Annotated in this window: 53 protein-coding genes and 1 pseudogene; 16 read left to right on the forward strand and 38 right to left on the reverse strand. The window is 66.1% G+C overall.

Translation table 11 applies throughout. The features are described 5' to 3' along the window. Positions 1 to 187: 187 nt before the first annotated feature. The 5 genes from RSO01_RS22640 to RSO01_RS22660 form a co-directional block, all read right to left on the reverse strand. Positions 188 to 2,572 (reverse strand): xanthine dehydrogenase family protein molybdopterin-binding subunit, encoded by a 2,385-nt coding sequence (locus RSO01_RS22640; protein WP_147151734.1) that lies wholly within the window; start codon positions 2,570 to 2,572, stop codon positions 188 to 190. A 230-nt stretch (positions 2,573 to 2,802) separates the two neighbouring features. Further along, on the reverse strand, positions 2,803 to 3,810 hold the full coding sequence (locus RSO01_RS22645; RefSeq protein WP_147151735.1) for an NADPH:quinone oxidoreductase family protein: 1,008 nt from the start codon (positions 3,808 to 3,810) through the stop codon (positions 2,803 to 2,805). Continuing rightward, entirely contained in the window at positions 3,807 to 5,027 is a 1,221-nt protein-coding gene (locus tag RSO01_RS22650) for a cytochrome P450 (protein WP_147151736.1), read from the reverse strand. The genes RSO01_RS22645 and RSO01_RS22650 overlap by 4 nt, the downstream gene beginning before the upstream one ends. 12 nt (positions 5,028 to 5,039) lie before the next feature. Then, positions 5,040 to 5,687, reverse strand: a complete 648-nt coding sequence (locus tag RSO01_RS22655) for a VOC family protein (protein WP_147151785.1) — start codon at positions 5,685 to 5,687, stop codon at positions 5,040 to 5,042. Between the two features lie 111 nt (positions 5,688 to 5,798). Beyond that, positions 5,799 to 7,409 (reverse strand): hypothetical protein, encoded by a 1,611-nt coding sequence (locus RSO01_RS22660; RefSeq protein ID WP_147151737.1) that lies wholly within the window; start codon positions 7,407 to 7,409, stop codon positions 5,799 to 5,801. Between the two features lie 116 nt (positions 7,410 to 7,525). On the opposite strand from RSO01_RS22660, the gene RSO01_RS22665 reads away from it, so the two are divergent. Then, entirely contained in the window at positions 7,526 to 9,232 is a 1,707-nt protein-coding gene (locus RSO01_RS22665; RefSeq protein WP_147151738.1) for a thiamine pyrophosphate-dependent enzyme, read from the forward strand. 93 nt (positions 9,233 to 9,325) lie between these two features. Here the strand turns inward: RSO01_RS22665 and RSO01_RS22670 are convergent, their stop codons facing one another. The 4 genes and pseudogenes from RSO01_RS22670 to RSO01_RS22690 form a co-directional block, all read right to left on the reverse strand. Continuing rightward, on the reverse strand, positions 9,326 to 10,810 hold the full coding sequence (locus RSO01_RS22670; RefSeq protein ID WP_147151739.1) for an alkaline phosphatase family protein: 1,485 nt from the start codon (positions 10,808 to 10,810) through the stop codon (positions 9,326 to 9,328). After that, a pseudogene (locus tag RSO01_RS49950) lies at positions 10,807 to 11,642 on the reverse strand (DeoR/GlpR family DNA-binding transcription regulator). Before RSO01_RS49950 ends, RSO01_RS22670 begins: the two are co-directional and overlap by 4 nt. 5 nt (positions 11,643 to 11,647) lie before the next feature. After that, entirely contained in the window at positions 11,648 to 13,228 is a 1,581-nt protein-coding gene (locus tag RSO01_RS22685) for an ABC transporter substrate-binding protein (protein WP_147151742.1), read from the reverse strand. A 214-nt stretch (positions 13,229 to 13,442) separates the two neighbouring features. Then, positions 13,443 to 14,282, reverse strand: a complete 840-nt coding sequence (locus RSO01_RS22690) for an enoyl-CoA hydratase-related protein (protein ID WP_147151743.1) — start codon at positions 14,280 to 14,282, stop codon at positions 13,443 to 13,445. A 113-nt stretch (positions 14,283 to 14,395) separates the two neighbouring features. Here RSO01_RS22690 and RSO01_RS22695 point away from each other — a divergent pair, with 113 nt between their 5' ends. Further along, positions 14,396 to 15,187, forward strand: coding sequence for an enoyl-CoA hydratase (locus RSO01_RS22695; protein WP_147151744.1), 792 nt, complete (start codon positions 14,396 to 14,398; stop codon positions 15,185 to 15,187). 36 nt (positions 15,188 to 15,223) lie between these two features. Then, positions 15,224 to 15,856 (forward strand): glutathione S-transferase family protein, encoded by a 633-nt coding sequence (locus RSO01_RS22700; RefSeq protein WP_170303280.1) that lies wholly within the window; start codon positions 15,224 to 15,226, stop codon positions 15,854 to 15,856. Between the two features lie 138 nt (positions 15,857 to 15,994). Here RSO01_RS22700 and RSO01_RS22705 read toward each other — a convergent pair whose 3' ends face one another. After that, positions 15,995 to 16,969, reverse strand: a complete 975-nt coding sequence (locus RSO01_RS22705; RefSeq protein ID WP_147151746.1) for a branched-chain amino acid ABC transporter permease — start codon at positions 16,967 to 16,969, stop codon at positions 15,995 to 15,997. Positions 16,970 to 17,012: 43 nt separating this feature from the next. On the opposite strand from RSO01_RS22705, the gene RSO01_RS22710 reads away from it, so the two are divergent. Beyond that, a complete protein-coding gene (locus tag RSO01_RS22710) occupies positions 17,013 to 17,765 on the forward strand; it encodes a VOC family protein (protein WP_147151747.1) in 753 nt (250 codons plus the stop codon). On the opposite strand, the gene RSO01_RS22715 is transcribed toward RSO01_RS22710, so the two are convergent. Further along, positions 17,726 to 18,952, reverse strand: coding sequence for an MFS transporter (locus tag RSO01_RS22715; RefSeq protein ID WP_170303281.1), 1,227 nt, complete (start codon positions 18,950 to 18,952; stop codon positions 17,726 to 17,728). The genes RSO01_RS22710 and RSO01_RS22715 overlap by 40 nt on opposite strands. After that, positions 18,949 to 19,401: a MarR family winged helix-turn-helix transcriptional regulator gene (locus tag RSO01_RS22720; protein ID WP_170303282.1), complete on the reverse strand. Its 453-nt coding sequence runs from the start codon at positions 19,399 to 19,401 to the stop codon at positions 18,949 to 18,951. The genes RSO01_RS22715 and RSO01_RS22720 overlap by 4 nt, the downstream gene beginning before the upstream one ends. 43 nt (positions 19,402 to 19,444) lie before the next feature. On the opposite strand from RSO01_RS22720, the gene RSO01_RS22725 reads away from it, so the two are divergent. Genes RSO01_RS22725 through RSO01_RS22735 form a run of 3 tightly spaced genes read left to right on the forward strand, consistent with a single transcriptional unit; the run spans position 19,445 to position 21,039 of the window. Beyond that, positions 19,445 to 20,194 carry a glutathione S-transferase family protein gene (locus RSO01_RS22725; RefSeq protein ID WP_147151750.1) on the forward strand — a complete coding sequence of 250 codons (750 nt, stop codon included), beginning with the start codon at positions 19,445 to 19,447 and terminating at the stop codon, positions 20,192 to 20,194. Positions 20,195 to 20,250: 56 nt separating this feature from the next. After that, positions 20,251 to 20,646, forward strand: a complete 396-nt coding sequence (locus RSO01_RS22730; RefSeq protein WP_147151751.1) for a hypothetical protein — start codon at positions 20,251 to 20,253, stop codon at positions 20,644 to 20,646. Between the two features lie 3 nt (positions 20,647 to 20,649). Beyond that, positions 20,650 to 21,039, forward strand: coding sequence for a hypothetical protein (locus tag RSO01_RS22735; protein WP_147151752.1), 390 nt, complete (start codon positions 20,650 to 20,652; stop codon positions 21,037 to 21,039). 21 nt (positions 21,040 to 21,060) lie between these two features. Here RSO01_RS22735 and RSO01_RS22740 read toward each other — a convergent pair whose 3' ends face one another. The 5 genes from RSO01_RS22740 to RSO01_RS22760 form a co-directional block, all read right to left on the reverse strand. Next, the gene (locus tag RSO01_RS22740; protein WP_147151753.1) at positions 21,061 to 22,035 is read right to left on the reverse strand and encodes an NAD(P)H-dependent flavin oxidoreductase; all 975 of its coding nucleotides are present in this window, start codon (positions 22,033 to 22,035) and stop codon (positions 21,061 to 21,063) included. Positions 22,036 to 22,129: 94 nt separating this feature from the next. Continuing rightward, the gene (locus RSO01_RS22745) at positions 22,130 to 22,561 is read right to left on the reverse strand and encodes an OsmC family protein (RefSeq protein ID WP_147151754.1); all 432 of its coding nucleotides are present in this window, start codon (positions 22,559 to 22,561) and stop codon (positions 22,130 to 22,132) included. Between the two features lie 72 nt (positions 22,562 to 22,633). Then, the gene (locus RSO01_RS22750; RefSeq protein ID WP_147151755.1) at positions 22,634 to 23,467 is read right to left on the reverse strand and encodes an alpha/beta hydrolase; all 834 of its coding nucleotides are present in this window, start codon (positions 23,465 to 23,467) and stop codon (positions 22,634 to 22,636) included. A 72-nt stretch (positions 23,468 to 23,539) separates the two neighbouring features. Beyond that, positions 23,540 to 24,370: an alpha/beta hydrolase gene (locus RSO01_RS22755; RefSeq protein ID WP_147151756.1), complete on the reverse strand. Its 831-nt coding sequence runs from the start codon at positions 24,368 to 24,370 to the stop codon at positions 23,540 to 23,542. Continuing rightward, positions 24,367 to 25,485 (reverse strand): NAD(P)/FAD-dependent oxidoreductase, encoded by a 1,119-nt coding sequence (locus RSO01_RS22760; protein ID WP_147151757.1) that lies wholly within the window; start codon positions 25,483 to 25,485, stop codon positions 24,367 to 24,369. Before RSO01_RS22760 ends, RSO01_RS22755 begins: the two co-directional genes overlap by 4 nt. A gap of 126 nt (positions 25,486 to 25,611) precedes the next feature. On the opposite strand from RSO01_RS22760, the gene RSO01_RS22765 reads away from it, so the two are divergent. From RSO01_RS22765 to RSO01_RS22785, 5 genes are read left to right on the forward strand one after another with little or no spacing between them, the layout of a single operon-like run. Continuing rightward, the gene (locus tag RSO01_RS22765) at positions 25,612 to 26,373 is read left to right on the forward strand and encodes an SDR family oxidoreductase (RefSeq protein WP_147151758.1); all 762 of its coding nucleotides are present in this window, start codon (positions 25,612 to 25,614) and stop codon (positions 26,371 to 26,373) included. Between the two features lies 1 nt (position 26,374). Continuing rightward, positions 26,375 to 26,737, forward strand: coding sequence for a dihydroneopterin aldolase (locus RSO01_RS22770; RefSeq protein WP_147151759.1), 363 nt, complete (start codon positions 26,375 to 26,377; stop codon positions 26,735 to 26,737). After that, complete coding sequence (locus RSO01_RS22775) at positions 26,737 to 27,651, forward strand: DMT family transporter (protein WP_147151760.1); 915 nt, start codon at positions 26,737 to 26,739, stop codon at positions 27,649 to 27,651. The genes RSO01_RS22770 and RSO01_RS22775 overlap by 1 nt, the downstream gene beginning before the upstream one ends. After that, positions 27,651 to 28,091, forward strand: a complete 441-nt coding sequence (locus RSO01_RS22780; protein ID WP_170303283.1) for a sugar 3,4-ketoisomerase — start codon at positions 27,651 to 27,653, stop codon at positions 28,089 to 28,091. Before RSO01_RS22775 ends, RSO01_RS22780 begins: the two co-directional genes overlap by 1 nt. Then, a complete protein-coding gene (locus tag RSO01_RS22785) occupies positions 28,088 to 29,188 on the forward strand; it encodes a DegT/DnrJ/EryC1/StrS family aminotransferase (protein ID WP_147151762.1) in 1,101 nt (366 codons plus the stop codon). Before RSO01_RS22780 ends, RSO01_RS22785 begins: the two co-directional genes overlap by 4 nt. A 1-nt stretch (position 29,189) precedes the next feature. On the opposite strand, the gene RSO01_RS22790 is transcribed toward RSO01_RS22785, so the two are convergent. Continuing rightward, positions 29,190 to 29,477 carry a hypothetical protein gene (locus tag RSO01_RS22790; RefSeq protein ID WP_147151763.1) on the reverse strand — a complete coding sequence of 96 codons (288 nt, stop codon included), beginning with the start codon at positions 29,475 to 29,477 and terminating at the stop codon, positions 29,190 to 29,192. Between the two features lie 122 nt (positions 29,478 to 29,599). On the opposite strand from RSO01_RS22790, the gene RSO01_RS22795 reads away from it, so the two are divergent. Continuing rightward, positions 29,600 to 30,448 carry an LLM class F420-dependent oxidoreductase gene (locus tag RSO01_RS22795; protein ID WP_147151764.1) on the forward strand — a complete coding sequence of 283 codons (849 nt, stop codon included), beginning with the start codon at positions 29,600 to 29,602 and terminating at the stop codon, positions 30,446 to 30,448. On the opposite strand, the gene RSO01_RS47470 is transcribed toward RSO01_RS22795, so the two are convergent. From RSO01_RS47470 to RSO01_RS22840, 10 genes are all read right to left on the reverse strand, one after another. Then, on the reverse strand, positions 30,429 to 30,584 hold the full coding sequence (locus tag RSO01_RS47470) for a hypothetical protein (protein ID WP_170303284.1): 156 nt from the start codon (positions 30,582 to 30,584) through the stop codon (positions 30,429 to 30,431). The genes RSO01_RS22795 and RSO01_RS47470 overlap by 20 nt on opposite strands. An 11-nt stretch (positions 30,585 to 30,595) precedes the next feature. Further along, positions 30,596 to 31,648 (reverse strand): dTDP-glucose 4,6-dehydratase, encoded by a 1,053-nt coding sequence (gene rfbB / locus RSO01_RS22800; RefSeq protein WP_147151765.1) that lies wholly within the window; start codon positions 31,646 to 31,648, stop codon positions 30,596 to 30,598. Between the two features lie 52 nt (positions 31,649 to 31,700). Continuing rightward, a complete protein-coding gene (locus tag RSO01_RS22805; RefSeq protein WP_147151766.1) occupies positions 31,701 to 32,471 on the reverse strand; it encodes an amino acid ABC transporter ATP-binding protein in 771 nt (256 codons plus the stop codon). Positions 32,472 to 32,491: 20 nt separating this feature from the next. Next, positions 32,492 to 33,772: an amino acid ABC transporter permease gene (locus RSO01_RS22810; RefSeq protein WP_246158676.1), complete on the reverse strand. Its 1,281-nt coding sequence runs from the start codon at positions 33,770 to 33,772 to the stop codon at positions 32,492 to 32,494. A gap of 3 nt (positions 33,773 to 33,775) precedes the next feature. Beyond that, positions 33,776 to 34,966 (reverse strand): amino acid ABC transporter permease, encoded by a 1,191-nt coding sequence (locus RSO01_RS22815; RefSeq protein WP_147151767.1) that lies wholly within the window; start codon positions 34,964 to 34,966, stop codon positions 33,776 to 33,778. 158 nt (positions 34,967 to 35,124) lie between these two features. Beyond that, positions 35,125 to 36,162, reverse strand: a complete 1,038-nt coding sequence (locus RSO01_RS22820; protein ID WP_147151768.1) for an amino acid ABC transporter substrate-binding protein — start codon at positions 36,160 to 36,162, stop codon at positions 35,125 to 35,127. 407 nt (positions 36,163 to 36,569) lie between these two features. Next, on the reverse strand, positions 36,570 to 37,601 hold the full coding sequence (locus RSO01_RS22825; RefSeq protein WP_147151769.1) for an amino acid ABC transporter substrate-binding protein: 1,032 nt from the start codon (positions 37,599 to 37,601) through the stop codon (positions 36,570 to 36,572). A 272-nt stretch (positions 37,602 to 37,873) separates the two neighbouring features. After that, a complete protein-coding gene (locus tag RSO01_RS22830) occupies positions 37,874 to 38,902 on the reverse strand; it encodes an amino acid ABC transporter substrate-binding protein (protein ID WP_147151770.1) in 1,029 nt (342 codons plus the stop codon). A gap of 140 nt (positions 38,903 to 39,042) precedes the next feature. Further along, positions 39,043 to 40,068: an amino acid ABC transporter substrate-binding protein gene (locus RSO01_RS22835; RefSeq protein WP_147151771.1), complete on the reverse strand. Its 1,026-nt coding sequence runs from the start codon at positions 40,066 to 40,068 to the stop codon at positions 39,043 to 39,045. A 141-nt stretch (positions 40,069 to 40,209) separates the two neighbouring features. Further along, a complete protein-coding gene (locus RSO01_RS22840) occupies positions 40,210 to 41,616 on the reverse strand; it encodes a M23 family metallopeptidase (RefSeq protein ID WP_147151772.1) in 1,407 nt (468 codons plus the stop codon). Positions 41,617 to 41,986: 370 nt separating this feature from the next. Here RSO01_RS22840 and RSO01_RS22845 point away from each other — a divergent pair, with 370 nt between their 5' ends. After that, the gene (locus RSO01_RS22845) at positions 41,987 to 42,868 is read left to right on the forward strand and encodes a pirin family protein (protein WP_147151773.1); all 882 of its coding nucleotides are present in this window, start codon (positions 41,987 to 41,989) and stop codon (positions 42,866 to 42,868) included. Positions 42,869 to 42,917: 49 nt separating this feature from the next. On the opposite strand, the gene RSO01_RS22850 is transcribed toward RSO01_RS22845, so the two are convergent. From RSO01_RS22850 to RSO01_RS22895, 10 genes are all read right to left on the reverse strand, one after another. Continuing rightward, positions 42,918 to 44,258 carry a TRAP transporter large permease gene (locus tag RSO01_RS22850; protein ID WP_147151774.1) on the reverse strand — a complete coding sequence of 447 codons (1,341 nt, stop codon included), beginning with the start codon at positions 44,256 to 44,258 and terminating at the stop codon, positions 42,918 to 42,920. Beyond that, a complete protein-coding gene (locus RSO01_RS22855; RefSeq protein ID WP_246158678.1) occupies positions 44,255 to 44,842 on the reverse strand; it encodes a TRAP transporter small permease in 588 nt (195 codons plus the stop codon). The genes RSO01_RS22850 and RSO01_RS22855 overlap by 4 nt, the downstream gene beginning before the upstream one ends. Then, on the reverse strand, positions 44,839 to 45,846 hold the full coding sequence (locus tag RSO01_RS22860; protein WP_147151775.1) for a TRAP transporter substrate-binding protein: 1,008 nt from the start codon (positions 45,844 to 45,846) through the stop codon (positions 44,839 to 44,841). The genes RSO01_RS22855 and RSO01_RS22860 overlap by 4 nt, the downstream gene beginning before the upstream one ends. A gap of 190 nt (positions 45,847 to 46,036) precedes the next feature. Beyond that, the gene (locus tag RSO01_RS22865; protein WP_147151776.1) at positions 46,037 to 47,605 is read right to left on the reverse strand and encodes an ABC transporter substrate-binding protein; all 1,569 of its coding nucleotides are present in this window, start codon (positions 47,603 to 47,605) and stop codon (positions 46,037 to 46,039) included. 27 nt (positions 47,606 to 47,632) lie between these two features. Next, positions 47,633 to 49,168, reverse strand: coding sequence for a M81 family metallopeptidase (locus RSO01_RS22870; RefSeq protein ID WP_147151777.1), 1,536 nt, complete (start codon positions 49,166 to 49,168; stop codon positions 47,633 to 47,635). A gap of 11 nt (positions 49,169 to 49,179) precedes the next feature. Next, positions 49,180 to 50,013: an alpha/beta fold hydrolase gene (locus tag RSO01_RS22875; protein ID WP_147151778.1), complete on the reverse strand. Its 834-nt coding sequence runs from the start codon at positions 50,011 to 50,013 to the stop codon at positions 49,180 to 49,182. 16 nt (positions 50,014 to 50,029) lie between these two features. After that, positions 50,030 to 50,653, reverse strand: a complete 624-nt coding sequence (locus RSO01_RS22880; protein ID WP_147151779.1) for a hypothetical protein — start codon at positions 50,651 to 50,653, stop codon at positions 50,030 to 50,032. A gap of 4 nt (positions 50,654 to 50,657) precedes the next feature. Then, the gene (locus tag RSO01_RS22885) at positions 50,658 to 51,365 is read right to left on the reverse strand and encodes a Phenylacetic acid catabolic protein (RefSeq protein WP_147151780.1); all 708 of its coding nucleotides are present in this window, start codon (positions 51,363 to 51,365) and stop codon (positions 50,658 to 50,660) included. A 10-nt stretch (positions 51,366 to 51,375) separates the two neighbouring features. Further along, a complete protein-coding gene (locus RSO01_RS22890) occupies positions 51,376 to 52,302 on the reverse strand; it encodes an SDR family NAD(P)-dependent oxidoreductase (RefSeq protein WP_147151781.1) in 927 nt (308 codons plus the stop codon). Continuing rightward, positions 52,299 to 53,333 carry a 2Fe-2S iron-sulfur cluster-binding protein gene (locus RSO01_RS22895; RefSeq protein ID WP_147151782.1) on the reverse strand — a complete coding sequence of 345 codons (1,035 nt, stop codon included), beginning with the start codon at positions 53,331 to 53,333 and terminating at the stop codon, positions 52,299 to 52,301. The genes RSO01_RS22890 and RSO01_RS22895 overlap by 4 nt, the downstream gene beginning before the upstream one ends. Before the next feature lie 57 nt (positions 53,334 to 53,390). Between RSO01_RS22895 and RSO01_RS22900 the strand changes: the two genes are divergently transcribed. Both RSO01_RS22900 and RSO01_RS22905 read left to right on the forward strand, forming a co-directional pair. After that, the gene (locus tag RSO01_RS22900) at positions 53,391 to 53,864 is read left to right on the forward strand and encodes a MarR family winged helix-turn-helix transcriptional regulator (protein WP_147151783.1); all 474 of its coding nucleotides are present in this window, start codon (positions 53,391 to 53,393) and stop codon (positions 53,862 to 53,864) included. 10 nt (positions 53,865 to 53,874) lie between these two features. Beyond that, positions 53,875 to 54,342 carry a PaaI family thioesterase gene (locus RSO01_RS22905; protein WP_147151784.1) on the forward strand — a complete coding sequence of 156 codons (468 nt, stop codon included), beginning with the start codon at positions 53,875 to 53,877 and terminating at the stop codon, positions 54,340 to 54,342. The last annotated feature ends 35 nt before the right edge of the window (positions 54,343 to 54,377 follow it).

The raw sequence follows: 54,377 nt of genomic DNA on the forward strand, positions 1-54,377 counted from the left end.
TGGCTTCTACAGAGCGCACGAACGCGATCCCGTTTGCCGTTCAGCCCGTCAAAACCACTGTGCAGAGCTACTAGGGCGTGTACTCATAAGTTGAGTCCATGGCTCATGAGGGCAAAGCAGGCATGCGGAGCCGGCCTCGGCACGTTGCCTCATGACCCCAAGGCGGACATGACGCTGCCTCACACTTTCAGCGTCCGGCTTGCTGATGCTGGGCCATGGCGCGAAACACGCGCTCGGGCGTCGCTGGCATGTCGAGATCGATGATGCCAAGCGGGGCCAGGGCGTCCAATACCGCATTCATGATGGCTGGCGGCGCGCCGATCGTGCCCGCCTCGCCGCAGCCCTTGGCGCCCAGCGGATTGTGCGCGCAGAGCGTTGTGTTGGTTTCAAGCGTGAACGGGACGAAGTTGTCGGCGCGCGGCATGCAGTAGTCCATGAACGAGCCTGTCTGGAGCTGGCCGCTCACGCGGTCGTAGACCGCATTCTCGTAGAGCGCCTGGCCGATCCCCTGGACCAGCGCGCCGTGGACTTGGCCCTCGACGATCATCGGGTTGATGATGCGTCCAAAATCGTCGGCGCCGGTGAAATTCACCAGTGCAACGGTGCCGGTCTCGCGATCGATCTCGACCTCGGCAATGTAGCATCCGGCAGGATAGGTGAAATTCGTCGGATCGTAGAAGGCGGTCTCCTCAAGGCCGGGTTCCACCGTCTCGATGGGAAAATTGTGCGGTACGTAGGCAGAGAAGGCGACCTGCGCGAAGGTCGTCGCGCGGTCAGTGCCGGCCACCGTGAATTTGCCGTCGGCGAACTCGATATCCGCCTCGTCCGCCTCGAGCATATGGGCGGCGATTTTCTTGCCCTTGTTGACGACCTTGTCCATCGCCTTGACCAGCGCGGTTCCGCCCACGGCCAGTGAGCGCGAGGCATACGTCCCCATGCCGAACGGGATCTTGCTGGTGTCGCCATGGACAATCTCGACCTGGTCGAAGGCGAGGCCCAGGCGGTCGGCCACGAGCTGGGCGAAAGTCGTCTCGTGGCCCTGGCCATGGCTATGCGAGCCGGTGAAGACGGTGATGCCACCGGACGGGTGCACGCGCACCTGGGCGCTCTCGTAGAAGCCGGCTCGCGCTCCGAGCTGGCCAGCCATCACCGAGGGCGCCATGGCGCAAGCCTCGATGTACGAGGCAATACCCAGACCGCGCAGCTTGCCGCGCGTCGCCGCTTCCCGACGGCGTTGCTCGAAGCCCGTGTAGTCGGCAGCCTTCAGCGCCATGTCGAGCGTCTTGAAATAGTCGCCGCTGTCGTAGGTAAGTGCCACCGGCGTGGTGTAGGGAAACGCGTCGTTGGCGATGAAATTGCGCCGGCGCAGCTCCACAGGGTCGATCTTCATCTCGCGCGCCGCGCGATCGACGAGGCGTTCGACGACGTAGCAAGCCTCCGGGCGCCCGGCTCCGCGATAGGCATCGACGGGTGCGGTGTTGGTGAACACTCCCTTGACCCCGACGTAAATGGCGGGCGTGGCGTAATTGCCGGCAAGCAAGGTGCCGTAACACCAGGTGGGAATCGCCGGCGCGAAGCTGCCGAGATAGGCCCCGAGATTGGCCAAGGTCGCAACACGCATGGCCAGGAACTTGCCGTCCTTGTCCAGGGCAAGCTCCGCTTCGGTAACGTGGTCGCGCGCCTGGTTGTCGGTCAGGAAGATCTCGCTTCGACTGGCCGTCCACTTGACCGGACGGCCAACCTTCTTGGCGAGCCACAAGACCAGCGCCTGCTCGTTGTAGATCGAGCCCTTTGTGCCGAATCCGCCGCCGACATCGGGCGCCACCACGCGGAGCTTGTGCTCGGGAAGCTGCAGGACCATGGCGCCGATGAGCAGTCGATGCACATGCGGCGCCTGGCTCGTCGTGTAGAGCGTGTAGTCCTCCGAGATGGGGTCGTACTCACCAATGGCGGCGCGCGGCTCCATGGGGTTGGAAACCAGCCGGTTGTTCACGAGCTCCAGGCGCGTCACGTGATGGGCACGCGAAAAAGCGGCCTCGACCGCCGCCTTGTCGCCCAGGTGCCAGTCAAAGCAGAGATTGTTGGGGGCGGTCTCGAACAGCAGGGGCTCGCCAGCCTTGATGGCCTTGTCCATAGCGACCACTGCCGGTAATTCCTTGTAGTCGACCTCGATGAGGTCCGCCGCAGCCTCCGCCTGGGCGTACGTCTCGGCGACGACCACCGCGATCGGGTCACCGACGTGGCGCACCTTTCCCTGGGCAAGCAGCGGGCGCGGCGGCTCCGCCATCGGCGAGCCGTCCTTGGAAGTCACAAGCCAGCCGCATGGCAGCCCGCCCACTTTCAATTCGGGAGCCTGCAGGTCGGCACCCGTGAACACGGTCGCGACGCCCGTCGCCAGCTTGGCCTGGGCGGTGTCGATGCGGACGATCTCGGCATGGGCATGCGGGCTGCGCAGCAGGTAGGCCAGCAGCTGGCCCGGCCGGTTAATGTCGTCAGTGTAGGTCCCCTTGCCCGTGAGGAAGCGTTTGTCTTCTTTGCGTCGGACTGACGCTCCAATGCCAAAGCTGCCCATGGTTCATCCCTCCAGTCAGGATGTGTTCAGCATGCCAGGGCCAACGGCCCTCAACGCGTCTGCGCAGGCCAACCGGGTCTTCCAGGCAACCCGGTCCGAGAACTCTATCCCTCTGTGTCTCGAGGCGCCTCGGGATTCGTACTGCCGGACCAGACCCAAGTCCGTGCGATTTGCGTGCCAATCCTTTGGGGGCTTGGGTTTTTAATGAGTACACACTTAGACGACGTCCGTCATGCCATGACGATCGCAACTCGCCCCGTCACCGAGCGCTCCAGCAGCGCGCGCATCGCTTCGGCCGCCTGGTCGAGGCGGAAGGTGCGGTCGACGTGCGGCCGGCACTGCCCGGCCTCGCACCAGCCGCGGATGCGTTCCATCAAGGCGAAGGTGCGGTCGGCCTGCTCGAAGCGCGCGTCGTGCGGGCTCCAGCCGACATAGTAGCCGTAATTGAATCCGGTCACGGCGATGGTCTTGACCAGCAGGATGTTGGCCGGGATCTGCGGGATGGTGCCGCCGGCAAAGCCGATCGGGCAGATGCGGCTCTCGACCGCCATGCAGCGCAGCGACTGGGTGAAGACGTCGCCGCCTACCGGATCGTAGACCCGGTCGACGCCGCGCCCGCCGGTGAGCTTCAGCACTTCGTCGCGGAAGTCCTGGCTGGTGTAATCGATCACGTGGTCGGCGCCGCGTGCCTTGGCGAAGGCCGTCTTGCGCGCGCCGCCCGCGGTCGCGATCACGGTGGCGCCCAGGATCTTGCCGATCTCGACGGCGGCCATGCCGACGCCGCCTGCCGCGGCGTGCACCAGCAGCGTCTGCCCTTTCTGCACATCGAGCGCCATCGACCAGGTGAGCGCGCCGCCCGAGGTCGGGTAGGAGATCGCGAGCTGGATCGCCTCGACGAAGCCCACGGTCTTCGGCTTGGGGAAGACATTGACCTCGTAAGCCACCGCCTCTTCGGCGAGGCCGCCCCAGTCGAGAACGGCCACGACCTCGTCGCCGACCTTCAGCCGCTTGCAGCCCGGCGCCACCTCGGTCACGACGCCCGAAACCTCGGTGCCCGGCGCGAAGGGGAAAGGCGGGCGGCGCTGGTACTTGCCCGCGATCACCAGGGTCGTGGCAAAGCTCACGCCCGCGGCCTTGATGCCGATGCGCACCTGGCCGGGCTTGAGCGCCGCCGGCTCGACGTCTTCGAGCTTCAGGTCCTCGGGTCCGCCCCATTGGCGGCAGATCATCGCTTTCATAGCAGTACCGGCAGGCTCTTCACGCCGCGCAGGATCAGCGAATCGTGCCATTCGGGTTCGCCATCCTTGAGCCGGATCCGCGGCAGGCGCTCGGCCAGCCGGGCGGCGGCGATCTCCGATTCCAGGCGGGCCAGCGGAGCGCCGAGGCAGAAATGGATGCCGTGGCCGAACGTCATGTGCGGGTTCTGGGTGCGGCCGATGTCGAAGCGCTCGGGTTCCTCGAACGCCTCGGGATCGCGGTTGGCCGAGTTCATGAAGGCAAAGACGCGCTGGCCTTCGCGGATCGTCCGGCCGCTCATCTCGAGATCGGCAGCGGCGACGCGCGCGAAGGCGCCCGAGGGGCCGTCGTAGCGCAGCCATTCCTCGATCGCGCTGCCAGCCATCGCCGGTCCGGCGACCAGGCGTTCCCACTGCTCGCGGTTCTTCATCGAATAGAGGAAGCCGTTGCCTATCAGGTTGGTCGTGGTCTCGTGGCCGGCGAACAGCAGCAGGATGCAGGTGCCGATAATTTCGTCCGTCGAAAGCGCGTCGCGATCGTCGCGCGCTAGCACGAGCTGGCTGATCATGTCGCCAGTCGGCTCGGCCGTGCGGGCCTCGACGAGGCCGCGGAAATAGTCGGACATCGCCTTGGCGCCCGCCTCGGCGCGCAGGTACTTGTTGCCGGCGACCTGGGCCGTGCCGATGAACAGGGCGATGTCGTCGGACCAGACCTTTACGCGTTCGAGGTCGGCGCGCGGCACGCCCAAAAGATCCATGATCACCGAGGCGGGCAGGGGATAGGCGAAGTCGGCGATGAAGTCGACCGTCTCGCCGCGTCTGGCCTTGGCCTGCATGCCGTCGATCAGATGGGCGACGATGTCCTCGATGTTGGGCGTGAGGTTGGAGACCGCGGTCGGCGTGAAAGCCTTGGTGAACAGGCGGCGCAGGCGTGTGTGGTCCGGCGGATCGCGGAACACCATCCAGTGATTGAGATAGCGCACCAGGCTCTCGATGGAGCCCTTCTGGTATTCCGGATTGGATTTGAAGAAGGGCGTCAGCCGGTCGGCCGAGATCTGCCGGTTGTTCAGCGCCACCTGCTTCACATCGGCGTAGCGCGTGATGATCCACGCCTTCATCGCCGGCGACCAGTGCACCGGGTCCTCGACGCGCAGGCGCGCGAATTCCGGGAACGGGTTGGCGTTGGTCGCAGGGTTGCCGAGGTCGAAGACGTAGGTCATGCGATGAAGCTACTAGGTCGCCGTCCCCGCGAACAGCAGCAGGTTGCCGTCGGGATCGCGCACGATGAAAGTGCGCGCGCCCCAGGGCTCCTGTTTCAGCGGGCGAAAGAAGTCGACACCCGCCGCCTGGAACTCGGCGAACAGGGTGCGGGTCTCGGCGGCGCTGCCCACGGTCATTGACGCGGCCAGAAGCTCCTCGCGCTCGCGGATGTCATCGACGAAGACCGCCCGGCGGATCAGGCGCAGGTTCAGCAGCGCCTGTCCGCGCCGGATCTGGCCGTAGAAAGGTGGCTCGCCGTAGGTGAAGACGATCTCGAACCCGAGCTTGTCAGTGTAGAACGCACAGGCCGTCTCGAAGTCGGCGATGAACAGGCTGGGCTCGGCCGCGTGCAGCGCGGGCGTGGCGATGGCGGTGGAAACTTTCTCGGTCACGGCTTGCACTCCTGCTTTGAGCGCCTGCCAGCTCTCGAACCCGGCTTGCCGGGCCACCAATTCCTGCGCATCGGCGAGCTTGAAGCTCTGCTGCAGGACTTCACGGTCCGTCAGGCCGCGGAAATGCGGCAGTGCGGCTCTGATCTGCGCTGCGACGGGATAGCGGCCGTCACGATGCCAGCGCAGATAAAGCTTGGCCTGCTTGCGGAGGTTCTCGAGGTTGGGCATGGGCGCAGCTACGGTTGACGTCACGTAGGTGGGCATGGCCCCTTCGGCCGCAGCCGATGCGCCCTACAGCAGCGCGGCAAGCATGCGCCGCGCGGTCGCGGCCTGTCAATGTCAGGCGAGTGCGGCGATGCCCAGCGCCTTGCCGAAGCGACGGCTGCAATCCAGCGGATCGCCGTACTTGCGATGGCGCGCCGTGTGATGGGCCGCGGCCAGCAGCAGGCGGCCCTTGAGGGGATTCCGATTCTTCCCGAAGTCCTCGACCATGCACAACGCGATCTCCTGGTTGTGCGGGTCGTTGCCGAGTCGCGAGCAGGCCATGGCGATCGCGCGCACCAGCGGCCCAATATCGCTGTTACGGTCGAGGCCGCCGTCGAGCGCGGCCTGGATCCAGCCCAGCGCCTTGGGCGAATCGAGCGCCACGCAGGCTGCCTCGACGCGGCTTGCGACCGCTTCGGCGTCGAGCCCGCGGATCGACTGCGTCTCGATGCGCGGCGGGGTGAGCTCGCCGGTCAGCTTCTGGTGCCAGGCATTCTGGTTGAGATAGGCGGCGGCGAGATAGAGCAGTTTCAGCCGCTGCGGATGCTCGAACGTGTCCCAGAACCAGCCCTGCGTGTTGACGTATTCGTAGCAGTGTTGCGGCAGGGAGAAGTTGAGCTCGTCGTGGGTTTCCAAGGCGACAGTCGCGGCGCCGACCTGGATGGCGTCCAAAAGGGCGCGCGGGTTCTTGCCCGCCTTCAGGAGTTCCGTGAGGTGAGGCAGGTAAGCCGGCTCGGGCTCGCGAACGATGATCTCGATCAGCGCCTCGGTCTCCCGGGCATCGAGCGGCGCCTTGTTGTTGGCCAGGATCGCGCGTTCCTGCTCTGTGGTGCCGCCGTAAGGTATGGCGTGCAGCTTCTGGTCCTCGAGATGGACGGTGATGGCGTTGCAGGCCACCTCGTAGAGCGAGTACCAACGCGGGCCGACGGCTATGTCGAGCGCGCCGGCATAGAGCACGTCGTGCGCGTCGTGCCAGCCGATCGCCTCGCCCAGCTCGACGGTGGCGCGGGCGCGGAAGGATTTGTGGCCGGTCGTGTAGGAACGGTTCAGGAAAGAGCGGTCCTGCACGTCGATCAGGCCGGCGAAGCAGAGCTCGGCCAATGCGGCGCGGCGCTCGGCCGGGTTCTGCATCAGGCCGAGGAACACGCGGTAGGCATCGATGACGTTGCCGCGATGGACCAGCGTCATCCATTGCCCCAGCCGCTGCTTCAGCGGTCCGTCCAGTGCCATGGGTGTCTGGTCGGGCCAGTGCACGACCGGGGCTGGCGGCGGACCGTCGGGCATCTGGAAGCCGCGCGAATAGTGGCCGGGCGCCTTGGCGATCTTCTGGTTCCAGATGTCGAGCCCGGTCGGGATGTACCAGATGGTCTGGGCCAACGGCAGGCCGGAAGCGGCGCCCGGCAGCATCTTGCTGAGGTTCAGGCTGGCGCGTGCACTCAGGAGGCAATGGTCGTTGTTCACGAAGTTGATGTACCCGTCGTCCATGCGCTCGTGATAGGGCACGTGGGTATAGGGAGCGTGGATGCGCACGGCCTCGCGCAGCATCTCGGTGACCGGCCGGCCGTCGCGGACCAGCCCGTAATAGACCTCGCTCGCGCCCTTCTGGTCGCGGGCCATGACGCGCTCTTCCAGCGCGGTGTAGCGGGGATCGGTGGTACGCGTTGCGGTGACAGAGTCTGGCGACATCAGGGCAACCTCCGCGAGGCGTCATTAAACGCCGGTCGATGCCGCCTTCCAAGCGGACAATTTCGCAGAACCCCCCACATCGTGGCAGAGTGGTCATGCCAATAGAGGGGGCCGCCATGAGCCAGACCGTCGCGGAAGTGATCGTCGAGACCCTACAGGCCGCGGGCGTGAAGCACTGCTGGGGTGTGCCGGGCGACACGCTGAACTACGTCACCGACGCGATCCGGCGCAGCGGCATCAAATGGGTCCATGTGCGCCACGAGGAGGCGGGCGGTTTCGCGGCGGGCGCGGAAGCGTTGCTGACGGGCGAGCTCACCGCCTGCGCGGGGTCGTGTGGGCCGGGCAGCCTGCACTTCATCAACGGCCTGTTCGAATCGCACCGCAACCGCGCGCCCGTCGTGCTGATCGCAAGCCAGATCACCTCGGTGGAGCGTGACTTCGACTTTCCACAGGAAGTCGACTTCGAGCAGGTCTATCGATCCTGCAGCGTCTTCTGCTCCGAGATCCGGTCGCCCGCCCAGGCGCGGCGCAAGGTGGCGATGGCCTGCCAGGCGGCTCTCGCCAAGCGCGGCGTAGCGGTGCTGATCGTGCCGGTCGACATCTCCAAGGCGACGGCGCCGGTCGAGCCCGCCTTCACGGTGCACAGGGCCGAACCGCTGCTGCGGCCGTCCGATGCCGAGCTCGACCGCATCGCCTTGATCCTGAACGAAGGCAAGAACATCGCGATCTATGGCGGCTCGGGCTGCCAGGGCGCGCATGACGAGATCGTGGCGCTGGCCGAGAAGCTCAAGGCGCCGGTCGCCCACACCTCGCGCGCCAAGGACTTCATCGAGTACGACAATCCCTACAATGTCGGCATGACCGGCATGCTGGGCACGGCCGGCGGCTATCACACGATCAGGACCTGCGACACGCTGCTGTTGCTGGGCTGCGACTTCGCCTGGCGACAGTTCTATCCCGAAAAGGCGCGCATCGTTCAGGTCGACATCGATCCGACCCATCTCGGCCGGCGGCATCCGGTGGAGGTGGGCGTGGTCGGCGACATCAAGGCGACGGTCGCGGCGCTGCTGCCCAAGGTGACGGCGCGCAGCGAGCGCGGCTTCCTGGACGATTGCTTGGCGCGACACGACAAGGCGCAGGCGGCGCTGGAGAAGCGCGCGGTCGCACACGAGGGCAAGATCCATCCGCAGTATCTCGCCCACCTGATCGACACGCACGCCGCCGAGGATGCGATCTTCACCGCCGACGGCGGGTCGCCCACGGTCTGGCTGCTGCGCCATGTCAGGGCCAACGGCAGGCGGCGCACCCTGATCAGCCTGACCCACGGCACCATGGCCAATGCCATGCCGCAGGCGCTGGGCGCGCAGCGCGCCTTTCCGGGGCGGCAGGTGATCTCGATGTCGGGGGACGGTGGGCTCGCCATGATGATGGGCGACCTGCTGACGGCCATCCAGGAGAAGATCCCGCTCAAGATCGTGGTGTTCAACAACGGCGCGCTGGGCTTCGTCGAGCTGGAAATGAAGGTCGAGGGCCTGCTGAACGCCTACACAGATCTTGTGAACCCCGACTTCTCGCGCGTCGCCGAGGCGATCGGCTTTCATGCGCGCCGGGTCGAGAAGGCAACCGATCTCGATGCCGCGGTGAAGGATTGGCTGAGCCAGCCCGGCCCGGCGCTGCTCGACGTCGTCACCAGCCGCATGGAGCTGGTCATGCCGTCCGTCGTCAGCGGCGGGCAGGTGTTCGGCACCGCGCTCTACTCGGTCAAGGCGATGCTCGGCGGCCGCGCCGGCGACGTGTGGGACCTGGTAACGGAGAATCTTTAGCGAAGCGCGGACCTAGGCGCATTCACATGCGCCCTGGGCGTCCCGCCCGCTCATGAATCACGAGCGGGCGGGACGCCCGCGGTCCGCGTATGACTACCGACTCTCCGCCCAGCCGTGGTCGAGATAGATCGTGTCGCCGACGCGCAGGCGCAGCAGGCCCTGACGATAGGCGCCGCTGGCGATTTCGTGGGCGTCCTCCTGCATCGCCGGCAGGTCGGCCACGGCGCGTGAGAAGGTCTCGTCGAGAACACGCCCGGTGATCCCGGCCGGCCGGCCGATCTGCAGCAGCGAGAGAATCGTCGGTGCGAAATCGCCGATGCCGGAGGCCGTCGATGACTGGTGCCCGGACTTGAAGGCCGAACCGGCCATGATGCCGACCGACGCCATCTCCTTCTTGTGCAGGCCGCCGTGGATGCCGAAACCGAGCGGCCAGTCCTGGCTCCAGGTGCCGCCCGGCAGGCCGAAGGGATCGGGATCGTCGTCAGTGCGATAGCAGAACATGATGTCGGCCGAACGCGCGTGCTCCACCAAGGCCAGGTGCCGGGCGAAGCTGCCGGGCGCGATGCCCTCGGTCCCGGTGCGGGCTGCCGTGAAGACCGGACCGCACCATGGCGCTTCCATCATCGCCGCGACCGCGCGGCGGATGATCTCGTCGGACGGCTCGCGCAAATAGAGCGCGCCGGTCTGGCTGGGAATAAGGATGGCGTCGACGCCGGGTTCGTCGGCGCGGCCGCATCGCAGGCCTACCGTCGCAAGCGCGTCGCCGACACTGGCGCGGCGACGGGCCGTGACGTGACCATGGTCCGAGGCCACGATCACCTGCACACCTGCGTCCCGGCCCTCGGCCTCCCACCAGTCGAGCACGCGTCCGAACTGGGCGTCGGTGAAGGCGATGGCCTGTAACGTCGCGGGTGCTGCCGTACCGATATAGTGCGAGGAGACGTCCGGCTCGCTGTAGGACAGGATGGTGACATCCGGCGCGATCTCGGGCCAGACGATGTCGAGGAAGGCGCTGGTCATCCATTGCTGTGCCGCAAGGTCGGACGTGCCTTTCGGTTCCGATGGCGGCGGCGGGCCGAGCCGGGCCTCGATCGAAGCCAGCATCTCGGTCGAGGTTGCCACGCGCGGATGGTGTCCGGACAGGGTGAGTTGGCCGAGCTTGCGGGCCTTGTGATTGAGCAGCCGCGTCGCGCCGGCGGAGTTGGACGCCAGCACGGCGAGCGTGCGGTCATGCGATGCCAGGGTCTCGCCGAGGGATGGAGTGCCGATGAGACGCCCGCCGGCCACAGCGTCGAGAGTCTCGACAGCCCGATCGTCGCCGGTGTCGGCATAGCGCGGCGGCATGTGGGTCCGATCGAGATAGCTGTTGCCGACGATGCCATGCCCGGCCGGTGAAGTGCCGGTGACGAGGCTGGTGAGTGCGGTGCGCGTTTCGCTGGGCCAGACGGTGCGCTGTCGCGCCAGGGTGACGCCCTGTTGCTGCAGGCGATGCAGGTTTGGCGTGGTGGTCGGTCCGATGAGATCCGGACGCAACCCGTCGAAAAGGACGATGAGAACGCGTGTGCGATTGGTGGTCATCTTGCGCCGTCGTTGGCAATGGGAAGGAGAAGGGTGATGCCGGTCGCGGCGATCTCCTCGTCGATCTGCGGCGGCGGCCGCCGATCCGTCGCGAGGGCATCGATGCGGTTGATTGGCAGGACGACGTGAGCGTCGCTGCGGCCGAACTTGCCGGCATTGACGATAAAGGCGAGCCGACGCGCCCGCCTGGCTAGCGCGGCGCCGATGGCGGCATGCCATTCCGACGGCCCCAGCGCGCCGTGCAGCGGGTCGATCGCGCTGGCGCCGCAGGCCGCGAGGTCGAAGACCTGGCGGTCGAGCGCCTCCAGCATATGCGGCCCGATCAGCGTCCGCGTGGCGGCGTTCAGCGTGCCGCCGAGCAGCGTGACCTTGCAGCGGCCGGTTGTCGCAACGTCGTGGCGATGTCGATCATGTTGGTGGTGACCGATAGCGCAGCTGTGTGCTGAGTGAGCGCTTCGGCCAGCAACAGCATGGTCGAACTGCCGCCAAGGAAGACGTTCATGCCGTCCTTGAATAGCGGAAGCGCTGCCTGGGCGGCCAATGTCTTTTCCGCGCGGTCGACATCCAGCCGTTCCACCACGGGCCGGCGCGCGGTCAGGTCGACGGTGCCCGCCGGCGCTGCCCCGCCATGGACCCGACGCAGTCCGCCGGCTTCATCGAGGGTGCGGATGTCGCGCCGGATGGTTTCCTGCGACACGCCAAAGCGCTGCGCGAGATCGCCGACGGCGATGATCTCGCCGCGCGAGACCATGTCCAGGATGCGCTGCTGGCGTGCTGCCCCAAGGGTGGCGCCGTCTCGCCGGCGCGACGATTCGTGTTTCTGGTCGCCCATGCTGTTCACGTCCGCGAATAGGCCTGGTTGAAGGGCCCGAAGTTCAAGTCGAGTGTCTGGCCGGGAAGCCAGGGCACGTCCCGCCGCTTGCCGTAGAACTGGCCGGAGGTGTGCAGCACGACGCAGGGCGGGTCTTCGCGGTCGATGATCTCGAGCATGCGTCGGATCAGCTTGCGGCGCTCGCCGGCGTCGACCGTATCCTGCAGCTTCGCCCCGAGGGCGAAGTGCTCCCCGTTGCGCCAGATTCCGACCTGCTTCGGCAAGGTGCCGTTGGGACCGAACTCGCGCCAGGCATGGCCGAGATAGTCCGGGAAGACCGCGGTCGACGAGCTGTCGTAGATCGCTTGAACCGGCTTCTTCTGGATCTGGGAGAAGTTCTCCATCATTTCGATCCTGACGTTCAGGCCAACGGCCTTCCACATCTCGACCATCACCTGCGCGCCGGAGACCTGGTTGGTGTAGTAGTTGTTGAGCAGGCGGTAAGTGATCGTCTCTCCCTTGTAGCCGGCCTCCTTCAGGAGCTTGCGCGCCAGCTCCGGGTCGTATGCCAGGGCCGGGTAGTCCTCGATGTAGCCGGCCGCGAAGCTGGGGAACTGGAAGCTGTTGGGCACCGGGACGCGATTGTCCCACAGCGATTCGACGAACAGCTTCCGGTCGATCGCGAGGCTGAGTGCCCGGCGCGCGCGCGGATCGGTGAGACCTGGCGTCTCCGAATCGATGGCGAGGTAACGGACGTTCTGGACCGCGCCTCCGGCGACCTCCAGGCCCGAACGCTTCTGGATCTCCGAGAACTGGTCGGGCGGAACGTCGGTGATCAGATCGACCTGGCCGGTGAGCAGACCGTTCATGCGCGTGGCCAACTCCGGCATGATGCGGAACTCGATGCCGTCGAAGGGCGGCTTGCCGCCCCAGTATGCGTCGTGTGGCGCCAGCACGACGTTTGTGTCGAGCTTCTGCGAGACCAGCCGATACGGCCCGCTCCCGACCGGCGCCGCCGTCCAGCGGTCCCACGAGCCCGCGGCATCGAAGGCGCGCTTGCAGACGATCTCGGATGCCCAGGCAGCCAGGCGCTGCTCGAGCAGGGCGTCGTTGCCCTTGGCATGGACGATCACGGTATACGGATCGATGATTTCGACCCGGTCGACCCGTTCGAGCGTCTGCATCGCGATGGAGCGGCCCGACCGACCGGGGCCTAGCAGATGGTCAGGACTGAAGGTGAAGGCGACGTCCTCGGCCGTAAACGGGCTGCCATCGTGGAAGACGACATCCTTGCGCAAGAACAGGCGCAGGGCGCCAGGTCCGACGCGTTCCCAACGCTCGGCCAGCGCTGGGCGAAGCGCCATATTCCTGGCGTGATCGAACGCAATCAGCGTGTCGAACATCTGCGGCACGACGCGGCGTGTCGCGGTGTGGACGAACAGGACCGGTTCGAGCGCCGGCGGAAAGCCGGACATGCCCACGGTAAGCTTCCGCCGGGGCGCGGCCTTCGACGTGCTGTCCTCGCCGTGGGCGGCATTGGCGGCAAAGGCGCCCGCCGCGAGTGCGCCGATCAGAACTTGGCGACGTCTCAAGTCGAAGTCGGTCATTGGAAGCCTCCGGTTATGCCGGAAGGCATCTGCGTCGCTTTCTGCGAAAGGCCGATGACCGTTTATGTGTGGTTATGTGAAATCAGGATGGGGAATGCCCGTTTATGTGGGAATCGCCCATTCCGCGTCTTTCATGTTCTTCCGGACCGCCGGCCTCCGGCCGGCATCACGATCATGAGCCGGCCGGAGGCCGGCGGTCCGGAAGATGATGACGCTACTTCGACCACGGCCCGAAAGGCGGCATGTCCTTGCTGGGCTTGAGCGGGAAGGCGGGGGCGCGCTTTTCGAAGAACGACTTTATGCCTTCCTGCGCGTCGGCGCCGGCGGCGAGGTAGCCGACGCATTGCAGGTCGAGGGTCACGGCATCGAGCGGATCCTGCGCGCCCAGCATGCTCCACATCAGGCGGCGGTTCACCGCGGCGGCGACGGCCGAGGACGTCGAGGCCGCGAACTTCCTGGCCAGCGCCTGCGCCGCGGGCAGCAATTCCTCCGGCGCATGCACCGAGCGCACCAGCCCGCCCTTCAACGCCTCGTCCGCGCCGAACAGCTCGGCCGTCATCACCCATTCCTGCGCCCGCTGCATGCCGACCAGCCGCGGCAGGAACCAGCACGAGCCCGCCTCCATCGCCATGCCACGCTTGTTGAAGATGAAGCCGATGCGGGCCGCGCTCGACATCAGGCGAACGTCCATCGGCAGGCACATGGTGATGCCGACGCCGACCGCTGCGCCGTTGATCGCGGCCACGATCGGCTTCAGGCAGTTGAAGATCGCCAAGGTGATCGAATCGCGCGCCTCGCGCTTTTGCGGCGCGGTCCCATCGTTCCACACCTGGAAGGCGCCGCTGCCGCCCGAGATGTCGGCGCCGGCGCAGAAGGCGCGGCCGGCGCCGGTCACGACGATCGCCCGCACTTCATCCATCGCATTCACGCCCTGGAAGAAGTCGATCAATTCCTTGCTCATCACCGTATTGAAGGCGTTGAGCTTGTCGGGCCGGTTCAAGGTCACGGTCATGACGCCGTCCTCGAGGCTGATGAGCAGGGTCTCGTAGGCCATGAGCTTTCCTCGCCTTTTCGTTCCGCTGCGCAAGACCGAATGCCGTTGCGCGACCGCGTGGTTTGGGAAACATTCGCCGCAACACAGTCGATTCGCAATCCCGGAGGAAGTCGATGTCCCACCTGCTGAAATCCGTCGAAGACGGCGTCATGAAGATCACGCTCAACCGTCCCGACGCGATGAACGCCCTGTCGCGCGACATGATGAACAGCCTGACCGATGCGCTGAACGAGGCGGCGAGCTCGCGCGACATCGGCTGCGTGGTGGTGCGCGGCGCGGGCGACAAGGCCTTCTGCGCCGGCGGCGACGTGAAGTCGATGGCGGCCGGCCGCGACCAGGACAAGACCTACGAGGACAAGGTCCACGACATTCGCATCCGCATGAAGGTGTCGGAGCTGCTGCACGAGATGGGCAAGCCCACCATCGCCATGGTGAACGGCGTGGCCGCGGGCGCCGGCCTGTCGCTGGCGCTGGCCGCCGACATGCGGTTTGCCGGCAAGAGCGCGCGCATGACGACGGCGTTCGCCAAAGTGGGCTTCTCCGGCGACTTCGGCTCGCACTATTTCCTGCACAAGCTCGTGGGCACCGCCAAGGCGCGTGAGCTCTATTTCACCGCCGAGATCCTGAACGCCGACCAGATCGAAAAGCTTGGGCTCGCCAACCGCGTCATCGACGATGCCAATCTCGACGGTGAGACCATGGCGTTCGCCAAGAAGCTCGCGGCCGGACCGCGTGTGGCCTGGTGGCATGTGAAGAAGAACATGAAGGTGGCGGAGGAGGGCTCGCTTTCCGAGGCGCTCGACTCCGAAGCCGCGCGCATGATCCGCACCGGCGAGACCGAGGACCACAAGGAAGCGGCCCGCGCCTTCGTCGAGAAGCGCGCGCCTGTGTTCAAGGGCTACTGACGGCCCCACCTCATGAAGGGGAGGCGAACCAGGGCGATGAAGCTCTACTGCTCGAACGGCTCCCCCTTCGCCCGCAAGGTCCGCATCGTCCTGGCGGAGAAGGGACTAGCCTACGAGGCCGACATCCAGGATCGCGTGCGCCCGGTCGACGAGGCGCCCGGGCCGACACTGGCGGTTCCCGTGCTCGACGACGGCGGACGCCGGCTGTGGGAATCCGACCTCATCGTCGACTATCTGCTCAGGACCTACCCCGACTCCCGGCCGGCGGCGGACATGGCGGCGACGCCGCCGCTTTCGCCGTGGATGGCGCGGCCGGACCGCCATTGGGACGACATGACGACGCTCGCCACGCTCGCGAGTTGCGCCACGAGCGTCGTCAACATCCGCTTGATGGGAAACGACGGCATCACGCCCGAGAACTCCGATTACCTCGCGCGCCAGAAGACCCGCATCGAGCGCTGCCTCGACTGGCTGGAGCAGCGTGTGACCGATGAGGGCTTCGCGGTGGGCTGGTTCTCGATCATGGACATCGCCTTCCTCTGCCCGATGGCCTTCTGTGAGGCGCGCGAGATCATGCCATGGCGCGGCCGGCGCAAGCTCGATGCGTTGTTCGACCGCCATTGCGCCAGGCCGTCGCTGCTTGCCACGCCGGTCAACCCCAAACGATAGACGTCAGCGGCCCGTCGGCAGCACCATCTCGGCCAGGCGCATCTGGCGGCCGTTCGGCGGCACGAACAGCTCCTGATAGAATCTTACGGGGGGGCTGGGAGGGGGAGAGCCCCAGTCGCGGTGTGCGATCCTTGCAGATCATGATCTTCGTCTTCCGTAGAGCGTCCATGAGGCCTTCCCCCTCCCGGCCGTCCCCGTAAGACGGGGGAGGTGCATGAGGGCTCCGACGATGCCGCGCGGCATCAGCACCATGCCCCCGATCAGCAGCACGGCATAGAGCAGGCCCGACAAGCCTTTGCCCAGGCCCGCGATGAGGTCCGGGAAGAATTGCAGGAACAACCCGCCCACGATGGCGCCGACCGGCGAATACATGCCGCCGATCACCAGGCCGAACAGCATCTGCACCGACATCGCGAAGCTATAACCGGTCGGACCGACATAGCCGTACTGGTAGGAGGCGAGACATCCCGCCAGCGCGAGGTACGCACCGGCGATGCCAGAGATCGTGGCGCGCACCTGGATGACGCGGATGCCCTGTGCAGCGGCGGCAAGGTCGTTGTCGCGCGCCGCCATCAACGCCCGGCCAGAGCGGCTTGCAATCATGTTCCCAGCAAGCCAGACGCCGGCCGCCAGCAGAACGAGCGCCATCATGAAGTTCCAACGGTCGGCGCTGATGCCGCCGGGCGGCGTCGGGAAGTCGAGATAGAGGCCTTGCACACCGCCGGTCCATTGCTCGATCAGGCGCCAGCGCAGGAGTTGCGGGAAGGCGATGGCAAAGGCGTAAGTGACCAGCGCCTGCGTCCACAGGCTGTGTCCGCCGGCAATGCGGCCCAGTCCCCAGCCCGCGGCGTAACCCATCAGCAGCGCGGCCGGCAGGCCCCAGTAGACCGACAGCGGCGTGTGGGTGCCGATCATCGCCGCGCTGTAGCCGCCGACACCGAACAGGGCGGCCTGGGCGAAGGAGAACTGGCCGCTGACACCGCACAGCAGCACCAGACCCAGCAGCGCGATCGCCCAGATCAGGGCCTGGGTGAAGCGGAAGACGATGAAATCCGGGAAGCAGAATGACAGGGCGGCCGCCGCCACGAAGCCCATGGTCCACACGGTCCGCATGGCGTTACTCTAAGCGACAAACGACAGCTTAGGGAGTGGAACGATGAAGCTCAGGCAGTGCGTCTTCGTCTGCAAGGACCTCGAAAGCTCGCGTGAAGAACTGTGCGACATCCTTGGGATCGAGGTCGCCTATCGCGATCCCGGCGTTGCCAAGTGGGGCCTGGTCAACGTCGTCTGCCCGATCGGCCATGACTTCCTCGAGATCGTCACACCCGAGCAGCCCGGCACTTCGGCCGGCCGCTACATCGAGCGGCGCAAGGGCGACGGCGGCTACATGGTGATCATCCAGGTGCACGACGCCAAGGCCGAGCGGGCGCGCGTCACGGGCTTGGGCGTACGCGCCGTCGCCCAGAAGGATCTCCCAGAATATAACTACACCCACTTCCATCCGTCCGACACGTCGGGCGTGCTGCTGTCGCTCGACACGACCTTCGCGCCGCCGGGCGTCGATCCCAAACTGTGGTGGCCGCCGGCCGAGAAGGACTGGCTGAAGCATGCGCGCTCGGACGTGACCAACGGGCTGGCCGGCGTCGAGATCCAGGCCGAGGATCCGGGCAAGGCCGCCGCTCACTGGTCCAAGCTGCTCAATCGTCCGGCGAAGGACGACATCATCCGCCTCGACGATGACGGCGAGATCCGCTTCACGCCGATCGTCGACGGGCGCGGGCCCGGCGTGTCGGCCTACGACGTCAAGGTGGTGGACCGCGAGCGCGTGCTGGCCGCCGCCAAGAAGCGGTATCGCGACCGCGGGCCGGCTCAGATCGAGGTCTGCGGCTGCCGAATCAACCTCGTGTGACGCGACACCAGGAACAGCAATACGCCGAGGTTCAGGAAGTTGAAGGCGATGCCGGTCGAGAAGGCTGGCAGATAGCCGCCGAACTGGTCATAAAGCATGCCCGCTCCCCAGCCGCCGCTCGCCATGCCCAAAAGGCCGGCGAACATGACCGTGGGAATGCGCCAGTTCGCTTCGTGGGCCGAGAAGCAGTCGCGGATGACGATCACGTAGGCCGGCAACAGTCCCGACAGGCCGAAGCCGAAGGCGGCTGAGACCACGAAGAGGGCGGCCATGTCCTTGGTCACCAGGAAGCCCGCGAGCGCCGTCGCTTGCACCAGCGAGCTGAACAGCAGCGTGTGGAAGCCGCCGATCCGGTCGCTCAGCCAGCCCCAGAACTGACGCGCCAGAAAGGCAACGCCCAGCAGGACCGACAGCATGGCCGCGCCGTATTGCGAGGCGAAGCCCAGGTCGCCGCAGTAGGCCACGACGTGGTTCATCGGCATGGCCATGGGCACGCAGCACGAATAGACCGCGATCATCAGCAGGACCATGAGCAGATTGGGCGGCAGGCCCAGCGTCGAATCGCGCCGCTGCCCGTTTGCGGCACCGGCCGCCGTGGCCGATGGAGCGATCGGTGCGGGGTGCAGGAAGATCATGGTGAGCGTCGCACCCGACACCAGCACGAAGCCGCCGAACCACAGCATGGTATGGCGCCAGCCAACCTCGTCGATGCCGAACTGCAGCAGGGGCGGCCAGATCGCGCCGGCGACCGTCTGTCCCGAGGCGATCAGCGCCACCGCCGAGCCGCGGCGTCTCTCGAACCAGAGACTGACGTAGGTGAGCAGCGGTGAGAACATGCAGGAGGTGCCGAACAGGCCCATGAAGATGCCGTGGCCGAGATAAAGCTCGGCCATCCCGCCCCATGACGAGAGCGTCAGACCCAGCGCTACCATGGTCGAGCCGAAGATCACGATGGGCCGGATGCCGAGCCGCCCGGCCAGCCAGCCGGCGACGATGCCGCCGAAGGCTGCGCCGACGTAACTGAGCGAGCTTGCGCCGGCGGGCGCGGCGCGGCTGGTCTGAAGCTCGGCTGCAATCTGCTTCATGGCCACCACGACGACCAAGGGCGCGCCGTAGGCGATGGTCATGATGGCCAGCGCCGCGCTCGCCGTGATCCAGGCGGCGCGGCTGTCGAGCACGGTCTTCATAGCGCGTCGACCTCGCGCGTCAGGCGGCGGACCGTGTCGACGGAAACCTGCTTGGCCAAGGCCGTGTGGGCCTGCCGCCATGCGGCGAGGGCGGCTTCCAGGCGGCGCGCGCCTTTTTCGGTGAGCCACACCATGCGCTTGCGCTGGTCGCTTTCGACGATCGCGATCTCGACCAGGCCGTCGGCTTCGAGCGTGCGCAAGGTGCGCGACAGGGTCGACTGGTCGAGGCCCATGCGCGCGGCCAGCGCGCTCACCGTGTCGTCCTCGGCCGAGGCGATCTCGGCCATCAGGCCGAACTGGGAGAAGGAGACGCCGGCTTGGGCCATGCGCTCCTCCATGAACTGCGTGGCCCGCCGGGCGGCCTGCCGCAGGTTCCAGCCGGCGCAGGTCGCCAGCGCCGACCGGGCGTCGGAGCGCAGCGTTTTCGGGGCTTGTCTATGCTTGGTCATTATCATATGTATATACATAGAATGTAGATGCATGGAAAGTGCCATGAAGCCAATCCTGATCGTCGGCAGCTACCTGTCGCCTTATGTCCGCAAGGTCCTGGCCTGCCTGGAGGTAAAGGGCATGGCCTACGAGGTCGACCACATCGTGCCGTTCTTCGGCGACGACCGGTTCTCCAGGCTGAGCCCGCTGCGGCGCATTCCGGTGATGGTCGACGGCGATCTCGTGCTGTCGGACTCCTCGGCGATCTGCCAGTACCTCGAGGACAAGCAGCCCGATCCCGCGCTGCTGCCAAAGGACATCGCCGATCGCGCCCGCGCGCGCTGGCTGGAAGAGTTCGCCGACACCCGCATGGGCGACGTCTTCATCTGGCGGTTCTTCAACCAGATCGCCATCCGGCCGTCGGTGTGGGGCGAGAAGGGCGACCGCGAGATGGTGGATCGCACACTGAAGGAAGAGATCCCGACGGTGCTCGACTATCTGGAAGGTGAGGCGCCGGCTGACGGCTTCCGCTTCGGCAGCACCCTGTCCGTTGCCGACATCACCATCGCTGCATTCTTCCGCAATGCCGGCTGGGTGCGCTTCCAGATCGATGCCGGCCGCTGGCCCAAGACGGCCGCCTGGATCGCCCGCGTGCTCGCCTCACCGCCGCTCGCCAAGCTGGCGAAGATCGAGGACGCAGTGCTGCGCGTGCCGATCGCCGAGCAGCGCAATGCGCTCAAGGCGATGGGCGCTCCTGTCAGCGCTGAAACCTATGCCGGTCCCGCCCCTCGCCGAGGCATCATGCCTGTCTAGTCTCTTGCCGGGCCGCGGGCCTGGAGGCCCGCGGTCCGGCAAGATAGAAAGCACTCGTGAAACGCATCCACCCCTTTGTCTGGGGCCATCTTGCCGCCGCGCTGATCGTGGGTGCCGGTGTCGGCGCCACACTCGATGTGCAGGCGGCCATCATGGGCGCCATCATGTTGGCGGCCGGGGCGGTCATCAGCTCGACCTTCTGCTGGTGGAAGCCAGGCCTCGACGCGCCGGCCTGGCAACTGATCCCCGTCGCCATCCTTGCCAATCCGTTGATGCTGGTGGCGCTGGGCTTCATCGCCGTCGATGCCGACTGCGTGCTCGGCAACAAGCGAGGCTGGGACTGCCTGGGGGCCGCCATCGCCATCATTGTCGCCGGCGCCTGCCTCGTGCCTCCGTTCGGCGGCTGGCTGTGGCGCTGGTGGAAGCAGCGCCGTCACCCGCGCGGCGTTTGACGCATGCGGCGAATCCATCCTTTCGTGTACGGCCATGTGATCGGCGCCTTCGTTGTCGGCTTGGTGAGCGGCGCCACGCTCGACCTGAAGGCGGTCGTGGTGTTCAGCAGCGTGCTCGGGGCCAACGCCGCGATTGGCTCGCTGATCTGTTGGTGGCGGCCGGGCTTTGAAGCCGCCGGCTGGAAGCTCTGGCTTGTAGCGACGTTCGTCAATCCGCTGATGCTGTCGGCCATCGCCTTCTCGGTCGACCAGTACGACTGCCTGGTCGGCCAGCGCACCGGCTGGAATTGCATGCTGTCCGACGCGGGGCCGCTCGTGGTGGCGGCCTGCCTGCCGTCACCGCTGATCGGTCTTGCCGTCCGCTGGTGGCGGCGTAGGGCCATCGTGGCCTGAGGCCCATCACGTGGTCCTGCCTCAGGCGGCGACCGCCCGGGCAAGCCGGCCGCGGATCATCTCCTCGGCCTCGCTGACGATGCGTTCGACCAGCTCCTTGCAGGTCGGGATGTCCTGGATCAGGCCCATCACCGTGCCGGCCGACCAGATACCGTGCTCGAGGTCGCCGGTCTCGTAGACCACCTTGCCGCGCGTGCCGGCGACGATGGGGCCGATCTCCTGGATGGTCTTGCCCTCGTGCTCCATCTCGATCGCCTTCTTGGCCACCGAGTTGCCGTAGACGCGGCTGGTATTGCGCATGGTGCGGAAGATCAGCGATGTCGAGCGCTCGTCGCTCGAGACCAGGGCAGCCTTCACGTTGTCGTGGATGGGCGCTTCCTTCGTGGCCATGAAGCGCGTGCCCATGTTGATGCCCTCGCAGCCCAGCGCCAGCGCCGCCACGAGCCCGCGCGCATCGCCGAAGCCGCCCGAAGCCAGCATCGGAATCTTGATGACGTTGGCCGCTGCCGGCAGCAGCACCAGGTTGGGGACGTCGTCCTCGCCGGGATGGCCGGCGCATTCGAAGCCGTCCATCGAGATCGCATCGACGCCCGCCTTCTCGGCGGAGATGCCGTGGCGCACCGAGGTGCACTTATGGATCACCTTGATGCCGGCATCCTTGAGCTTGGGCAGGAACGGCTTGGGATTGTTGCCCGCGGTCTCGACGATCTTGACGCCCGATTCGACGATGGCGTCGATGTATTCGCCGTAGGGCCGCGGCACCAGGGTCGGCAGGATCGTGAGGTTCACGCCGAACGGTTGGTCGGTCATGTCGCGGCAGCGCTTGATCTCCTTGCGCAGATCATCCGGCGTCGGCTGGGTGAGGCCGGTCAGGATGCCGAGACCGCCGGCATTGGACACCGCCGAGGCGAGTTCGGCGCGGCCGACCCATTGCATGCCGCCCTGCACGACCGGGTGCTTGATGCCGAACATCTCAGTGAAGCGCGTCTTGATCATCTGGCCGTCTCTCCCCACGGGATTCCTGTTGCGGCCAGCATTAGCGAACCTCGCCGGCGCGCACTAGCCCCGGAACGGCCTTCCGCTCAGCGGTCTATGAGACGAGCGACGCATCCAGCGTGATGTTGGCCTTGAGCACCTTGGACACCGGGCAGCCCGCCTTGGCCTTGGCGGTCAGCTCTTCGAACGTCGCCTGGTCGATGCCGGGAATCTTCGCCTGGAGGGTGAGATGAACGGCGGTGATGGCGAAGCCGCCGTCGACCTGCTCGAGCGTGACCTTGGCCGATGTGTCCATCTGCTCGGCGGTGAACTTGGCCTCGCCCAGGATCAGCGACAGCGCCATGGTGAAGCAGCCGGCATGGGCGGCGCCCAGCAGCTCCTCGGGATTGGTGCCTTTCTTGCCCTCGAAGCGAGAGGCGAAGCCGTAGGGATAGGCGCTGAGCGCGCCGCTCTCGGTCGTGATCGAGCCCTTGCCGTCCTTGAGGCCGCCGGCCCAAGCGGCAGATGCACTGCGATTGATCTTCATGGTCGTCCCTCGTCGGTTGGATGCCTGAGACTAGGCATCGCACGCCAGCGTGTCAGTCAGACGAAGGTATGGTCAGCGCGCGTCGAGCCAGGCCAGCACGTCGGCGCGCGTTGGCGCCCGGGCCTGCAGGACGTCGGCGAAGGCGCCGACGATGGTGAAATGATCGACTTTCTCATAGAGCCTGAGCGCAATGGGTGCGCGGGCAGCCTGCCAGGCGGCGGCCAGCCGCTCGCTGTTGCGTGGCGTCACCAGGTGATCGTCGGTACCATGCAGCAGCAGCGCCGGCGGCAGCGGCGCCCTGGCATGGCTGATCGGTTGGATCGCCGCATTGTCGGCGCTGTCGAAGACGTCGCGCAGCCAGCTGTAATTGCGCGGCTGAAAGTCATAGGGACCGGAGATGCCGATCAGGCCGCCGAGCTTCAGGCGATCAACTGCAACGGCGCGCAGGTAGATGGTGTTGGCAGCCAGCATGCTGGCGATGTAGGCGCCGGCCGAGTGACCCATCAGAAAGAGCTTCTCGCTGCCGAAGCGCCGTGCCGACCAACTGACGGCCAGTGCTCCATCCTGGATGAAGGCCGGATAACGAACGTCAGGGAACAGCCGGTAGTCGGCAACCACGACACCGACGCCGCGCGAGGCCAACGCCTGGCCCAGAAACAGGTAGTCCGCCTTGTCGCCCTGCCGCCAGGCGCCGCCGTAGAAGAACACCACCGTCTTGCCGTCGCTACGCGGCGCAACCGGCGCGTAAAAGTCCAATCTCTGGCGCGGCAACGGACCATAGGGCAGGTCGGCCTCGAGTAGGTAGCCGGTGCGCGGCACCGTGGCATTGAGAACGGCGGCGGCCGGCGAGCAGCCGCCCGTCAGCGCTGCCAGACCGCCGATGACGGCTCCGCGACGCCCGATCATGTCATGCTTCCAGTGCTCCTGCCGTGGCCAGACCGTCCGTCGGCATTCCGGCGATTTTGTGGACGTCCCGGCTCAATGCGCGCCGAGCCAGTCCACAACGTCGGCGCGCGTCGATGCCCGGCCGCTCAGCAGGCCCGACAGGGCGGCGACGACGTCAACATGGCCGACGTCGGGATAAAGCTTCAAGTCCACGGATGCTCCGGCCGCGCGCCAGGCGGCGGCGAGGTTCGTGCTGTTGCGCGGATAGACGATCGTGTCGGCCGTGCCGTGGATCAGGAGGGCCGGCGGCAATGGCGCCTTGGCGAAGGTGATGGCCTCGATCTCGGGATTGTTCGCCCCACCGAAGATCTCGATCAGCTTCGCCGACTTCAACGGCAGGAAGTCGTAAGGACCGGAGAGGCCGATCGCGCCGCAGAGTTTCGTGCGATCGACACCGGCGGCGCCAAGATAGGATGTATTGGCCGCGAGCATGAGCGCGATATGGGCGCCGGCCGAGTGACCCATCACGAAGATCTTGTCGGTGCCGACGCGATCGGCGGTCCAGCGCACGGCCCGTGCGCCATCATCGACGAAGGCGGGAAAGCGCACCGCGGGATAGAGCCGATAATCGGGAATGACGACGGTGTAGCCGTTCGATGCAAGCGCCTGGGCGACGAACAGGTAGTCGCCTTTGCTGCCGGAGTCCCAAGAGCCCCCATAGAAGAAGATCACCGTCTTGCGGTCGGCAGGCGGCTTGTCGGGTCGGTAGAGATCGAGCTTCTGGCGTGGATCGTTTCCGTAGGCGATGTCGGCTTCGCGCGTAAAGCCCTGGCGCGAGACAGTGACGTTGAGCAGCGTCGCTGGCGAGCAGCCGCCGAGCAGACCCGCGAGGCCGGCAAGAAGACCTCGCCGGGCCACGGTCATGTAGACGCGATGTCGCGCACCTGCTCGGCCAGCGCCAGCGAGGCGGTAAGGCCCGGCGATTCGATGCCGAACAGGTTTATGAGCCCGGGCACGCCATGATCGACCGGTCCCTGGATGACGAAATCCTGGGCGGGCGCGCCCTGTGGCACGGTCTTGGGCCGGATGCCGGCATAGCCCGGCTGCAGTGCGCCGTCCTTGAGGCCGGGCCAATAGCGGCGCACGGCGGCATAGAACCTGTCGGCGCGGTGCGGGTCGACCGTGTAGTCGATGCCGTCGATCCATTCGACGTCGGGGCCGAACTTGGCCTGCCCGCCCATGTCGACGGTGATGTGCACGCCCAGCCCGCCCGGCACGGGGACGGGGTAGATCAGGCGCGAGAAGGGCGAGCGTCCGGTCAAGGTGAAGTAGTTTCCTTTGGCGTAATACGCCTGGGGCACGCGGTCGGATGGCAGGCCGACGATTTTTTTCGCCAAGGTCGGTGCATGCAGACCGGCAGAGTTCACGACCAGCCGGCAGCGCAGCTTCATGGGCTCGGCGCCGCCGACCTCGAGGTCGATGCCGGCATTGGCGACGCACGCGGTCTCGACGGGGCTGTGGAAGGCGTACATGGCGCCGCAGGACTCGGCGTCACCCTGCAGCGCCAGCATGTAGGAGTGGCTGTCGATGATGCCGGTGCTGGGCGACAGCAGCGCCGCGGTGCATTGCAGGTTGGGCTCCATCGCCATCGCCTCGGCGGCGCTCAGCAGGCGCATGCCCTCGACGCCGTTAGCTTCGGCGCGGCCTTTGATCTCGGTGAGCTTCTCGCTCTCGGCCTCGTTGGTGGCGACGATCAGCTTGCCGCAATTCTGGTGCGGTACGCCGTGCTCCTTGCAATAGGCATAGAGCAGGCGCCGGCCGGCGACGCAGGTGCGCGCCATCAGGCTGCCCTTGCGATAGTAGATGCCGGCGTGGATGACTTCGGAATTCCGCGAGCTGGTCTCGGTGCCGATGCCCTCGGCTGCCTCGACGACGATGACCTCACGGCCGGCAAGGGCAAGGGCGCGGGCGACGGCCAAGCCGACGACACCTGCGCCGATCACAACGCAGTCGACGGTTTCATACGGGGACGAAGTCATGGGCGCATGCTAGTAGATTGGCGTGGTCAAGCTAGCAAGACGTACGCTGGGGGCGCGCCACTCCAGTGGCGCGATTATCGTTCCAGTCAGGCAAAGACGCGCGACTGGAGTCGCGCGCCCCCAGCAATGAACGGCGCGCTTGTAACGGGAGGGGCCGTGCGGGTCGGGCGCGCATTGGCGATGGCGCTGGCGGCCGACGGCTATTTCGTGTTCGTCCACCACAATCACTCGACTGCCGAGGCTCGCCAGACGGTAGCGGATATCGTCGCCGCGGGCGGCAAGGCCAAGGCGGTGCGCGCCGACCTTTCCTCGGCCCGTCAGGCCGAGGCGCTGGTCGGCAAGTGCAGTGCGCGGGGCGTGCAATTGACCTGCCTGGTCAACAGCGCCTCGCTGTTCAAGCTCGACCGCGCACCGACCGCCAAGGCCGACGACTTCGACCGCCACATGGCCATCAACCTCAGGGCGCCCATGCTGCTCTCGCAGGCGCTGGCGCGGCAGCTGCCGGACGGCCAGACCGGGGTGATCGTGAACCTGCTCGACCAGAAGCTCTACAACCTCAATCCTGATTTCCTGACCTACACGCTGTCGAAGGTCGGCCTGCAGGGCCTGACCAAGCTCTTGGCCCAGGCCTTCGCGCCGCGGCTCAGGGTGGCCGGTATCGCTCCCGGGCTGACGCTGCGCAGCGGCAGCCAGACCGATGCGCGCTTCGCCGAGCAGCATGCCGACAATCCGTTGCGCGTCGGCGTCACCGTCGAGGACCTGGTGCGGGCTTTGCGCTTCATCCTGCAGACACCGACCTTCACCGGTGACACGCTGATCGTCGACAGCGGCGAGCATCTGACAGGGCGGCCGCGCGACGTCGCCTTCGATCGCAAGGGAAAGGCGTGACATGGCCCCCGACCTCGCTCGCCGCATCTTCATCCGCGACTTCCGCCTGCAAGTCTCGATCGGCATCCACGATTTCGAGAAGGAGGGGCCGCAGACGGTGGTCGTCAACGTCGACCTGCTGCTGGCGCCGGCCGACAAGGCGCACAACGATCGCATCGCCAACGTCTTGAACTACGACACGGTGCATGACGGCATCACGGCGCTGGCCAAGAGCCGCCACTTCAACCTGCAGGAAACGTTGGTCGATGCCATCATCGACCTGTGTCTCGCCCAACCTGGCGTGATCGAGGCGCGGGTCTCGACCGAGAAGCCCGACGTCTACAAGGATTGCCGCGTCGGCTACGAGGCCGTGCGCCGCCGCTGATGGCCGATCGCGGTCACACGCTGGTCGCCTTTCCGGCGATGATCTTCGTTGGCGCGAGCTGGGGCGCCAACGTGCCCGTCAGCAAGGTGATGCTGGCGCATTTCGACCTGATCCCGATGTCGGCCATCCGTACCGCGGTGGCGGGTGTGGCGCTGGGCGTGCTGCTCCTGCTGGTCGAGGGCGTGAAAGCCCTGCGCATCGACCTGGATTTTCGCCGCTTCGCCTTGCTCGGCCTGATGATGGGCGGCTTCTTTGCCGTCTATACGCTCGGCCTGCAGTTCAGCAATCCGATCACCGCCGCCACGGTGGCGGTCGCGGGCCCGCTGGTGTCGGCCGTCACGGTGCGGCTGGTGACGGGGCTCAGGTTCGATCCCGGTTTCCCGGTGGCGCTGGCGCTGACGTTGCTGGGCGGGGCAATCCTGGTCTCCTCGACCTTGGTCGGCGGCAATGGGCCGATGACCTTCGGCGGCGGCGAGATCGTCGTCCTGCTCTCCAACTCGATCTGGACGCTCTACAGCATCAAGGCGCAGGTCTGGTTCGATCGTGCGAGCCAACTCCATCGCGCCTACGTGGCGTCGCTGTCAGCCTTCGGCTGGACGATGCTGCTGAGCGTGGTGTTGATCGCGCTCGGCTGGTCGCGCTCGCCGCTGGCGGTGACGGATGGCTGGGCGTGGACGCAGCTCATCGGCATCGCCTTGCTGGCTAGCTCGCTCGGGAGCTACTTCTGGAACATCGGCGCCAGCCGGCTGGGCGTGGCCGTCGCCTCGCTGTGGGTCAATCTCGTGCCGTTTTTCGCCGTATTATGGTCAATGGCTTATGGTTTCGTGCCCAATGCCTACCAGATCGTGGGCGGCCTCGTGGCGCTGAGCGGCGTGGTCTATATGCAATGGCGCAAACTGGGTACCGCTCGCTGATGACCGCTGGACTGAAGACAAGGAATTGCCGCTGGATCGATGTGCGAGGCGCCGTCGACGAACGCGGCCGCATCAATTTCTTCGAAGCCGGCCGCGATCTGCCGTTCCATCCCAAGCGGCTGTTCTGGCTGCACCACATCGCGCCGGGCCAATGGCGCGGCCGTCACGGCCATCGCGAGTCGGAGCTGGTGTTCGTGCCCCTGCATGGTGGCTGCCGCGTCCATCTCGACGACGGCCGGACCAAGGAGACAGTCAGCCTGGACGATCCGGCGCGCGCCCTTTTCGTCGGCACCTGGGTGTGGCACGAGCTCACGGATTTTGCCGAAGGAGCGGCCATCATGGTGATCGCCTCGACCTACTACGAGGACGCCGAGTACCTGCGCGACTACGACGTCTTCAAGCGCGAGGTGGCCCTCCAGGACGCAGGGGGCCGGCCATGATCCCCTTCCTCGACATGAAAGCGGTCTATGCCGAGCTGAAGCCCGAGCTCGACGCGGCCTTCGCGCGTGTCATGGAATCGGGCTGGTTCGTGCTCGGCAAGGAGGTCGAGGCCTTCGAGGCCGAGTACGCCGCCTTCTGCGGCACCAGGCACTGCGTCGGCCTGGGCAACGGGCTGGAGGCGCTGGAGCTGGTGCTGCGCGGCTGGGACCTCGGCGCCGGCGACGAGGTGATCGTGCCGTCGAACACCTACATCGCCACCTGGCTGGCGATCACGGCGGTCGGCGCCAAGGTCGTGCCGGTCGAGCCGACGCCCAACGGGCCCAACATCGATCCCGAGCGCATCGCCGCCGCCGTCACCTCGCGCACCAAGGCGATCATGCCGGTCCATCTCTACGGCGAGCCCGCCGACATGGACGCCATCATGACGCTGGCGCGCAAGCATGGGCTCAAGGTGGTCGAGGACGTGGCGCAGGCGCAGGGCGCCAAGGTGCGCGGTCGGCGCGCCGGTGCGCTGGGTGACGCCGGCGCCCACAGCTTCTTCCCGACCAAGAATTTCGGTGCCTTCGGCGATGCCGGCGCCGTCACGACCGACGATGCGAAGCTCGCCGACCGGCTGCGCGTGTTGCGCAACTACGGCAGCAAGGTGAAGTACGTGAACCTCGAGCGCGGCTTCAACTCACGCCTCGACGAGATGCAGGCTGCCTTGCTGCGCGTGAAGTTGCCAAGACTCGATGCGTGGAACGAGCACCGCCGTCGCCTCGCGGCACGCTACAATGACAAGCTAGCGGGCATTCCCGGCCTCGGCCTGCCGCGCGCGCCACAATGGGCCGAGCCGGTGTGGCATCTCTATGTCGTGCGCGCGGAGCGCCGCGCCGAGCTGATGGAGGCGCTGGACAAGGCAGGCATCGGCTCGCTGATCCACTATCCGATTCCGCCTCATCTTCAGGCCGCCTACGCCGATCTCGGCCTCGGCAAGGGATCGTTTCCCCTTGCCGAGAAGCTCGCCGAGACGGTGCTCAGCCTGCCGATGGGGGCGCACATGCCCGAGACGGCCGTCGACGAGGTCGCGGCCGTCCTTCGGGCGACGTTAGGCTGAACTACCAGCCGGTCCGCTCGGGACCGTCGTGGATGCCCTGGTAGTTGCGGTAGTAGTCCCACTTCGACGAGTACACGTTCGACTTCTGGAAGCTCGGCTGGTCGTAGGTGTAGTAGGTGGGCGCCGGCGTGGTGGTGACAACGGTGGCGCCCGGCGCGCCGTAGTAGGTCGTGGTACCCGGCGCGTAGGCATACTGCTGCCGCGGGTAGTAGGTGCGCTCCTGTACCGAGCAGGCGGCCACCGAGGCGGCAAGTGCGGTAAGGACGACGATCGAGCTGGCGGACTTCATGGCGATCTCCTCATTCGAATTGTTCGATTGCCACGTCAACCCGCTTGCCGCTCGACGGTTCCCAAAATGGTGAAAATCGCCACAATGCGGCCATCGTCATGTGAGGCGGAGCGAATCGAGCCATGAAAATCGGCGCTGTCATGTTCTTCACCACGGGTTCCATGCAACCCGCGCCGTTGGCGCGCGCCATGGAGGAACGCGGCTTCGAATCGCTGTGGGTTCCCGAGCACACGCACATCCCCTCATCGCGCAAGTCGGACTATCCAGCCGCGGGCGGCCTCGTGCAGGCCTACTACGAGCTGATGGACCCGTTCCTGGCGCTCAACACGGCCGCGACCGTCACCAGCAAGTTGAAAGTCGGCACCGGCATCGCACTCGTCACCCAGCGCGATCCCATCGTCACCGCCAAGATGGTCTCCTCCATCGACCAGCTCTCCCGTGGGCGCTTCCTGTTCGGTGTCGGCAACGGCTGGAACCAGGACGAGATCGAGAACCACGGCACGGCCTTCGCCAGCCGCCACAAGCTCGCGCGCGAGCGCGTCGAGGCGATGAAGGCGATCTGGGCGGAGGAGGAGCCCGAATACCACGGCGAGTTCGTGAACTTCGACAAGATGAAGCAGTGGCCCAAGCCGTTCCAGAAGCCGCACCCGCCGATCATCGTCGGTGGCGCCTTCCCCTTTGCGGCGCGGCGTGCCGTGCGTTATGGCGACGGCTGGATCCCGCGCGACGACTGGCTCGACCGCGACGGCATAGAGGTGCTCGACAAGTTTCGCGCCATGGCCAAGGAGGCCGGCCGCGATCCAGCGAGCCTGTCGATCAGCACCTTCCGCGTGCCGCCCGATCTCGAGCGCCTGAAACGCTATCGCGAGCTCGGCATCGACCGGGTCGTCTTCTCGCTGCCGGCCGAGAAGGAAGACGAGAACATGCCCATCCTCGACCAGTGGGCGGAGCTCAAGCGCCGGCTTGGTTGAACGTCATGCCCGGATAGATGCCGCTGTTGTGGTGGTACGGCTCGCCCGGCATGTAGCCGCCCTTGCGGGCGATATAGGGGTCGCGGTCGCAGCCGATGAGCAGGGCAACCGCGATAAAAAGCGCGATGTACCTCATGGCGATTCAACTCATCCAAGCCCGAGTCGTTCCCCGCGATATGCCCCGCTCATGACCCGTTCCCACCAGCCCTTGTGGTCGAGGTACCAGCGAACGGTCTGGCGCAGCCCGTCCTCGAAGCTGTGGCGCGGCCGCCACCCGAGCTCGCGGCGGATCTTCGAGGCGTCGATGGCGTAGCGGGCATCGTGGCCCGGGCGGTCGGTGACGAACTCGATCAGCCTCTCGTGCGGGACATGCGGGCTCCCGGGCACCATCTCGTCGAGCAGGCGGCAAATGCCGAGGACGACGTCGATGTTCTTGCGCTCGCTGTCGCCGCCCACGTTGTAGGTCTCGCCGGGCCGGCCCTGGCGCAGCACCAGGATCAGCGCCTCGGCATGGTCCTCGACATGCAGCCAGTCGCGCACGTTCTCGCCCTTGCCGTAGACCGGCAGCTTCTGGCCGCGCAACGCGCGGATGATGACGAGCGGGATCAGCTTCTCGGGAAAATGATAGGGCCCATAGTTGTTGGAGCAGTTGGTGGCGAGCGTCGGCAGGCCATGCGTGTGGTGCCAGGCGCGCACCAGATGGTCGGACGCAGCCTTGCTGGCGGCATAGGGCGAGTTCGGCGCATAGGGCGTGGTCTCGCTGAACTTGCCGGTAGGTCCCAGCGAGCCGAACACCTCATCGGTCGAGATGTGCTGGAAGCGGAAGCGCCCGCGGGCGTCGGCGTCGAGCTTGCGCCAGTAGACCAGCGCGGCCTCGAGCAGGGTATAGGTGCCGCCAACATTGGTGGCGATGAAGGGGGCGGCGCCGTCGATCGAGCGGTCGACGTGGCTTTCCGCCGCGAGATGCAGCACGGCGTCAGGTTGGAATGTCGCGAAGACGCTGTCGACTGCGGCGCGATCGACGATATCGACCTTGAAATGGGTGTGCCGATTGCTGTCGCGTGCTTCGGCCAATGATTCGAGGTTGCCCGCGTAGGTGAGCTTGTCGACGTTGGCCACCGTCCAGTCGGTGTCGCGGATGATGTGGCGCACGACGGCCGAGCCGATGAACCCCGCGCCGCCGGTGACCAGGATCTTCATGCCCGAGTGACTAGACCGCGATCAAGGCGGCGCCAAGGCGCCGCCGTTCGGTTCAGCCATGCCGCAGGATCTGGCCGAGGAAGAGCTTGGTGCGCTCGTTCCGCGGGTTGGCGAAGAATTCCTCGGGCTCGTTCTGCTCGACGATCTCGCCTCGGTCCATGAAGATCACGCGGTCGGCCACGGCGCGGGCGAAGCCCATCTCGTGGGTCACGACCAGCATGGTCATGCCCTCGCGGGCGAGCTCGACCATGACGTCGAGCACTTCCTTCACCATCTCGGGGTCGAGCGCCGAGGTCGGCTCATCGAACAGCATGATCTTGGGCCGCATGCAGAGGGCCCGGGCGATCGCCACGCGTTGCTGCTGGCCGCCCGAGAGCTGGCCGGGATACTTCAGCGCCTGCTCGGGGATGCGCACCCGCTTCAGCAGGTTCATGGCGATCTCCTCGGCGTCCTTCTTGGGCATCTTCTTCACCCAGATCGGCGCCAAGGTCAGGTTGTCGAGGATGGTGAGGTGCGGGAAGAGGTTGAACGACTGGAATACCATGCCGACTTCGCGGCGGATCATCTCGATGTTCTTGACGTCGTTGGTGAGCGGCACGCCGTGCACCACGAGGTCGCCGGCCTGATGCTCCTCGAGGCGGTTGATGCAGCGGATCAGGGTCGACTTGCCCGAGCCGGAGGGCCCGCAGACCACGATCTTCTCGCCTTCCTTGACGTCGAGGTTGATGTCGGAGAGCACGTGGAATTGCCCGAACCACTTGTTGACCCCGCGGAGCGTGATCACCGACGGTGCGTTGCTGAGGTCGCGCGCGGTAGCGGCCATGATCTGATCTCCTCGGCCGCCTAGCGGCGGGTTCCCTTGTTGAGCTCGACCTCGAGGTACTTGGAGTACCGCGACATCGAATAGCAGAAGCAGAAGTAGACGAAGGCGGCGAAGAGATAGACCTCGCCGGGATAGCCGGCCCAGGCGGGATCGACCAGCGCCTGGTTGGCGGTGTTGAGGAAGTCGAAGATGCCGATGATCAGCACCAGCGAGGTGTCCTTGAAGAAGCCGATGAAGGTGTTGATCAAGGGCGGGATCACCACGCGCAGCGCCTGCGGCAGGATGATCAGAGCGGTCTTCTGCACATAGTTCAGGCCCATCGCGTCGGCCGCCTCGAACTGGCCCTTGGGCAGGGACTGCAGGCCGCCGCGGATGATCTCGGCGATGTAGGCGCCGGCGAACAGGATGACGGCGACCTGGGCGCGCAGGAACTTGTCGAAGGTGACGCCGGTCGGCAGGAACAGCGGCAGCATGACCGAAGCCATGATCAATAGGCTGATCAGCGGCACGCCGCGGATCAGCTCGATGAAGCCCACGCACAGGCCCTTGATCAGCGGCAGGTTGGAGCGCCGCCCCAGCGCCAGCAGGATGCCGTAGGGGAAGGCGAACAGCAGCCCGTAGGTGGCGAGGATCAGCGTCACTGGGATGCCGCCCCACAGGCCGGTCTCGACGTAGCTGAAGGGCGCGATCGGCAGCTTCCAGTTCGGCAGGACACCGACGACGAGCAGCACCAGTCCGGCCAGGCCGACGGCGGCGAGCGCGCGATAGAGGTTCATCTCGCCGGCCTGGGCGATGCCCTTGCGGAAGCCCATGCCGACGCCGCCGATCGCCAACGCAATGGCCAGGAACAAGCTGAGCGGGATGTGGAGCTGACCGAACATCAGCAGGAAAGTGAAGAACGAGCCGATGCTCCAGATCGCCAGCAACCGCCATGGCTTCCACATGCGCCGGTCAGAGGTGGTGACCAGCATCGCCAGCATGATCACGACGGCGAAGAAGGGCCGCCATTGCTGGTCGAAGGGGAAGGTGCCGAAGAAGATCAATCGCCACTTCTCTCGGATCAGCGCCCAGCAGGCGCCCCCGCCACGGCACTCTGAGCCGGTCGAGGCCGTGAAATTGGCGGTGAACACCGCCCATTCCAGGAACCACGACAGGATCCAGGCCATGGCCACGATCAGCACCACCGTGGTGATGGCGTTGCCCCAGCTCGAGAATAGATGCTTGCGGGCCCAGCCGAAGGGGCCGCTGTCATCTACCGGAGGGGCGAGTTGCTTGCGCTCGCCGACAGGCATGTCGGTCATGGCTCAGCGCTCCCTCAGGGCGATGCGTTTGTTGTACCAGTTCATGAAGGCCGAGATCGACAGGCTGACCGACAGGTAGGCCGCCATGATGATCAACACGTTCTCGATCGCCTGGCCGGTCTGGTTGATGGTGACGTTGATCGAGGCCACCAGGTCGGGGTAGCCGATGGCGATGGCCAGCGAGCTGTTCTTGGTGATGTTGAGATACTGGCTGGTCATCGGCGGCACGATCACGCGCAGCGCCTGCGGCAGCAGCACCAGCCGCATCGCCTGGCCGCGGCTGAGACCAAGCGCGGCGGCGGCCTCGCTCTGGCCCTTGTGCAGCGCCAGGATGCCCGAGCGGACGATCTCGGCGACGAAGGCCGAGGTGTAGAGCACCAGGCCGAGCAGGAGCGCGGTGAACTCCGGCTGGATGACAGTGCCGCCGTCGAAGTTGAAGCCCTTGAGCTCCGGCCAGCTCATGTGATGCGGCGCGCCACCTAGCAGCCACACGATGAACGGCAGGCCGATCGCCACGCCGAAGCCTGCTGAGATCGACGGGAAGGGCTGGCCGGTCAGCTCCTGGCGTTTCTTCGCCCAGCGTTGTAGCCCCCACGCGCCGGCGATGCCGACCAGCAGCGCGACACCCATCCATTTGTAGATCGGATCGGCAACCGGCACCGGGAAGTAGAGACCGCGGTTGGACAGGTAGACGGTATTCCAGAACGCGCCGATCGCCTGTCGCGGCCCCGGAAATGCCTCGCTGATCAGCTTGTAGAACAGGAACAGCCAGAGCAGCAGCGGCACGTTGCGGAAAGCCTCGACGTACCATTCGCAGATCTTGGCGAGCAGCCAGTTGTTCGACAGCTTGCCGACACCGATCGCCGTGCCGAGGAAGGTCGCCATGATGACGCCCAGTACGGAGACCTTCAGCGTGTTCAGCAGGCCGACCCAGATGGCGCGGGCATAAGTGCTGGCCGGCGAGTAGGCGATCATCGTGTCGCCGATCTCGAAGCCCGCCTCGCGGTCCAAGTAGTGGAAGCCGCTGGCGATCTTCTGCCGCTCCAGATTGTCGATGGTGTTTGAAACGAGGTACCAGGCGAGCAGGCCGACCAGGCCGACCACGACGATCTGGAAGACCCAGCCGCGGATGACGGGGTCGTTCCACGGCGCCACTTTCACGCGCGGCGCGGAGCTCAATGCCTCGACTGCCATCCGCTCTTTCCCCCTGCCGGCCGCGGTTGCTCCGTGGCCTTCGACGAATGATCTTAGCCGCAGTGTAAGAGGGAATTTCGCACTTGCAACCAGCCAAACGGGGGAACGTCAGCAGTCCTGTCGCGGTCTGATTCTTGCTGGCCAGAGCGGCCGATTTTTCAGCGAATCGGCGGTGCGTAGAGGATGCCGCCCTTCGTCCATTGTGCGTTGAGGCTGCGAGGAATCCCAAGCGGCGAGCCGCTGCCCAGGTTCCTGTCGTAGCTTTCGCCGTAGTTTCCCACCTGCTTGACGACGTTGTAGAACCAGGTGTCCGGCAGGCCGAGTGCCACCCCGATGCCCGGTGTGACGCCCAGCGCGCGCATCATGGCCGGGTCGTTGCTCATCAGCATCCGATCAATATTGCCCGACGTGACGCCGTACTCTTCGGCGGCGATCATCCCATGCAGCGCCCAGCGCACGATGTTGGCGAAGGCATCGTCGCCGTGACGGACCACGGCGCTGAGCGGCGACTTGGAAAGCGCCTGGGCCAGGATGACATGGTCATCCGTTTTCGAGGGGATGGTCGCGAGCATGGCGTGAAGCGCCGAGAAGTCGGCCGTCAGTGCGTCGCAACGGCCGGCGAGGTAGGCGGTCCTGGCCTCGCCGGCCCTGGCGATCGCCACCTGCCTGAACTTCAGGCGGGCGGCGGCGAAGTATTCGGAAAACGAGCTCTCGACCGAGCTGCCCCGCTGCACGCAGATCGCGGCGCCCCCCAGCTGCCTGGCATGCCGGACACGGAGCTTGCGCGGCACGACGATTCCCTGGCCGTCGTAGTAGTAGATGCCGGCGAAACTCACACCCAGCGCGGCAGCATAGGTCAGCGTGTAGGTCGAGTTGGCCGCCAGCACGTCGACGTCGCCCGCTTGCAAGGCGGGTAGATGGAACAACGGTGTCAGGGGAACGTACTTTACCTTGGCGGCATCGCCGAAGGTTGCGGCTGACACGGCGCGGCAAACATCGACGGCCAGGCCCGACCATCGGCCCTGATTGTCGAGCTGCATGAAACCGAGAACGCCCGCGTCGACCCCGCATACGAGGTGTCCGCGGGCGCGGACGGCGTCGAGCACCGGTCCAGCGTCGGCAACCGACGCGACCAGGACGATCGCCAGTCCAGCCGCAGTCGTCAGCGGCCGAACCCAAGAGGTCGGCTGCACCATTCGGCCCACTCCGAATGTGGCCCGCATACACCGGCGGCGACCGGGCCGCGGGATGGACAAACTCTCCTTGCTACGTAGGGTGGCACATCGTCAGGGATGGCACAAGGGACGTATATGCAACCTTGGCGAGTGTAAGCTCAGATGCCGGAGGGCGCTATGGTCTTGCCGGACCGCGGGCCTCCAGGCCCGCCTCCCGTCATCCTGAGCGTAGCGAAGGATCTCATGCCGTTTGCAAGCGGCGATGAGGCCCTTCGCTACGCTCAGGACGACAGAGTATGAGCGGGCCTGGAGGCCCGCGGTCCGGCAAGACTACCTATGCCGTGGATCCCGCGGCGAATGCGATCGCCGCGGCCGGCATGATCCTGCGCATGACCGTCCCCTGCCACGCGCTCGGGATGACAGTTTTTCTACCGAATCGGAGGCGCGTACTGCAGGCCGCCCTTCGTCCACAGATTGTTCAGGCCACGGTCGATCTTGAGGATGGAGCCCTGGCCGACATTGCGCTCGAAGCTCTCGCCGTAGTTACCGACCTGCTTGATGATGTTGTAGACCCACTTCTCGTCGACGCCGAGCGCCTTGCCCATTCCCGGGGTGACGCCAAGGATGCGCTTGATGCTGGGGTTCTCGCTCTTCAGCATCTCGTCGACATTCTTGGAATCGATGCCGTACTCCTCGGCCTCGATCATGGCGTACTGCGTCCAGCGCACGATGTCGGCGAACTGGTTGTCGCCATGCCGGACGGCCGGCGCCAGCGGCTCCTTGGAGATGATCTCCGGCAGCACGATGAAGTCCTCTGGCTTGGCCGGTGCCGGGACGTTGGCGGCGCGGGTCGCGTAGAGGCTCGAGGAATCGTTGGTGTAGACGTCGCAACGGCCCGAGAAGAAGGCAGCGCGCACTTCCTCGACCTTCTCGATGACCACCGGCTTGAAGGTCATCTTGTTGGCGCGGAAGTAGTCGGCGAGGTTGAGCTCGGTAGTGGTGCCGGGGGCCACGCAGACGGTGGCGCCGTTCAGCTCCTTGGCGCTCTTCACGCCGAGCTTCTTGTTCACCAGGAAGCCCTGGCCGTCATAGTAGGTGACCGCGGTGAAATCGAGGCCGAGCGCCGTGTCGCGCGTCAGCGTCTCGGTGGTGTTGTTGGACAGGACGTCGACCTCGCCCGACTGCAGGGCGGTGAAGCGCTGCTGCGACGTCAGTCCGACGTATTTGACCTTCTCGGAGTCGCCGAAGATCGCCGCTGCGATCGCCCGGCAGACATCGACGTCGAGGCCGACCCATTTGCCCTGGCTGTCCTGCATCATGAAGCCCGCCGTGCCGGTGCCGACGCCGCACACCAGCGAACCGCGAGCCTTGATCGCATCGAGATCCTTGCCGGCCATGGCGCCGGTCGAAAACACGGTCGCGGCAAATCCAGCTGCCGCCGCCAATAGTACATTGCGCATTGAAGCCCCTTTTTGCGTTTTCTCCCAAGGAGGAGTGTCAGCCCTCGGGGACTTGCAAGCAACAGGCCAAATGAAGAACGGGTTGCTCCCTCTTTCACCTCCCCCGTCTTACGGGGAGGCCGGGAGGGGGAAGGCCTCAGTCGATACATCTCCCAGGCGAAGATCATGATCTTCGCCTTTCATAAAACCCCTTTGGAGCTCTCCCCCTCCCTGCCTCCCCCGTAAGACGGGGGAGGTGAAGAATTGAGAGAGATGGATGAGGGAGGCCGTCCCTACCGGATCGGCGGGGCGTACTGCAGGCCGCCCTGGGTCCACAGCTTGTTCAGGCCGCGGTCGACCTTGAGGGCCGAGTCCTTGCCGATGTTGCGGTCGAAGCTCTCGCCGTAGTTACCGACCTGCTTGACGATGTAGTAGACCCACTTCTCGTCGACCCCCAAAGCCTTGCCCATCCCCGGGGTGACGCCGAGGATGCGCTTGATGGCGGGGTTGTCGCTCTTCAGCATCTCATCGACGTTCCTGGAATCGATGCCGTATTCCTCGGCCTCGAGCATGGCATAGAGCGCCCAGCGCACGATGTCGGCGAACTGGTTGTCGCCATGGCGGACCACAGGACCCAGCGGCTCCTTGGAGATGATCTCCGGCAGGATCACGAAGTCGTCGAACGTCCGCGGCGGCGGCACGTTGGCGGCGCGCGTCGCCGCCAGGCTGGAGGCATCGGTGGTGTAGACGTCGCAGCGGCCGGCGAAGAAGGCGGCGCGGATCTCGTCGACCTTCTCGATCACGACTGGCTTGAAGGTCATCTTGTTGGCGCGGAAATAGTCCGCGAGGTTGAGCTCGGTGGTGGTGCCGGGAGCGACGCAGACCGTGGCGCCGTTCAGCTCCTTGGCGCTCTTCACACCGAGCTTCTTGGGCACCAGGAAGCTCTGGCCGTCGTAGTAGAAGACGCCGGTGAAATCGAGGCCGAGCGCGGTGTCGCGGGTCAGCGTGTAGGTGGCGTTGCCCATCACCATGTCTACTTCGCCCGACTGCACGGCGGTGAAGCGCTGCTGCGAGGTGAGGGGGACGTACCTGACCTTCTCGGCATCGCCGAACAGCGCCGCGGCCACCGCGCGGCAGACGTCGACGGATAGGCCTTTCCACTTGCCCTGGCTGTCGGCCAGCATGAAGCCCGCCGTGCCGATGCCGACGCCGCAATTCAGCGAGCCGCGCGCCTTGATGGCATCGAGGTCCTTGCCCGCCATGGCGTTGCCCGACAGCAGCAGACCAGCGAGGCCGGCCGCGGCGGCGATGAACTTTTGCATTGAAGCCCCTCTGTTTCACCTGCTCCCCGGCGCGAGTGTAGAGGCGATCATCCGGCACGCAACAGTCCATATGAAAAACCGCCGCCCTCGCGGGCGGCGGTCTGTTTCAGTTCGATGATGCGTGACTTAGCGAATCGCCCTCAGCGAATCGGAGGAGCGTACTGCAGGCCGCCCTGGGTCCACAGCGCGTTCTGGCCGCGGGCAATCTTGAGCGGCGAGCCCATGCCGACGTTGCGCTCGAACATCTCGCCGTAGTTACCGACCTGCTTGATGATGTTGTAGACCCACTTCTCGTCGACGCCGAGCGCCTTGCCCATGCCGGGCGTGACGCCGAGGATGCGCTTGATGCTGGGGTTGTCGCTCTTCAGCATCTCGTCGACGTTCTTCGAGGTGATGCCGTACTCCTCGGCCTCGATCTGGGCGAACAGCGCCCAGCGCACGATGTCGGCGAACTGGTTGTCGCCATGGCGCACGAGCGGGCCCAGCGGCTCCTTGGAGATGATCTCCGGCAGGATGATGTAGTCGTCCGGGTTCGGCGCGTTGGCCGCACGGGTCGAGTAGAGGCCCGAGGCGTCCGTCGTGAACACGTCGCAGCGGCCGGCGAAGAAGGCGGCGCGCACTTCCTCGACCTTCTCGATGACGACCGGCTTGAAGGTCATCTTGTTGGCGCGGAAGTAGTCGGCAAGGTTGAGCTCGGTGGTGGTGCCGGGCTGCACGCAGACCGTGGCGCCGTTCAGCTCCTTGGCGCTCTTCACGCCGAGCTTCTTGTTCACCATGAAGCCCTGGCCGTCATAGTAGTTGACGCCGGTGAAGTCGAAGCCGAGCGCGGTGTCGCGCGTCAGCGTCCAGGTCGTGGTGCGGACCAGCAGGTCGACCTCGCCCGACTGGAGCGCCGTGAAGCGCTGCTGGGCGGTGGTCGGCACGAACTTGACCTTGTCGGCATCGCCGAAGATCGCGGCGGCGATGGCGCGGCAGGTGTCGACGTCGAGACCCGTCCACTTGCCCTGGGTGTCGGCGGCGGCGAAGCCTGCCACACCGGTGGAGACACCGCAGATCAGCGATCCGCGTGCCTTGACGGTATCGAGATCCTTGCCGGCATACGCCGTACCCGCGGCGCCAACCAGCGTGGCCGCGACGACGCCGGCGGCCAAGTATTTCTTGAGCATTTGTCCTTCCCTCGTGGTTGCCTCTGCCGTCCTGTCAGCCCTCAGCCGGCCGCGGACGACGATGGCGCAATTCCTAGGCGATCGAACCGGCGCGCGCAACGGCGCACGCCAGTTCAACTAAGGCCGATTGCGGCCGCCAGATTACAGGCGATCCACGTTGCTCGAGGAGAAGGGATTGTGGCTCCACGGCTCGGCGCCTTGCAGGCCGCGGAAGCGGTTGTTGTCGTCCTTGGCGCCGGCGGCCTTGCGGATGTCCTGCTGCCACTGGCGATAGGCCACCAGGTTCTCGTTGGCCAGCACGCTGTTGAAGCCCTTGCCGGAAATATAGGGCTGCGGATCGACGAACTGACCGTTCACGATCACGGAGAAGTGCAGATGCGGGCCGGTCGAGCGGCCGGTCGAGCCGATATAGCCGATCAAGTCGCCTTTTTTGACACGGCTGCCCGGGCCCATGCCGTCGGCGAAGCGCGACATGTGGGCGTAGAGCGTCTCGAAGTTGTCGGCGTGGCTGATCTTCACCGTGCGGCCGTAGTTGAAGTAAAAGCCCTGGTGATTGATCATGCCGTCGGCAGCCGCGTAGATCGGCATGCCGGTCTTGCCTTCGAAATCGATGCCGTTGTGGAAGCCGCCGCCGCTCGAGCGGCCGTAGTAGCGGCGCGTGCCGAACGGCGAGGAGATCCGCGCACCACCGCTGGGCTCGGTGAGGCCCGTGTTGCCGAGCCGGCGGCCATTCTCGTCGAACCAGCCTTCGGGCTCGTTGGGCGGCGCGAACCACCAGAACGACTTCTTCGCCGAGCCTTCGCCGATGGCGGCGGCGAGCAGCCGCGGCGCGCCGTCGACGGTGCGGCCCTTCCAGACTTCGACCTTGGTGCCGCCGGTCTGGAAGCCGGCCAGCGCCTCGGTCAGTTCCTTGAGCGTGGCGCTGCTGGCGCCGGTCGAGGCGAGGCTGTTGGCAAGTCCGGAGCTGGCGCTCACCTTCACGAGGCCGACCGAACCGGCCACGACCGAGCGGGCGCCCGCACCGGCGGCTTGGGTCGTGCTCGGCACGCTCGACACGCGTTCGTCGTCATTCGCGGTGGCGTTGGGGGCGAGCTTGTAGCCGTAGGTGCCGTCGGTCCCGCGATGCAGCTCAATGGCCAGCGAGGTCGCGGAATAGAGCTGCAGGGCAACCAGGCGCTTGGGCTTGCCCGCACCCTGCGGCTCCAGGACGGCGCGGCCGGAATTGGTGGTCTTGCGGTCGAGCTGCTCGAGGGCCTTGGCGACGGCGTCGTTGGCGGCCTGAGCGTCGGCCGGGTCGATGTTCAGGGCGGTGAGCTGCTCGGTCACCTGGCCATTTGCACTGATGGCGAAAGGCTGGATGTCTTCGGAGGGAGCGGCCGCCGCCTTGGACGGGGCCTTGAGATGGTTCTTATTGGGCGCCTTGATCTGGGCGATGGACCCGGAGGCACAGACGAACTGAGAAGCGGAAAAAACGAAGGTAGCGATGATTAGGCTTGGGACGATTCGCCAACGCTGGGCGCGTTGATCTCGCGTCGTCTTGAACGCCATCAGCCTTCTCCCGGTCCATTGAAACGCAGTACTATCTCTCCGAGGCCAACAGCGAATACACCGATCCCCCGATCGGCGCCCCACGCCTATGCCCTGCTAAGGTCAAGTGTGGCCACGGATAATCCACAAGTCCAACAAAAAGTTGCAAAAATGCAACACCCGTGAAAATGGGATGTTAGGTCATACGCGGCGGCGTTTAACGCTGCGGCGATCGTGGAAGTGAACGTCGGACAAGTTGTCACTCTGTGCGGCATCGCGCAGGCGCGGACAGTGCGCGAGACGACGGCGACGCTCTTGGGAGCGAAGAACGGCGTGAGGTCGCGATCGCTCAAGTCGCGTCGCTGCAGCATAGGCGGAGTAGGAGGACAAGATGGCCGATCCGATCGAGCTTCTCATCCAGGGACGCGCCCACGAGCTGGGACCGGGCTTCGCGGTGCGCCGTGTGCTGCCTAGCGCCAAGCGGCGCATGGTCGGGCCGTTCATCTTCTTCGACCACTTCGGGCCGATGGTCGTGCCGCCGGGCGGCGACGGCATGGAAGTGCGGCCGCATCCGCATATCGGGCTCGCCACCGTCACCTATCTGTTCGACGGCGGCATCTTCCATCGCGACAGCTTGGGCTATGCCCAGGCGATCCGTCCGGGCGACGTGAACTGGATGACCGCCGGCAGCGGCATCGCGCACTCCGAGCGCACCGAGCCCGAGATGAAGCGCACAGGCTTTCGCATGCATGGCATCCAGACGTGGGTGGCGCTGCCTAAAAGCCACGAGGAGACAGCGCCGTCGTTCGAGCATGTCGAGAAGGGCAAGCTGCCGGCATGGACCGACGGTGGCGCGGCGCTGCGGCTGATCGTCGGCACATACGCCGGCCGCACGGCGCCGACGACGCACTTCTCGCCGATCTTCTACGTCGCGGCGGAGATGCCGGCGGCAGCCAAGATCGCGGTGTCGCCTGAGCACGTGGAGCGCGCGGCCTATGTTGCCGAGGGCAGCCTGACGGTCGGCGACCGCTTGCTGACGGTCGGCGACCTCGCGGCGTTCCACGCCGGCCAGCCGGTCGAGATGATCGCCGGTCCCGACGGCGCGAAGGTCATGCTGCTGGGCGGCGCCACGATGGATGGCCCGCGCCACATCTGGTGGAACTTCGTGTCGTCTTCGAAGGAGCGCATCGAGAAGGCCAAGGCCGACTGGCGCGACGGCCGCTTCGCCAAGGTCCCGGGCGACAAGGAGTTCATCCCGCTGCCGGAGAAGTAGTAGGACGGTTCAAGCGGAGCGCGGACCTCCAGGTCCGCGCTCCAGGAGATCACGACGGGCAAATGTAGCCGCTGCCGCTGGGATTCTTGAAGCAGCCGACAGCCTGCGGCATGACCTGTTTGGGCAGCCACAGGATCGCGCTCGGCACGTAGATCGCGAACACGATGGTGGTCAGGAACACCAGGTAGATCGGCAGCGCGGCTTTCAGGGCTTTCGAGAACGGCACGCCGACGAATTTCGACGCCATCAGCAGGACCAGGCCATAGGGCGGCGTGATCAGGCCGAAGGCCAGGGTGAGGATCAGCACCACGCCCATATGCACGGGATTGATGCTGCCCGCGTCGGTCAACGCGTTCACCAGCGGCATGAAGATGATGATGGTCGGCACCGGCTCGATGAAGTCGCCGACGATGGTGAACAGCAGCACCAGCAGGAGCATGATCAGATGCGGGTCGTTGCCGGCGAGCGAGGTGATCCAGTCGGAGATCACGATGGCGCCGCGCAGGTAGGCCAGCATCCAGCCGAAGGCGGTCGCCGCGGCGATGGTGATCAACGGCAGCGAGTAGATCAGCCCGGCGTAGCAGAAATCGCGCGGCAGGTTGCGGATGTGCCGCGGATTGAGCATCGGGATCACGACCAGCATGATCCAGCACACGGCCACGACACCCGCCTCGGTCGGCGTGAACCAGCCGGTCAGGATGCCACCCAGCAGGATGACGGGGATCATGAGCGGCAGCGCCGCGGCCTTGGTGGCGTCGGTGAACTGGCCGAAGGTGGCGCGCGGGCGGCGGATCCCCTCGGGGCCGAAGAAGTAGCAGTAGATCATCAGCCCGAAGCCGATCATGAAGCCGGGCAGGAAGCCTGCCATGAACAGGCCGGCGATCGACACGTTGCCGACCGCGCCGTAGACGACGGCGGTGATGCTGGGCGGCACCAGCGCCGCGATGGTCGAGGCCGCGGCGATGATGGCGGCGATGAAGGGCGGATCGTAGCCCTCCTTGCGCATCGAGACGCCGAGCGTGCGGCTCATGACGGCGGCGTCGGCGGTGGTCGAGCCCGACATCTCGGAGAAGAACATGCTGAAGACGGCGACGACCTGGCTCAGCCCGCCCTTCAGATGGCCGACCAGCGTGAGCGAGAGGTTGATCACCCGCTGCACGACATTGGCCGAACTCATCAGCTCGCCGACCAGCAGGAAGAACGGGATGGCGAGCAGCGCCTCGGAATCGACGCCGTCGAACATCTTCTGCACGATCGCAGCGAAGGTGACGTCGGTGAAGGCCGCCCCGATCATCACCCCGGCGGTGAGCGAGAACGCCACCGGCACGCCGAGATAGCCGAAGAACAGGAACAGGAACGTCATGAGGCCGAGAACGAGCGTGGCGCTCATGACGGCGTCTCCCTGGCGTCGTTGGCCGCATCGTCCGCCAGTGCGCTTTCGAAGCCGTTGCGCCAGCCGTTGACGAGCTGCTCGAAGGCGAACAGCGCGATCAGGGCGCCGCTGATCGGGATCGCGGCATAGAGCGAGGCGATCGGCGTCATCGACGGCATGCGGAAGCTCGAGAAGCCGCGCAGGAAGTTGATGTAGCCGTACCATGCGAGGAACAGGCCGACCGCAATCACCACCAGGCGGATCGCCGATTCGATCAGCAGCCGCGGCCGGCCGGTGAAGAACTCGCCGACAGCGGCGAGGAACAGATGGTCGTTGCGCCGGGTGGCGACGGCGGCTCCGATGAAGATGCCGTAGATGAAGAAGGTCGAGGTGACCTCCTGTAGCCACAACCAAGGTGCGCCGATGGTGCGGGTGACGATGTCGCACACCACCGCGGCGCAGAAACCAGCGAGCGTGAAGCCGCACAGCATCATCAGCACCGCTTCCAGCCAGTCGAGCGCCCGCCATTTGAGCCGGCGCTGCCGCTGCAGCACCAGCGAACGCTCGCCGTGTGGATCCCCGGCGCCTGAGGTCTCGCTCACTGTGTGGCGCTGATCAGCTGCTGGATCTTCGCGGCGTGCGGGCCGAGGTCATTGGCCATCTTCTCGAGGTAAGGCTGCGCGACCTTCTGAAAGCCCGACTTGTCGACGTCGGTCACGATCTTGACGCCCATGCCCTTGAGCTTGGCCGCCGACTGGGTCTCGAGGTCGAGCGCCTTGCCCGGTTCGACCTTGGAGACCTCGTCGGCCGCCGCCTGCACCCAGCCTTTCTGTTCGGCCGTGAGGCTCGACCACAGCTTGTCGCTGATCCACAGGAGGTTGTTGTTCGCCTCATGCTGGGTCATCGACATGATCGGCGCGACTTCATAGTGCTTGTTCACGAGGTACACGTTGACGCCGTTCTCGGCGGCGTCGACGACGCCGGTCTGCAACGACGTGTAGACGCTGCCGAACGGCATGTGGACGATCTGCGCGCCATAGGCCGGAAACATCGTGTCCTCAGTCGGCGTCGCCTGCACCCTGACCTTCATGCCCTTTATGTCGGCGAGGTTGCGGACTTCCTTCTTGGCATAGATGTTCCGGAAGCCCAGCGTGAGCAGGCCGAGCACGTGCGCGCCCTGCACCGTCTCGTCGACCATGGTGCGGAAGGCCTGCGAGACCTCGGGGCTGGCCAGCGCCTTCTTGAGATGGTTCTCGTCGCGCATCAGGAAATGCAGGGACATGACGCCGGCCTGCGGCGTCAGCGTCGCGGCATTGGCCGACGCGGACAGGCAGAACTCGATGTCGCCTGCCTTCACGAGCTGCAGCACCTGCGGTTCCTGGCCGAGCTGGGCGCCGGGATACTGGTCGATCAGCATCGTGCCCTTGCTGAGCTCCTTCAGCTTGTCGGCGAAGATGGTGGCGGCGATGCCGTAGCCCGTGCCAACGGGCTGGTCGTAGGCGATCTTGTAGTGCTTGGCTTGCGCGTGGGCGCCGGTCGCGGCGAGCGACAGGCCGGCGGCGATGAACAACGCCGATGCAACGCCACGCAGGAATGCCTTGGCCATGTGTTTCCTCCCTCAGGATCAGGCGGAGCGGTCTTGATTGCCGCATCTCGTTGAACTGAGGTTCGCACTTCGTGAGGCGAACGACAATCAGCCAGGCGCCTGGGTGACGGTTTCGTCGACGACTCGGGTTGCAGTCTTTCTGCAATCTCGCCGGAGCACGGACCTCCAGGTCCGCGCTCCGGCAAGAAGCCTATTTCTTCTCCACGTTCCAGAACACGATGACCGGCGAGACGACGTTGCCGCTCACGGTGTTGCGCCGCGCCATCGGCTGCTGAAACTGGCCGAGCGGCACCGTGACGCCTTCGCTCAGGATGCGCGTCTGGACCTTCTCGGCGATCTCGAGCTGCTTCTTGGGATCGCCCTCGCGGATGAACTGCATCCTGAGCTTCTCGATCTCCTCGTCGAGCGGCCAGCCGAACTGGGAGCGATCGCCGCTCGCCTCGGCGTAGTGGTTGTTGACCGGATCGAGCAGCAGCACGGCCGCTGCCGCGGTCTGGGCGATGTTCCAGCCGCCCTGCGCCACGGGATCCTTCTTGGTGCGTCGCGCCACCAGGGTCTGCCAGTCCATCGACTGCACGTCGACCTTGAAGCCGCCACGCTCGAGCAGGGTCTTGGTGACCGGTGCCAGGTTGGTCAGCGTCGGGTTGTCGCCGGTCTGCAGCACGACGATCGGCGTGCCGTCATAGCCCAGCTCCTTCAGGAGCTTGCGCGATTCCTCGAAGCGCGATTCCAGCAGGCCCTGCATGCCGACCGAGCTCTCGAGCGGCGTGCCGCAACCGAACATCGCCTTGCATTCCTTGTAGTAGCGGGGATCGCCGATCACCGCTTGCAGGAAATCCTTCTGGTTGAGCGAGAGCGTCGCGGCGCGGCGATAGCGCACATCGTCGAACGGCGGCTGCTTCCAGTTGTAGCGCAGCACGTAGGTCAGGCCCAACGGATCGAGGACGACCACCTGGACGTCCTTGTCCTTCTCCAGCACCGGCAACAGGTCGTGCGCCACCGTTTCGATCATGTCGATCTCGCCCGACAGCAGGGCGTTCACCGCCGTTTGCGGATCGGAGATCGACCGCCATTCGATGCGGTCGAGCTTGGCGACCTTGCCGCCGGCCAGGCCCGACGGCGGCTCGGCGCGCGGCTTGTAGTCGGGATTGCGGACATAGACGACCTTTTCGCCGGCCTTCCACTCGTCCTTCTTGAAGATGAAGGGGCCCGAGCCGGTGGTGTCGGAGATCTGCTGCGCCACCGGCGTCTCGGCGACGCGCTTGGGCATGACGAACAACGGCACCGACGCCGACTTGGCGAGCGCCTTCAGCATCATGCCGAACGGCTCCTTGAGCACGATCTGGAAGGTGCGGTCGTCGACCGCCGTCATCTCCTTGGTCGACTTGGCGAGCAGGCCGCCCAGCGTGTCCTTGTCGGTCCAGCGCTTGATGGACGGTATGACGTCGGCCGAGGTCACCGGCGTGCCGTCATGCCACTTGAGGCCGTCGCGCAGCTTGAAGGTCCAGGTGAGCTTGTCGTCGCTCACCGTCCAGCTCTCGACCATCTGCGGCTGCGATTCGAACTTGCCGTCGATCGCAAACAGCGTGTCGTAGATCAGGTAGCCGTGATTGCGCACGATATAGGCCGTGGTCCACACAGGATCGACGATCTTGAGATCCGAATGCATGACCACGCGCAGCGTCTTTGGCGATTGCGCCAACGCCGGCCCGGAGAGCAACGCTACACCCGCCAGGGCAAACAACGAACGACGCAACATGACAGCCTCCCTTCAAGGGCGGCGGTCCTAGACGCCAGTGGGTGGCGTCCAGCTCGTTTCTTCGTCGAGTGGATAGACCGGCCGCGGCAACTTGGTCCAAGTGAAGTTCGCCAGGATCGGCGACGTCAAGCCCGGACAGTCGACTTCGTAGATTTGACCGGTGTTGAAAAACTCGTCGAAACCACCCCGGAAATGGCCGCGGCTCTTGACCACGACCACCCGCGCCTGGGCGATATCGAGGCCGAACATCTCGAACTGCATGGGGTCCATGCATTGGCAGCGGTTGGTGATGACAACCAGCTGGATGCCGCCGAGGTCGAGCAGTGCCGAGGGGCCCATGTCGGACGACACGTTCTTCAGCACGCCGCGGCGGCCGACATACTTGCCGTCCGACAGCTTCATGACCTTGGCCTCGCAGTCGAAGGGCAGGGAGAATTCCTGGTGTTCCTGGGAGTTGAACGAGGCGGTGAAGATCGCGCCTTCACCCAGTTCGTGCGCCTTGGCGGCGACGGCGCCATCGTTGAACACGCCGAAGATCACGTGCTGGGCGCGGGCGGCCTTGAGCGCGCGCAGCAGCCAGGTGGTGTTGCCGCGGCCGCCGCCGCCGGGGTTGTCGGCGACGTCGGCCAGGATGATGGCCTTGCGGCGCCGGTCGCGGCCGACCGAGACGGCGAGCTGGACGGCGTCGGCGAGCGACGTCATGGCGCGCTTGAAGCGTTCCTTCATGCCCCAGGCGCGCTTGGCGATATCGAGCGACAGGTCCGCCGCCGCCTGGCGATTGCCGTTGCGCGCCGTCACCACGGCGGTGAGCCCGTTCTTGGGACTGTCGCTGTAGGCGAAGCCTGCCATCACCGAGACGTTGAGGATGTCGCCACCGACCTTGGTCTGGCCGTACTTGATGAGGTCGGCATAGGGGCCCTTGGCGGTCAGCAACGAGATTTGCGGCGGCACCAGCGGCACCTTCACCATGGTGACCGCGGTGCGTGCGCCCGCCAGGCACTCGCGCATGTGCTTGGCGGCTTCGACGCCGCGCTCGTAGATGTCGGTGTGCGGGTTCTCGAGGTAGCCGACGAACACCGAGAGGTTGTCGGTCATCCGGCGCGAGACGTTGGCGTGCAGATCGAAGGTCGAGACGACCGGGATATCCGGCCCGACGACGCGACGGATGGTTTCGAACAGATCGCCATCGGGATCGTCGGTGCCTTCGGCCAGCGCCGCACCGTGGGCGGCAACGAACACCGCATCGAGCGGCGTCGCCGCTTGCAGGCCGGCCTCGATCTCGGCCAGGAACTGCTTGAAGAAATTCTCCTCGACCGGGCCGCCGGGCTGGGCCTGCGAGACGCGCAACGGCACCGGTGTCCAGTTGCCGGTGCGATCCATCTCGGTGAAGAAGCCGGGCAGATCGGGCAGCGTGATCGAAGCGCCCGAGCGGGACTCGCTCACGATCTGGTTGCCGCGGATGTCGACGTCCGTCTCGAAGTCCGCCGCGGTGGTCACCGGCGAGAACCGATTGCATTCGATGGCAAAGCTCAGAACGGCAATCCGCGGATTGTCCTGCGACACGTTTCCTCCTGTTAGCGCTGGCGCGCCAGAAACGCCTCGACCAGCCCGTTGAACGTAGCGGCCTCCTCGAAATATGGCGAGTGGCCGGCATGGGGGATCAGATGTGCTTCCCCGCAGGGCAGGGCTGCCGCGATGGCGCTTGCCAGGAAGGACGGAAAGACGACGTCCTCGCCGCCGGCGATCAGGAGCGTCGGCACGCGGAAGTCCGTCAGTTCAGTGACGGTTCGACGGGCGGTACGGCGCAGCCCCTCGCGCACCTTCGCCTTGTCGAGCGCGCCCGCCATGGTGTCGATGCTGGCATAAAGAAGGTGCAAGGCGGGCGAGCGCGCTGCCGCTGCCATGCCCATCGCCGGATGGATGCCGTTGGCGAGGCCGGTGGCGGCCTTGGCTTCGGCGTCCTTCGCCCATGCACCGTAGACGGAGCCGCCCGACGGATCGGAGGCGCGGCGATCGAGGGTGCCGGAGGTCGAACTCAGGACCAGCGCCTTCACCTTCGCCGGATGCGTGATCGCGTACTCGAGCACCGTCCAGCCGCCCATCGATTGGCCGACCAGCCGCACGTTGGGGAATTTGAGATGATCGATCAGGGCTGCGAGGTCGGAGGCGTAGTCGGCGGGGTCGGGGCCGCCGTCGATCGCACTCGACGGTGCGAAGCCGCGATGAGCGAACGAGACGCACGTGTAGTGCGGGGCGAAGTGCGCGACCTGCTGCCACCAGCTCAGGTGATTGCCGCCCAGGCCATGAGCGAACAGCAACGCCGGCCCACTGCCCGACACTTCGTAATAGAGATCGCCGAACGGCCGCTGCAGTCGGCCGACGCTGCGCGCCGGCGCCTTGTAGGTCATGGAGATGGAAGCCCTCTTAAAAGAGGACCAGCGTAGAGCCCACGACGCCCAACGGCCAGCGGCCCGCAGCGAACAGACGAAACTTGCTTTCGAACGGCGAGGCGACGTCTTCCGCCAGACGCGCCAGCACCAGTTGATAGGCCGCCTGCGCGGCCGCGCCGGCAGCGACGTGGATCGAGGCCCTGGCCGCGCTGCCCATGCGCGAGGCGGCGGTGGCCGCCTTGCCGTGCACGATCTCGCCGACCTCGGTGGTGAGCTCGGTCAGCGCCGTCCACAGCTCGCGCTCGGGATAGCGCGCTTCGGCTTCGGAAAGGAGTCGCTGGCGCAACGCCTCCTCGCGGTCCCACCATGCCAGCGACCAGTCGGGCGCCTTGAGCACGCGTTCCGCCTCGGGCCAGTCATGGGCCTGCACCACGCGCAACGGGCCGAGCCCGAGGGCCGTGGCATAGGCGGTGGCGTCGCCGCGATCGCCCTCGGTCAGCAGCTCGCCCAGGGCGGCGAACCAGGCCGCGACTCTGGCTTCTTCCTTGACCCGCTCCAGCAGGGCAGTCGGCAGGATCTCCCTGACATGAGGACGAGACGATCGCGTGTCGGCTTCCTCCCGCCGCGCTCTTTCCTGATCGGGCAGGGACCGCTTCACGTCCTCACGCCGCCTGCTTCACCTCGGGCAGGGTCAGGTCGTACTTGGCCGCCACCTCGGTGGCGCGCTTCATGAAGTCGGCGCGCATCTCGTCGTTGGTGCGCTGCTTGATGTTCCACTTGCGGAAGACCTCGTTGTTCTTCGACTTCGAGCCGCCGAAGAACGAGGGCAGGTAGGGGAAGTACTCGTCGATCGCGGCCTGCAGCGTGGCCTTGCCCTCCGGCGTCTTGATCAGCTCGGCGGTGAAGTCCTCGCCGAACTGCGCGTGGAAACGCTCTTCCGGCATGGTCGCGCGCGCAAGATTTCTAAGCGGATGGAACGTGCAGTGCAGCAGGTCCTCGACCTGCAGGATCTCGGCCAGGTCGGCCAGAAGCTTGATGGCGACGAACTCCTCCCAGGTCTTGAGCGGGAACTCGAAGATCGATAGTGGCCGCTTGCCGGTGCCCGGGATCATGCGGCCCTCGGGGATGCCCATCTGCACGCCGAGCTGCTTGAAGCGCACGTGATGGCCGTACTCCTCCATGGCGACACGGCAGGTCAGCCATTTGGCGTAAGGCGTCGGCGCGTAGGCGATCGCCGGCTCGTCGAACACCTGCGCGCCGTAGAGTTCATTCACGGCATGGCTGATCACCAGCTTGGCTACGGCCTCGCGATATTCCTCGGGAGCGGCCTTCAGCTCCTCGACGGTCTTGACGACGATGGGCTCGCTCATGGTGGTCTCCTCAGACGAGGGGCTCGGTATTGAAGGCTTCGAGATCGGTGGTGAGGTCGGTGAACTTGTCGGCGAGCTTGGCGCTGAGATCCTGCGCCAGCGTGGCTCCGGCTTCGATGCGCGCGACGGGGCGCGGCTGGCCGAACAGGAACACCTCGCGGCCGCGCACGCCCAGCAACTGGCCGGTGATGCCCTTGCCGGCCGGCGAGCAGAGCGCCGTCACCAGGTTGGCGACATGGTGCGCGCCGATCTTGAGCGCACGTTCCTTGTAGGCCTTCTGCGCGTCGTTGGCCGGCTGGATGATGTCGGTAACGCGGGTCCGCGCGAACGGCGCCACCGCGTTGGCGGTGATCTGTGCGCGGGCGAGGTCCATTGCCGTGACGCGCGTCAGGCCGAACAGGCCCGCCTTGGCGCTGGCGTAGGCCGCTTGGCCGAGATTTCCGTAGAGACCGGCCGATGACACGATGTTGACGATGCGGCCCCAGTCGTAGCCGCCGGCACCGCCGCGACCGGCCTTGCCCTGGTCACGCATCACGGCCGAGGCAGCGTTGATGAGATAGAAGGCGGCCGACAGGTTGTTGCGGATCACCGCATCCCAGTCGCGCGGATCGGCGCGGAAGACGAAGGCGTCACGCAGGATGGCGGCGTTGTTCACCACGATGTCGATGCCGCCGAAATTCTTCACGGCCGTCTCGACCAGCCCCTTGGCCGCGCCGGGCGAGGCGACGCTGTCGGCGAAGGCGAACGCCTTCTTGCCCAGCGCCGCCGCCGTCTCCCGGGCTACCGTCGGATCGCCGTCCTCGCCGCCGATCGAGGCGCCGTTGTCGGCGATGATGACGCTGGCGCCCTCGGCGATCAGCGCTTCGGCGATGGCCCGGCCGATGCCGCGGCCGGCGCCGGTGACGATGGCAGCACGTCCTTCCAGAAGGCCCGTCATAATTCCGCTCCCGTTTTCTTGCCCGCGCTCGCCATCTCGGCTGCGGTGTAGAAGGCGTCGGCATGGATATCGATGCGGCGCATGCCGCGCTGCTCGAACAGCTTGGTTGCCGCTTCGACCATGACCGGCGGGCCGGCGAGGTAGGCCTTGCAGCCGTCGAACTCGTCGAAGTCCTGGGCGACGGCCTCGTGCACCAGGCCCAGGCGGCGTTCTTCGCTCTCGCCTTCGCTCAGCACCGGAATGAAATGCAGGTTCTTGTGGGTCTCGGCCAACCGGGCGAAATGGTCGTGCAGGTAGAGGTCACGTTCGCTGCGGACGCCGAAGTAGAAATAGATGTGCTGCGGCAGCGCCTGCTGCAACGCCCGCTCGATCACCGACTTGATGGGCGCCATGCCCGAGCCGCCGGCGATGGCGATGATCGGCCCGCGATGGGTCTCGCGCAGGTAGGACGGGCCGAACGGACCCTCGACGCGCACATGGTCGCCGACCTTGAGCTTCTCGGCGACGTGCGTGGAGGTGGCGCCGCCCGTCGTGCGGACGTGGAACTCGAGGATCGGATCGCCCGGCACGTTGGCCATCGAATAGTCGCGCGGCGGGCAGCCCTCGAAGGTCACCGAGGCGAACTGGCCGGCCGAGAAGTCGAACGGTCCACCCGAGACGACTTTTAGCCGGATGCGCTTGATGTCGTGCGTGGCGTCGTCGAGGGCCACGACCTCGCAGTCGAGCAGGCGGCGCGGATGGACGACCAGGTCGTCCTCCTCCAGCCAGGCGACCTCGCTGTCCTCCCAGGGCACGGCGCGGCAAGCGAGGATCAGGCCGCGCTCCTTCTCCTCGTCGGAGAGCGCGAACTCTGAATAACCCTCCATCGTCACCTCGCCCTTCACGAGGTGCGATTTGCAGGCGCCGCAGTTTCCGGATTGGCAACCGAACGGATAGGAGAGGCCGGCATCGAGCGCGGTCGACAGGATGGTGGCCCCGGTCGGAACCTCGATGGTACGCTCAGCCTGGACGATACGGACTTTGAAGCTCATCGGGCAAACGCGAGAATTTGTTTGATCCCCAAACAATCTCCGTTTACCACTCCCGGCATGGGTCGTCCACCCGCCAAACCGTCCGCCTCGCTGGATCGCGGTCTTCTACCGTCCTTGCTGGGCTATGTGCTGCGCCGTGCCCAGTCGGCGGTGTTCGATGATTTCGCCAATACCTTCGACAAGGCGGGCGAGGCGCTGACGCCGGGCGAGTTCGGCCTGCTGGTGCTGGTCGACCGCAATGCGGGTCTCAGCCAGATGGCGCTGGCGCGGGCGCTGGGCATCGACCGCTCGACCCTGGTGCCGATCCTCGACCGCCTGCAGGAACGCGGCCTGCTGATGCGCCACCGCTCGCCGACCGATGGCCGCACCCACGCGCTGGCGCTGACGCCCAACGGCGAGAAAGCGCTGGCGCGCTTTGCCCGGCTGGTGCGCGCGCATGAGAAGCGCATCGCCTCGCAGCTTTCGGCCGCCGAAATACGAGTGCTGATCGACCTTCTCGAAAAGGTGCACGCAGGCGCGCGTTCGTTATAGTCCGCGCCGCATGAACTCGACCCATCCTGATTTCGCCAGCGTCGACATCGGCGCGCTGAGCGACGCCGAGGCGCTGAAAATCCTCAATGCCCGCACCACCGAGCCGGTCAAGATCCTGAACGGCGAGGTCATCGAGCTCGATTCGAAACGTGGCTTCTGTCGCTTCCGCTTCGAGATCGTGCCGGCCTTTTGCCATTCGCAGGGCCGCGTCTGCCAGGGTGGTTTCCTCACCGGCATGGTCGACACCGCCATGGCCCATGCCGCGATGGCCAAGGGCAGCTTCGCCAACGCCGTGCCGACCCTGGAGCTCAAGATCAGCTTCCTGGAGGCCGCCGGCCCGGGCTTCGTGACTGCCGAGGGCCGTGTGGTGCGCTGGGGCGGCTCGGTCGGCTTCCTCGACGGCGACATCAGGGACGAAAAGGGCCGCCTGGTGGTGCACGCGACGTCGACGATCAAGATCGTGCGGCCACGGAAGTAAGCGCCGGGGGGCGCGCGACTCCAGTCGCGCGTCAT

It is taken from the genome of Reyranella soli, assembly GCF_007992495.1.
Taxonomy (GTDB): domain Bacteria; phylum Pseudomonadota; class Alphaproteobacteria; order Reyranellales; family Reyranellaceae; genus Reyranella; species Reyranella soli.

What these genes read in the sequence shown, in the direction of transcription:
- RSO01_RS22790 (WP_147151763.1), bottom strand. Translation starts at nt 29,477, where the DNA reads ATGAAGTCCGCCAGCTCGATCGTCGTCCTTACCGCACTTGCCGCCTCG.
- RSO01_RS22710 (WP_147151747.1), top strand. Translation starts at nt 17,013, where the DNA reads ATGAAGCTCAGGCAGTGCGTCTTCGTCTGCAAGGACCTCGAAAGCTCG.
- RSO01_RS22860 (WP_147151775.1), bottom strand. Translation starts at nt 45,846, where the DNA reads ATGGCCAAGGCATTCCTGCGTGGCGTTGCATCGGCGTTGTTCATCGCC.
- RSO01_RS22825 (WP_147151769.1), bottom strand. Translation starts at nt 37,601, where the DNA reads ATGCGCAATGTACTATTGGCGGCGGCAGCTGGATTTGCCGCGACCGTG.
- RSO01_RS22865 (WP_147151776.1), bottom strand. Translation starts at nt 47,605, where the DNA reads ATGTTGCGTCGTTCGTTGTTTGCCCTGGCGGGTGTAGCGTTGCTCTCC.
- RSO01_RS22665 (WP_147151738.1), top strand. Translation starts at nt 7,526, where the DNA reads ATGAGCCAGACCGTCGCGGAAGTGATCGTCGAGACCCTACAGGCCGCG.
- RSO01_RS22660 (WP_147151737.1), bottom strand. Translation starts at nt 7,409, where the DNA reads ATGTCGCCAGACTCTGTCACCGCAACGCGTACCACCGATCCCCGCTAC.
- RSO01_RS22720 (WP_170303282.1), bottom strand. Translation starts at nt 19,401, where the DNA reads ATGACCAAGCATAGACAAGCCCCGAAAACGCTGCGCTCCGACGCCCGG.
- RSO01_RS22775 (WP_147151760.1), top strand. Translation starts at nt 26,737, where the DNA reads ATGGCCGATCGCGGTCACACGCTGGTCGCCTTTCCGGCGATGATCTTC.
- RSO01_RS22655 (WP_147151785.1), bottom strand. Translation starts at nt 5,687, where the DNA reads ATGCCCAACCTCGAGAACCTCCGCAAGCAGGCCAAGCTTTATCTGCGC.
- RSO01_RS22770 (WP_147151759.1), top strand. Translation starts at nt 26,375, where the DNA reads ATGGCCCCCGACCTCGCTCGCCGCATCTTCATCCGCGACTTCCGCCTG.
- RSO01_RS22820 (WP_147151768.1), bottom strand. Translation starts at nt 36,162, where the DNA reads ATGGTGCAGCCGACCTCTTGGGTTCGGCCGCTGACGACTGCGGCTGGA.
- RSO01_RS22850 (WP_147151774.1), bottom strand. Translation starts at nt 44,258, where the DNA reads ATGAGCGCCACGCTCGTTCTCGGCCTCATGACGTTCCTGTTCCTGTTC.
- RSO01_RS22840 (WP_147151772.1), bottom strand. Translation starts at nt 41,616, where the DNA reads ATGGCGTTCAAGACGACGCGAGATCAACGCGCCCAGCGTTGGCGAATC.
- RSO01_RS22735 (WP_147151752.1), top strand. Translation starts at nt 20,650, where the DNA reads ATGCGGCGAATCCATCCTTTCGTGTACGGCCATGTGATCGGCGCCTTC.
- RSO01_RS22640 (WP_147151734.1), bottom strand. Translation starts at nt 2,572, where the DNA reads ATGGGCAGCTTTGGCATTGGAGCGTCAGTCCGACGCAAAGAAGACAAA.
- rfbB (WP_147151765.1), bottom strand. Translation starts at nt 31,648, where the DNA reads ATGAAGATCCTGGTCACCGGCGGCGCGGGGTTCATCGGCTCGGCCGTC.
- RSO01_RS22715 (WP_170303281.1), bottom strand. Translation starts at nt 18,952, where the DNA reads ATGAAGACCGTGCTCGACAGCCGCGCCGCCTGGATCACGGCGAGCGCG.
- RSO01_RS22685 (WP_147151742.1), bottom strand. Translation starts at nt 13,228, where the DNA reads ATGACCGACTTCGACTTGAGACGTCGCCAAGTTCTGATCGGCGCACTC.
- RSO01_RS22895 (WP_147151782.1), bottom strand. Translation starts at nt 53,333, where the DNA reads ATGAGCTTCAAAGTCCGTATCGTCCAGGCTGAGCGTACCATCGAGGTT.
- RSO01_RS22705 (WP_147151746.1), bottom strand. Translation starts at nt 16,969, where the DNA reads ATGCGGACCGTGTGGACCATGGGCTTCGTGGCGGCGGCCGCCCTGTCA.
- RSO01_RS22650 (WP_147151736.1), bottom strand. Translation starts at nt 5,027, where the DNA reads ATGACCTACGTCTTCGACCTCGGCAACCCTGCGACCAACGCCAACCCG.
- RSO01_RS22805 (WP_147151766.1), bottom strand. Translation starts at nt 32,471, where the DNA reads ATGGCCGCTACCGCGCGCGACCTCAGCAACGCACCGTCGGTGATCACG.
- RSO01_RS22885 (WP_147151780.1), bottom strand. Translation starts at nt 51,365, where the DNA reads ATGAGCGAGCCCATCGTCGTCAAGACCGTCGAGGAGCTGAAGGCCGCT.
- RSO01_RS22845 (WP_147151773.1), top strand. Translation starts at nt 41,987, where the DNA reads ATGGCCGATCCGATCGAGCTTCTCATCCAGGGACGCGCCCACGAGCTG.
- RSO01_RS22810 (WP_246158676.1), bottom strand. Translation starts at nt 33,772, where the DNA reads ATGACCGACATGCCTGTCGGCGAGCGCAAGCAACTCGCCCCTCCGGTA.
- RSO01_RS22725 (WP_147151750.1), top strand. Translation starts at nt 19,445, where the DNA reads ATGAAGCCAATCCTGATCGTCGGCAGCTACCTGTCGCCTTATGTCCGC.
- RSO01_RS22795 (WP_147151764.1), top strand. Translation starts at nt 29,600, where the DNA reads ATGAAAATCGGCGCTGTCATGTTCTTCACCACGGGTTCCATGCAACCC.
- RSO01_RS22670 (WP_147151739.1), bottom strand. Translation starts at nt 10,810, where the DNA reads ATGACCACCAATCGCACACGCGTTCTCATCGTCCTTTTCGACGGGTTG.
- RSO01_RS22830 (WP_147151770.1), bottom strand. Translation starts at nt 38,902, where the DNA reads ATGCAAAAGTTCATCGCCGCCGCGGCCGGCCTCGCTGGTCTGCTGCTG.
- RSO01_RS22815 (WP_147151767.1), bottom strand. Translation starts at nt 34,966, where the DNA reads ATGGCAGTCGAGGCATTGAGCTCCGCGCCGCGCGTGAAAGTGGCGCCG.
- RSO01_RS22875 (WP_147151778.1), bottom strand. Translation starts at nt 50,013, where the DNA reads ATGACCTACAAGGCGCCGGCGCGCAGCGTCGGCCGACTGCAGCGGCCG.
- RSO01_RS22755 (WP_147151756.1), bottom strand. Translation starts at nt 24,370, where the DNA reads ATGACCGTGGCCCGGCGAGGTCTTCTTGCCGGCCTCGCGGGTCTGCTC.
- RSO01_RS22695 (WP_147151744.1), top strand. Translation starts at nt 14,396, where the DNA reads ATGTCCCACCTGCTGAAATCCGTCGAAGACGGCGTCATGAAGATCACG.
- RSO01_RS22740 (WP_147151753.1), bottom strand. Translation starts at nt 22,035, where the DNA reads ATGATCAAGACGCGCTTCACTGAGATGTTCGGCATCAAGCACCCGGTC.
- RSO01_RS22700 (WP_170303280.1), top strand. Translation starts at nt 15,224, where the DNA reads ATGAAGCTCTACTGCTCGAACGGCTCCCCCTTCGCCCGCAAGGTCCGC.
- RSO01_RS22900 (WP_147151783.1), top strand. Translation starts at nt 53,391, where the DNA reads ATGGGTCGTCCACCCGCCAAACCGTCCGCCTCGCTGGATCGCGGTCTT.
- RSO01_RS22765 (WP_147151758.1), top strand. Translation starts at nt 25,612, where the DNA reads ATGAACGGCGCGCTTGTAACGGGAGGGGCCGTGCGGGTCGGGCGCGCA.
- RSO01_RS22890 (WP_147151781.1), bottom strand. Translation starts at nt 52,302, where the DNA reads ATGACGGGCCTTCTGGAAGGACGTGCTGCCATCGTCACCGGCGCCGGC.
- RSO01_RS22745 (WP_147151754.1), bottom strand. Translation starts at nt 22,561, where the DNA reads ATGAAGATCAATCGCAGTGCATCTGCCGCTTGGGCCGGCGGCCTCAAG.
- RSO01_RS22645 (WP_147151735.1), bottom strand. Translation starts at nt 3,810, where the DNA reads ATGAAAGCGATGATCTGCCGCCAATGGGGCGGACCCGAGGACCTGAAG.
- RSO01_RS22785 (WP_147151762.1), top strand. Translation starts at nt 28,088, where the DNA reads ATGATCCCCTTCCTCGACATGAAAGCGGTCTATGCCGAGCTGAAGCCC.
- RSO01_RS22905 (WP_147151784.1), top strand. Translation starts at nt 53,875, where the DNA reads ATGAACTCGACCCATCCTGATTTCGCCAGCGTCGACATCGGCGCGCTG.
- RSO01_RS22780 (WP_170303283.1), top strand. Translation starts at nt 27,651, where the DNA reads ATGACCGCTGGACTGAAGACAAGGAATTGCCGCTGGATCGATGTGCGA.
- RSO01_RS47470 (WP_170303284.1), bottom strand. Translation starts at nt 30,584, where the DNA reads ATGAGGTACATCGCGCTTTTTATCGCGGTTGCCCTGCTCATCGGCTGC.
- RSO01_RS22750 (WP_147151755.1), bottom strand. Translation starts at nt 23,467, where the DNA reads ATGATCGGGCGTCGCGGAGCCGTCATCGGCGGTCTGGCAGCGCTGACG.
- RSO01_RS22760 (WP_147151757.1), bottom strand. Translation starts at nt 25,485, where the DNA reads ATGACTTCGTCCCCGTATGAAACCGTCGACTGCGTTGTGATCGGCGCA.
- RSO01_RS22690 (WP_147151743.1), bottom strand. Translation starts at nt 14,282, where the DNA reads ATGGCCTACGAGACCCTGCTCATCAGCCTCGAGGACGGCGTCATGACC.
- RSO01_RS22835 (WP_147151771.1), bottom strand. Translation starts at nt 40,068, where the DNA reads ATGCTCAAGAAATACTTGGCCGCCGGCGTCGTCGCGGCCACGCTGGTT.